46 protein-coding genes, 3 tRNA genes and 4 pseudogenes (2 of these 53 only partly in view) are annotated in these 57,671 nt (G+C 62.4%); 26 read left to right on the top strand and 27 right to left on the bottom strand.

Annotated features, from left to right (window positions below; translation table 11 throughout):
* The 3 genes from urtC to urtA all read right to left on the bottom strand — a co-directional run.
* Positions 1–235, bottom strand: the 5' end (the start) of a protein-coding gene (gene urtC, locus BLT86_RS23555; protein WP_092379968.1) for an urea ABC transporter permease subunit UrtC. It extends 935 nt beyond the left edge of the window; the window shows 235 of its 1,170 coding nt (coding positions 1–235); it begins with the start codon at positions 233–235; the stop codon falls past the left edge of the window.
* 88 nt (positions 236–323) lie between these two features.
* Positions 324–1,241 carry an urea ABC transporter permease subunit UrtB gene (urtB, locus tag BLT86_RS23550; protein ID WP_017678851.1) on the bottom strand — a complete coding sequence of 306 codons (918 nt, stop codon included), beginning with the start codon at positions 1,239–1,241 and terminating at the stop codon, positions 324–326.
* A 98-nt stretch (positions 1,242–1,339) separates the two neighbouring features.
* Entirely contained in the window at positions 1,340–2,572 is a 1,233-nt protein-coding gene (gene urtA / locus BLT86_RS23545; protein ID WP_092379966.1) for an urea ABC transporter substrate-binding protein, read from the bottom strand.
* Between the two features lie 358 nt (positions 2,573–2,930).
* On the opposite strand from urtA, the gene BLT86_RS23540 reads away from it, so the two are divergent.
* The 3 genes from BLT86_RS23540 to cobB all read left to right on the top strand — a co-directional run bounded on the left by BLT86_RS23540 (position 2,931) and on the right by cobB (position 7,893).
* Complete coding sequence (locus tag BLT86_RS23540) at positions 2,931–6,326, top strand: ATP-binding protein (RefSeq protein WP_092379964.1); 3,396 nt, start codon at positions 2,931–2,933, stop codon at positions 6,324–6,326.
* Entirely contained in the window at positions 6,301–7,008 is a 708-nt protein-coding gene (locus BLT86_RS23535; protein ID WP_092379962.1) for a response regulator, read from the top strand. Before BLT86_RS23540 ends, BLT86_RS23535 begins: the two co-directional genes overlap by 26 nt.
* A 177-nt stretch (positions 7,009–7,185) precedes the next feature.
* Complete coding sequence (gene cobB / locus BLT86_RS23530; protein ID WP_092379960.1) at positions 7,186–7,893, top strand: Sir2 family NAD+-dependent deacetylase; 708 nt, start codon at positions 7,186–7,188, stop codon at positions 7,891–7,893.
* A gap of 141 nt (positions 7,894–8,034) precedes the next feature.
* On the opposite strand, the gene BLT86_RS23525 is transcribed toward cobB, so the two are convergent.
* The 4 genes from BLT86_RS23525 to ptsP all read right to left on the bottom strand — a co-directional run bounded on the left by BLT86_RS23525 (position 8,035) and on the right by ptsP (position 15,884).
* Positions 8,035–10,215, bottom strand: a complete 2,181-nt coding sequence (locus tag BLT86_RS23525) for a hypothetical protein (RefSeq protein WP_092379958.1) — start codon at positions 10,213–10,215, stop codon at positions 8,035–8,037.
* 147 nt (positions 10,216–10,362) lie between these two features.
* Positions 10,363–12,090, bottom strand: a complete 1,728-nt coding sequence (locus BLT86_RS23520; protein ID WP_092379956.1) for a fructose-specific PTS transporter subunit EIIC — start codon at positions 12,088–12,090, stop codon at positions 10,363–10,365.
* Between the two features lie 12 nt (positions 12,091–12,102).
* Positions 12,103–13,023: a 1-phosphofructokinase gene (gene pfkB / locus BLT86_RS23515; protein WP_092379954.1), complete on the bottom strand. Its 921-nt coding sequence runs from the start codon at positions 13,021–13,023 to the stop codon at positions 12,103–12,105.
* Positions 13,023–15,884 (bottom strand): phosphoenolpyruvate--protein phosphotransferase, encoded by a 2,862-nt coding sequence (ptsP, locus tag BLT86_RS23510; protein ID WP_092379952.1) that lies wholly within the window; start codon positions 15,882–15,884, stop codon positions 13,023–13,025. The genes pfkB and ptsP overlap by 1 nt, the downstream gene beginning before the upstream one ends.
* A gap of 238 nt (positions 15,885–16,122) precedes the next feature.
* On the opposite strand from ptsP, the gene cra reads away from it, so the two are divergent.
* Positions 16,123–17,109 carry a catabolite repressor/activator gene (gene cra, locus BLT86_RS23505; RefSeq protein WP_092379950.1) on the top strand — a complete coding sequence of 329 codons (987 nt, stop codon included), beginning with the start codon at positions 16,123–16,125 and terminating at the stop codon, positions 17,107–17,109.
* 53 nt (positions 17,110–17,162) lie between these two features.
* Here cra and BLT86_RS23500 read toward each other — a convergent pair.
* Positions 17,163–19,220: pseudogene (locus BLT86_RS23500) on the bottom strand (AsmA family protein).
* Positions 19,221–19,356: 136 nt separating this feature from the next.
* Between BLT86_RS23500 and BLT86_RS23495 the strand changes: the two are divergent.
* Positions 19,357–20,136: a TatD family hydrolase gene (locus BLT86_RS23495; protein ID WP_092379948.1), complete on the top strand. Its 780-nt coding sequence runs from the start codon at positions 19,357–19,359 to the stop codon at positions 20,134–20,136.
* 332 nt (positions 20,137–20,468) lie between these two features.
* Here BLT86_RS23495 and BLT86_RS26520 read toward each other — a convergent pair whose 3' ends face one another.
* The 5 genes and pseudogenes from BLT86_RS26520 to BLT86_RS23475 all read right to left on the bottom strand — a co-directional run bounded on the left by BLT86_RS26520 (position 20,469) and on the right by BLT86_RS23475 (position 26,966).
* Complete coding sequence (locus BLT86_RS26520; protein ID WP_370603879.1) at positions 20,469–21,173, bottom strand: methyl-accepting chemotaxis protein; 705 nt, start codon at positions 21,171–21,173, stop codon at positions 20,469–20,471.
* A 150-nt stretch (positions 21,174–21,323) separates the two neighbouring features.
* A pseudogene (locus BLT86_RS26515) lies at positions 21,324–21,530 on the bottom strand (HAMP domain-containing protein); the annotation flags it as partial.
* A gap of 1,361 nt (positions 21,531–22,891) precedes the next feature.
* Complete coding sequence (gene ampE, locus BLT86_RS23485) at positions 22,892–23,725, bottom strand: regulatory signaling modulator protein AmpE (protein WP_092379946.1); 834 nt, start codon at positions 23,723–23,725, stop codon at positions 22,892–22,894.
* Between the two features lie 2 nt (positions 23,726–23,727).
* Positions 23,728–24,279, bottom strand: coding sequence for a 1,6-anhydro-N-acetylmuramyl-L-alanine amidase AmpD (gene ampD / locus BLT86_RS23480; protein ID WP_092379944.1), 552 nt, complete (start codon positions 24,277–24,279; stop codon positions 23,728–23,730).
* A 386-nt stretch (positions 24,280–24,665) separates the two neighbouring features.
* Complete coding sequence (locus tag BLT86_RS23475) at positions 24,666–26,966, bottom strand: DUF1631 domain-containing protein (RefSeq protein ID WP_092379942.1); 2,301 nt, start codon at positions 26,964–26,966, stop codon at positions 24,666–24,668.
* Between the two features lie 402 nt (positions 26,967–27,368).
* On the opposite strand from BLT86_RS23475, the gene nadC reads away from it, so the two are divergent.
* Positions 27,369–28,217: a carboxylating nicotinate-nucleotide diphosphorylase gene (nadC, locus tag BLT86_RS23470; RefSeq protein ID WP_092379940.1), complete on the top strand. Its 849-nt coding sequence runs from the start codon at positions 27,369–27,371 to the stop codon at positions 28,215–28,217.
* A gap of 568 nt (positions 28,218–28,785) precedes the next feature.
* Here nadC and BLT86_RS23465 read toward each other — a convergent pair.
* Together BLT86_RS23465 and BLT86_RS23460 are read right to left on the bottom strand one after the other, a co-directional pair.
* Complete coding sequence (locus BLT86_RS23465; protein ID WP_092379939.1) at positions 28,786–29,115, bottom strand: nucleotidyltransferase family protein; 330 nt, start codon at positions 29,113–29,115, stop codon at positions 28,786–28,788.
* Positions 29,112–29,576: a nucleotidyltransferase substrate binding protein gene (locus BLT86_RS23460; protein ID WP_231976558.1), complete on the bottom strand. Its 465-nt coding sequence runs from the start codon at positions 29,574–29,576 to the stop codon at positions 29,112–29,114. Before BLT86_RS23460 ends, BLT86_RS23465 begins: the two co-directional genes overlap by 4 nt.
* Before the next feature lie 122 nt (positions 29,577–29,698).
* On the opposite strand from BLT86_RS23460, the pseudogene BLT86_RS23455 reads away from it, so the two are divergent.
* The 3 genes and pseudogenes from BLT86_RS23455 to BLT86_RS23445 form a co-directional block, all read left to right on the top strand.
* A pseudogene (locus BLT86_RS23455) lies at positions 29,699–30,037 on the top strand (nicotinate-nucleotide diphosphorylase); the annotation flags it as partial.
* A 1,419-nt stretch (positions 30,038–31,456) separates the two neighbouring features.
* Positions 31,457–31,714, top strand: a complete 258-nt coding sequence (locus tag BLT86_RS23450) for a type II toxin-antitoxin system Phd/YefM family antitoxin (protein ID WP_004424974.1) — start codon at positions 31,457–31,459, stop codon at positions 31,712–31,714.
* Positions 31,711–32,100, top strand: a complete 390-nt coding sequence (locus BLT86_RS23445) for a type II toxin-antitoxin system VapC family toxin (protein WP_092379935.1) — start codon at positions 31,711–31,713, stop codon at positions 32,098–32,100. Before BLT86_RS23450 ends, BLT86_RS23445 begins: the two co-directional genes overlap by 4 nt.
* A 252-nt stretch (positions 32,101–32,352) precedes the next feature.
* Here the strand turns inward: BLT86_RS23445 and hepT are convergent, their stop codons facing one another.
* Both hepT and mntA read right to left on the bottom strand, forming a co-directional pair.
* Positions 32,353–32,775, bottom strand: coding sequence for a type VII toxin-antitoxin system HepT family RNase toxin (hepT, locus tag BLT86_RS23440; protein WP_092379933.1), 423 nt, complete (start codon positions 32,773–32,775; stop codon positions 32,353–32,355).
* A complete protein-coding gene (mntA, locus tag BLT86_RS23435) occupies positions 32,765–33,163 on the bottom strand; it encodes a type VII toxin-antitoxin system MntA family adenylyltransferase antitoxin (RefSeq protein WP_092379931.1) in 399 nt (132 codons plus the stop codon). Before mntA ends, hepT begins: the two co-directional genes overlap by 11 nt.
* Positions 33,164–33,380: 217 nt before the next feature.
* Here mntA and BLT86_RS23430 point away from each other — a divergent pair, with 217 nt between their 5' ends.
* Together BLT86_RS23430 and BLT86_RS23425 are read left to right on the top strand one after the other, a co-directional pair.
* Positions 33,381–33,635, top strand: coding sequence for a type II toxin-antitoxin system HicA family toxin (locus tag BLT86_RS23430; protein ID WP_074857836.1), 255 nt, complete (start codon positions 33,381–33,383; stop codon positions 33,633–33,635).
* Complete coding sequence (locus tag BLT86_RS23425) at positions 33,632–33,976, top strand: type II toxin-antitoxin system HicB family antitoxin (RefSeq protein WP_004424987.1); 345 nt, start codon at positions 33,632–33,634, stop codon at positions 33,974–33,976. Before BLT86_RS23430 ends, BLT86_RS23425 begins: the two co-directional genes overlap by 4 nt.
* Before the next feature lie 69 nt (positions 33,977–34,045).
* On the opposite strand, the gene BLT86_RS23420 is transcribed toward BLT86_RS23425, so the two are convergent.
* Positions 34,046–34,576 carry an REP-associated tyrosine transposase gene (locus BLT86_RS23420; protein WP_004424990.1) on the bottom strand — a complete coding sequence of 177 codons (531 nt, stop codon included), beginning with the start codon at positions 34,574–34,576 and terminating at the stop codon, positions 34,046–34,048.
* 261 nt (positions 34,577–34,837) lie between these two features.
* Here BLT86_RS23420 and BLT86_RS26175 point away from each other — a divergent pair.
* A pseudogene (locus BLT86_RS26175) lies at positions 34,838–34,948 on the top strand (type II toxin-antitoxin system HicA family toxin); the annotation flags it as partial.
* On the top strand, positions 34,945–35,289 hold the full coding sequence (locus BLT86_RS23410; protein ID WP_004424987.1) for a type II toxin-antitoxin system HicB family antitoxin: 345 nt from the start codon (positions 34,945–34,947) through the stop codon (positions 35,287–35,289). The pseudogene BLT86_RS26175 and the gene BLT86_RS23410, both read left to right, overlap by 4 nt.
* 69 nt (positions 35,290–35,358) lie before the next feature.
* On the opposite strand, the gene BLT86_RS23405 is transcribed toward BLT86_RS23410, so the two are convergent.
* The 3 genes from BLT86_RS23405 to BLT86_RS23400 all read right to left on the bottom strand — a co-directional run bounded on the left by BLT86_RS23405 (position 35,359) and on the right by BLT86_RS23400 (position 37,475).
* A complete protein-coding gene (locus tag BLT86_RS23405; protein WP_004424990.1) occupies positions 35,359–35,889 on the bottom strand; it encodes an REP-associated tyrosine transposase in 531 nt (176 codons plus the stop codon).
* A gap of 288 nt (positions 35,890–36,177) precedes the next feature.
* Entirely contained in the window at positions 36,178–36,903 is a 726-nt protein-coding gene (locus BLT86_RS25850) for a hypothetical protein (RefSeq protein WP_157719688.1), read from the bottom strand.
* A gap of 68 nt (positions 36,904–36,971) precedes the next feature.
* Positions 36,972–37,475 carry a pilin gene (locus BLT86_RS23400; RefSeq protein WP_092379929.1) on the bottom strand — a complete coding sequence of 168 codons (504 nt, stop codon included), beginning with the start codon at positions 37,473–37,475 and terminating at the stop codon, positions 36,972–36,974.
* Positions 37,476–37,694: 219 nt separating this feature from the next.
* Between BLT86_RS23400 and pilB the strand changes: the two genes are divergently transcribed.
* The 5 genes from pilB to yacG all read left to right on the top strand — a co-directional run bounded on the left by pilB (position 37,695) and on the right by yacG (position 42,579).
* A complete protein-coding gene (gene pilB, locus BLT86_RS23395) occupies positions 37,695–39,398 on the top strand; it encodes a type IV-A pilus assembly ATPase PilB (protein ID WP_092379927.1) in 1,704 nt (567 codons plus the stop codon).
* A 2-nt stretch (positions 39,399–39,400) separates the two neighbouring features.
* Positions 39,401–40,618, top strand: a complete 1,218-nt coding sequence (locus tag BLT86_RS23390; protein WP_074856077.1) for a type II secretion system F family protein — start codon at positions 39,401–39,403, stop codon at positions 40,616–40,618.
* On the top strand, positions 40,619–41,488 hold the full coding sequence (locus BLT86_RS23385; RefSeq protein ID WP_157719687.1) for a prepilin peptidase: 870 nt from the start codon (positions 40,619–40,621) through the stop codon (positions 41,486–41,488).
* Positions 41,489–41,776: 288 nt separating this feature from the next.
* Positions 41,777–42,388, top strand: coding sequence for a dephospho-CoA kinase (coaE, locus tag BLT86_RS23380; RefSeq protein WP_167377338.1), 612 nt, complete (start codon positions 41,777–41,779; stop codon positions 42,386–42,388).
* Positions 42,385–42,579 carry a DNA gyrase inhibitor YacG gene (gene yacG / locus BLT86_RS23375; RefSeq protein WP_017678823.1) on the top strand — a complete coding sequence of 65 codons (195 nt, stop codon included), beginning with the start codon at positions 42,385–42,387 and terminating at the stop codon, positions 42,577–42,579. The genes coaE and yacG overlap by 4 nt, the downstream gene beginning before the upstream one ends.
* Before the next feature lie 245 nt (positions 42,580–42,824).
* On the opposite strand, the gene BLT86_RS23370 is transcribed toward yacG, so the two are convergent.
* Positions 42,825–43,040, bottom strand: coding sequence for a hypothetical protein (locus tag BLT86_RS23370; RefSeq protein ID WP_072423153.1), 216 nt, complete (start codon positions 43,038–43,040; stop codon positions 42,825–42,827).
* Positions 43,041–43,147: 107 nt separating this feature from the next.
* A complete protein-coding gene (locus BLT86_RS23365; RefSeq protein WP_092379925.1) occupies positions 43,148–43,837 on the bottom strand; it encodes an energy-coupling factor ABC transporter permease in 690 nt (229 codons plus the stop codon).
* A 210-nt stretch (positions 43,838–44,047) separates the two neighbouring features.
* Between BLT86_RS23365 and BLT86_RS23360 the strand changes: the two genes are divergently transcribed.
* The 4 genes from BLT86_RS23360 (at position 44,048) to BLT86_RS23345 (ending at position 46,989) form a co-directional block, all read left to right on the top strand.
* A complete protein-coding gene (locus tag BLT86_RS23360; RefSeq protein WP_004425012.1) occupies positions 44,048–44,677 on the top strand; it encodes a DUF1780 domain-containing protein in 630 nt (209 codons plus the stop codon).
* A complete protein-coding gene (locus BLT86_RS23355; protein WP_092379923.1) occupies positions 44,674–45,228 on the top strand; it encodes an MOSC domain-containing protein in 555 nt (184 codons plus the stop codon). Before BLT86_RS23360 ends, BLT86_RS23355 begins: the two co-directional genes overlap by 4 nt.
* Positions 45,229–45,450: 222 nt before the next feature.
* On the top strand, positions 45,451–45,624 hold the full coding sequence (locus BLT86_RS23350) for a DUF3094 family protein (protein WP_092379921.1): 174 nt from the start codon (positions 45,451–45,453) through the stop codon (positions 45,622–45,624).
* 63 nt (positions 45,625–45,687) lie between these two features.
* Positions 45,688–46,989: an NAD(P)/FAD-dependent oxidoreductase gene (locus tag BLT86_RS23345; RefSeq protein ID WP_004425018.1), complete on the top strand. Its 1,302-nt coding sequence runs from the start codon at positions 45,688–45,690 to the stop codon at positions 46,987–46,989.
* 326 nt (positions 46,990–47,315) lie between these two features.
* On the opposite strand, the gene BLT86_RS23340 is transcribed toward BLT86_RS23345, so the two are convergent.
* The 3 genes from BLT86_RS23340 to BLT86_RS23330 all read right to left on the bottom strand — a co-directional run bounded on the left by BLT86_RS23340 (position 47,316) and on the right by BLT86_RS23330 (position 47,558).
* Positions 47,316–47,391 (bottom strand) — tRNA-Lys (locus BLT86_RS23340).
* A 5-nt stretch (positions 47,392–47,396) separates the two neighbouring features.
* Positions 47,397–47,473: transfer RNA gene (locus tag BLT86_RS23335), tRNA-Pro, on the bottom strand.
* A gap of 9 nt (positions 47,474–47,482) precedes the next feature.
* A tRNA-Asn gene (locus BLT86_RS23330) sits at positions 47,483–47,558 on the bottom strand.
* Between the two features lie 206 nt (positions 47,559–47,764).
* Between BLT86_RS23330 and BLT86_RS23325 the strand changes: the two genes are divergently transcribed.
* Together BLT86_RS23325 and BLT86_RS23320 are read left to right on the top strand one after the other, a co-directional pair.
* The gene (locus tag BLT86_RS23325) at positions 47,765–50,089 is read left to right on the top strand and encodes a DUF1631 domain-containing protein (protein ID WP_092379919.1); all 2,325 of its coding nucleotides are present in this window, start codon (positions 47,765–47,767) and stop codon (positions 50,087–50,089) included.
* A 9-nt stretch (positions 50,090–50,098) separates the two neighbouring features.
* Positions 50,099–50,431 (top strand): PilZ domain-containing protein, encoded by a 333-nt coding sequence (locus BLT86_RS23320; RefSeq protein ID WP_092379917.1) that lies wholly within the window; start codon positions 50,099–50,101, stop codon positions 50,429–50,431.
* Positions 50,432–50,792: 361 nt separating this feature from the next.
* Here the strand turns inward: BLT86_RS23320 and ettA are convergent, their stop codons facing one another.
* Positions 50,793–52,457, bottom strand: a complete 1,665-nt coding sequence (gene ettA / locus BLT86_RS23315; RefSeq protein ID WP_092379915.1) for an energy-dependent translational throttle protein EttA — start codon at positions 52,455–52,457, stop codon at positions 50,793–50,795.
* Between the two features lie 465 nt (positions 52,458–52,922).
* Between ettA and BLT86_RS23310 the strand changes: the two genes are divergently transcribed.
* Together BLT86_RS23310 and glyA are read left to right on the top strand one after the other, a co-directional pair.
* Positions 52,923–57,074 (top strand): EAL domain-containing protein, encoded by a 4,152-nt coding sequence (locus BLT86_RS23310; protein WP_197676121.1) that lies wholly within the window; start codon positions 52,923–52,925, stop codon positions 57,072–57,074.
* A gap of 135 nt (positions 57,075–57,209) precedes the next feature.
* Positions 57,210–57,671: the 5' portion of a serine hydroxymethyltransferase gene (gene glyA, locus BLT86_RS23305; RefSeq protein ID WP_004425032.1), read on the top strand. 792 nt of this gene lie beyond the right edge of the window; only the first 462 of its 1,254 coding nucleotides appear in the window; its start codon is at positions 57,210–57,212; its stop codon lies beyond the right edge, outside the window.

The following is a 57,671-nucleotide window of genomic DNA, read 5'->3' as shown; positions in this document are numbered from 1 at the left end:
TGCAGTAACCGCCCAGGCCGAAGAAGATGCCCTGGCCCAGACTGAGGATGCCTCCATAACCCCAGCACAGCACCAGGCCAACGGCGACGAAGGCGTAGGTCAGGTATTTGCCCACCATGTTCAGGCGGAAGGCATCGAGCGCCAGCGGGAACACCACCAGTATCAGCGCGGCGAGCAGCGCCAGAGCGATGGCGCCCTGCTTGCCGCCGAGCAGTTTGTCGAGTGTCGGATTCATGCCCATGCCCTCAATTCAACAGTCCCGTAGGAGCCCGCTTGCGGGCGATGAACAGGTTTGCAATCGCCCGCAAGCGGGCTCCTACTTTTCATTTGCGCACCTTGGCCGAGAACAAACCCTGTGGACGAAGCATGAGGATCAGCACCACGGCGGACAGGGTCAGTACCTTGGCCATCGAACCACTGGTGAAGAACTCCAGCAGCGATTGCGCCTGGGCGATGCTGAACGCCGAGGCGATGGTGCCGAGCAGGCTGGAGGCGCCGCCGAACACCACCACCAGGAAGGTGTCGACGATGTACAGCGAACCTGCGGTCGGCCCGGTCGAACCGATGGTGGTGAAGGCCGCGCCAGCAACGCCGGCGACGCCGCAGCCGAGGGCGAAGGTCATGCGGTCGACGCGCTTGGTATTGATGCCCACAGAGCGCGCCATCACCCGATTCTGCATGGTGGCGCGTACCTGTAGGCCCCAGCGCGAGCGGTAGATCATCAGAAACAGCAGCGCAGTGAGCAGCAGGGTCAGGCCCATGACGAACAGGCCGTTACGCGGAATGTCGATGGCCTCGGTCGGGTTCCACGACCCCATCAGCCAGTCCGGCAACGTGGCACTGACTTCACGCGCGCCGAAGATCGAGCGAAAGCCCTGCTGCATCACCAGGGACAGGCCCCAGGTAGCCAGCAGGGTATCCAGCGGACGCTGGTAGAGCTTGCTGATCATCGCCCACTCCACCAGCCAGCCGATGGCGCCGGCGATGAAGAACGAGAGAATGATCGCGAGGAAGAAATAGTAAGGCCCGAAGGCCGGTGCGTAGCTGGACGTCAGCGAGGACACCACGAAGGTGGTGTAGGCGCCGATGGTGAGAAACTCGCCATGGGCCATGTTGATCACGCCCATCTGGCCGAAGATGATCGCCAGCCCCAGAGCCATCAGCAGCAGCACGCAGAACACGGACAAACCGTTGAACCCCTGCATGGCTGCGATGGCGCCGAATTCCGATAGCCATTCCATGTCGATGGTCTCCAGAAGAAAACAGAAAAGCCGGTAGGAGCCGGCTTGCCGGCGATCCATTCATCGCCGGCAAGCCGGTTCCCGCGAGAGGGTGTTGCTTACTGGTAGCCTGCCGGGAAGGGGTTCGGCTCGATCAGGTCGGACTCGAACACCACCTTGAACTGACCGTCTTTCTGCACTTCACCGATGCGGGTCTTGCTCCACAGGTGATGGTTGTCATGCACCTTGACGTAGCCTTCCGGCGCGGTGTCCAGCTCGATGCCCGGGGAAGCGGCAACCACCTTGTCGATGTCGAAGCTGCCGGCCTTCTCCACCGCGGCTTTCCACAACCATGGGCCGAGGTAGGCGGCCTGGGTCACATCACCGATCACCGCGTCCTGGCCGTACTTGGCCTTGAAGGCCTCGACGAAGGCGGCGTTGTTCGGGTTGTCCAGACTCTGGAAGTACTTCATCGAGGCGTAGAAGCCGGCCATGTTCTCGCCGCCGATACCCAGCAGCTCATCTTCGGTCACCGACAGGGTCAGCAGGGTCTGCTTGTCGGCAGTCACGCCGGCGGCCTTCATCTGCTTGTAGAAGGCGACGTTGGAGCCACCGACCACGGCAGCGAACACCACGTCAGGTTTGCGCAGCTTGATCTTGTTGATCAGCGAGCCGAACTGGGTGTTGCCCAGCGGGTAGTACTCTTCGCCGACGACCTTGCCGCCGAGCACGTTCTCGATGTGCTTGCGCGCGATCTTCATCGAGGTGCGCGGCCAGATGTAGTCCGAGCCCAGCAGGTAGAAGGTCTTGGCGCCCTTCTCCTTGGCGACCCAGTCGAGGCCCGCGAGGATCTGCTGGGTCGCTTCCTGGCCGGTGTAGATAACGTTCTTCGACTGCTCCAGGCCTTCGTAGAAGGTCGGGTAGTAGAGCAAGCCGTTTTCCTTCTCGAACACCGGCAGCACCGCCTTGCGCGAGGCCGAGGTCCAGCAGCCAAACACGGTGGCGACCTTGTCGCCGACCAGCAGCTTACGTGCCTTCTCGGCGAAGGTCGGCCAGTCGGAAGCCCCATCTTCCTGAATGACCTTGATCTGCCGGCCGAGCACACCACCACTGGCGTTGATCTGCTCGATGGCCAGGCGCTCGGCCTGGATCGAACCGGTTTCGGAAATGGCCATGGTGCCGGTCGCCGAATGCAGAATGCCGACCGTGACCTCGCTGTCGGTCACCGCCAGGCCGGTGGTATTCACCTCGGCGCTGGCCACATGGCTGAACAGGCTGGCCGCCAGCAGCGAGAGCGCTGCCGCCCCCACCGCCAGCCGGCGAGGAAGAAGTCGAATCGGTTGAGAGTCCATGGTCGTGCTCCTGTGCTGGTTATTCGTGCCGAACCACGCCGGCTTCGCAGCAAGGATGCGTTTGCCCCCGCCGAGCGGGGTATACGCAGCATGACGTAAGGGCATACGTCATCTGACGTACAGCGCCTTGCGCCACGCTGGTGCAAGCTGCGCGCAGAACAACCAGGCAGACAGAAGCTCGCGCGCGCGGCAGAGGCCTCGCCGAGCCGGGGCATGGAAGTTGCAATTTCAACGCACCGCAGGAGCCCGCTTGCGGGCGATGCGCCCTTCCTGGGTCACGCAGATCGCCGGCAAGCCGGCTCCTACAGAGACGCGCGACAGGGACGGTCTTACCCGATAACGCCAGCAGGAACCGCCCGTGCAACCAACCGGCACCCAGCGCATCATCAAGATTCGCCGCGACTACAACGCCTGGGTCGCCGACGAGACCATGGAGGATTACGCCCTGCGCTTCACGCCCAGGTCGTTCCGCAAATGGTCGGAACTGCGCATCGCCAACACCGCGCTCGGCGCCGTGTCGTTCCTCGCCCTGGAAGCCATCGGCGGCGCCTTGGCGCTGTCCTACGGCTTCACCAATACCCTGTGGGCGATCCTCGCGGTCAGCCTGGTGATCTTCCTCACCGGCCTGCCGATCAGCTACTACGCCGCCCGCTCCGGCCTGGACATGGACCTGCTGACCCGTGGCGCCGGCTTCGGCTACATCGGCTCGACCATCACCTCGCTGATCTACGCCAGCTTCACCTTCCTGTTCTTCGCCCTCGAGGCGGCGATCATGGCGCTGGCGCTGGAGCTGTACTTCAACATCCCGCTGGCCCTGGCCTACGTGATCTGCTCGATCATCATCATTCCGCTGGTGGCCTACGGCATCACCCTGATCAACCGTCTACAGATGTGGACGCAGCCCGTGTGGCTGTTTCTGCTGGTGCTGCCCTATGTGTTCGTCATCGCCAAGAACCCCGAGGCACTGTCGGACTGGACCAGCTTCGCCGGCCGTGAGGGCGAACCCGGCAGCTTCAACCTGCTGCATTTCGGCGCCGCCTGCACCGTCGCCCTGGCCCTGATCACGCAGATCGGCGAGCAGGTCGACTACCTGCGCTTCCTGCCGGAAAAAACCCGTGCCAACCGCGTGCGCTGGTGGACGGCGCTGCTGCTGGCCGGCCCCGGTTGGATCATCCCCGGCGCGCTGAAGATGCTCGCCGGCGCCTTCCTCGCCTTTCTCGCCCTGCAGCATGAAATCCCCATGGAACGCGCCGCCGAGCCGACGCAGATGTACCTGGTGGCCTTCAACTACGTGTTCGCCTCGCCACAATGGGCACTGGCGGCCATGGTGCTGTTCGTCATCGTCAGCCAGGTGAAGATCAACGTCACCAACGCCTACGCCGGCTCGCTGGCCTGGTCGAACTTCTTCGCCCGCATCACCCACAGCCACCCCGGTCGCGTGGTGTGGCTGGTGTTCAACGTGGCCATCGCCCTGATGCTGATGGAGCTGGGCGTGTTCGAAGCGATCGAGGAGGTACTCGGTCTCTACGCCAATATCGCCATTGCCTGGATCGGCGCGCTGGTGGCCGACCTGGTGATCAACAAGCCGCTGGGCCTGTCGCCGAAATACATCGAGTTCAAGCGCGCACACCTCTACGACATCAACCCGGTGGGCGTCGGTGCCATGCTGATCGCCTCCCTGCTCTCGGTGCTCGCCCACGGCGGCCTGTTCGGCGCCCTGGCACAAGCGGCTTCGCCAGCCGTGGCACTGGGTTCGGCATTCCTGCTGGCGCCGCTGTTGGCCTGGCTCACTGGCGGGCGCTACTACATCGCCCGCGAGCGCCAGCCGCACCTGCTCTATCCCCATACCGAAGCCGGCCAGGTGCAGTGCGGTCTGTGCAACAACCGTTTCGAAGAACCGGACACCGCATACTGCCCCGCCTACGGCGCGCCCATCTGCTCGCTGTGCTGCTCGCTCGACGCACGCTGCGAGGATCGCTGCAAACCCAGAGCCCGCCTGAGCGATCAGCTCGACGACTTCATCGGCTGGCTCTTCCCGCGCGTTTCCATCCCACGTCTGCACAGCCGTCTGGCGCAGTACCTGGGCCTGCTGAGCCTGCTGGTGCTGATGCTGTTCGGCGCGCTCGCGCTGATCTACAGCCAGGTATCGCTGAGCCTGCTGACGCAGGAACCGGAAGTCCGCCAGACCCTGTTCCAGGCTTTCCTCAAGGCCTTTCTGACCCTCTCGTTGTTCGCTGCCATGCTCGCCTGGTGGCTGGTATTGACCCGCGAAAGCCGCCGCGTGGCGCAGGAGGAGTCGGATCGACAGACCCTGCTGCTGATGCAGGAGATCGAAGCCCACCGCAAGACCGACGAAGCCCTGCAACAGGCCAAGGAAGCGGCGGAATCCGCCAACGCAGCGAAGAGCCGCTACGTCACCGGGCTATCGCACGAATTGCGCACGCCGCTCAACAGCATCCTGGGCTACACCCAGATCCTGCAGCGCGACGCGGCCATGCCGAGCCAGCACCAGGACGCCCTGGCGACCATCCTGCGTAGCGGTTCGCACCTGCTGTCGCTGATCGACGGCCTGCTCGACGTGGCCAAGATCGAAGCCGGCAAACTGCACCTGGAACTGGCGGAAATTCCCTTCCCGGAATTCATCGACCAGATCGAACGCATGTTCACCCCGCAGGCGGCCGAGAAAGGCCTGCGCTTTCGCCTCGAATGCATCGGCCGCATGCCGGCAGTAGTGCGCGGTGACGAGAAGCGCGTGCGGCAGATCCTGATCAACCTGCTGGGCAACGCCGTGCGCTTTACCGAGCGCGGCGAGGTGCGTCTGCGCGTGGGCTACATGCGCGAGACCGCCACTTTCGAGATCATCGACACCGGCATTGGCATCGCCCCGGAACAGATCGAACGGATCTTCCAGCCGTTCGAACGCGGCGACCTGATGCGCCAGGACAACGGTGTCGGCCTAGGCCTGACCATCACCCGCATGCTCACCTCATTGATGGGCGGCGAGCTCTCGGTGCACAGCGAACCTGACCAAGGCACGCGCTTCCAGGTCCGCCTGTTCCTCTCCGAAGTACGTGTGCCGCAAGCGGTGGTACACGTCGAGCACGACATCACCGGCTACCAGGGTGAACGCCGTCTGCTTCTGGTAGTGGACGATCACCTCGAACATCGCCGCGTGCTCGCCGGCATGCTCGAGCCGCTGGGCTTCGAGGTGATCCAGGCCGCCAGCGGCCAGGAGGCGATTCGCCAGGTAGCGCTGCACAACCCGGCGTTGATCCTGATGGACCTGTCCATGCCGCAAATGGACGGCTGGGAAACCAGTCGCCTGATTCGCCGCAACACACGCTGCCAGGCGCCGATCATCGTGATCTCCGCCAATGCGTTCACCGACGACCGCGAACGCAGCATCGCCGCCGACTGCGACGACTACCTGGCCAAACCGGTGTACACCCCGCAGTTGCTCGAGCGCATCCAGCAGCAGCTCGGCCTGACCTGGCTGCGCCGCACCCAGGAGCCAGCGGCGCCCGCCATGTGCATGACGTTGCCGGGCAGCGATGACCTGCAGGCACTACGCGAACTGGGCGCTCTGGGTTACGTGCGCGGCATCCAGCAACGCCTGGACGATATCGACCAGCGCGACCCGGCCTGCGCGGGCTTCACCGCCGCCTTGCGCCTACTGGTGAAGAACTTCCAGCTCGATGAATTCAACCGCCAACTGAAGGAGGCCGAACATGAATGCGCCACTCCACCAGCCTGAGTCGTGCTCGCCCGCCAGCCTGTCGGCCGAGCGCGGCATCATCCTCATCGTCGACGACACACCGGACAACCTCGCGCTGCTCTCCGACGCTCTCGACGACGCCGGCTACATGGTGCTGGTCGCGCTGGACGGTGTAAGCGCTTTAGGCCGGATCCAGCGGCGTAGGCCCGACCTGATCCTGCTCGACGCGATGATGCCGGGGCTGGATGGTTTCGAGACCTGCCGACGTATCAAGGCCGAGCCGAGCAGCGCCGATATTCCGGTGCTGTTCATGACCGCCCTGACCGATAGCGAACATGTGGTGCAAGGCTTCGAGGCGGGCGGCATCGACTACGTGACCAAGCCGATCAACCCCGAGGAGGTACTCGCCCGTGTCGCCTCGCATCTGCGCACGGCACGCATACTCCAGGCCGCGCGTGCTGCATCGAAGCCGGTCAGCCTCAGCCTCGACGATGCCCCGGCGTATGCCAAGCTATCGGCGCGCTTCCAGCTCACCGAGCGCGAGGTGCAGGTGCTGCGCTGGGTCGCCTGCGGCAAGACCAACCGCGATATCGGCGACATTCTCGGCCTCAGCCCACGCACGGTGAACAAGCACCTCGAGCACGTCTACGTGAAACTCGGCGTGGAAACCCGCACCGCCGCCGCCTCGGTGGCGCTGGCGGCAATGAGCGAGTGGGGATGACCCAAGACCCCACGTATGTCGTCTTGCTCCAAGGCCAGCAACCAAGTAGCCCGGATGCAATCCGGGAGCGATGTGCTGGTGCTTCCCGGATTTCATCCGGGCTACCATTCTGACCAACATGTAGGGTGTGCGGAATTGGCTTAGAGTTGCAGCAATGCACCTGTCTTCGGAGCCGCCATGCCCCATCCCAATATTGTCATTCTCACCGGCGCCGGTATCTCCGCCGAGAGCGGCATTCGCACCTTCCGCGCCGCTGACGGCCTCTGGGAAGACCACCGCATCGAAGAGGTGGCGACACCCGAAGGCTTTGCCCGCGATCCGGCACTGGTGCAGCGCTTCTACGACATGCGCCGCGCCCAGCTGCGCGATCCGGCCATCGCACCGAATGCCGGGCATCTGGCCCTGGCCGAGCTGGAGGCCGGCTGGCAGGGAGAATTCCTGCTGGTCACGCAGAACGTCGACAACCTGCACGAGCGCGCCGGCTCCAGGAACCTGCTGCACATGCACGGCGAGTTGCAGTCGATGCTGTGCAGCAACAGCCAGCAGCGCTTCCCACTACTGGAGGACATGCCGGTCGGCCAGGCATGCACCTGCTGCGGCCTGGTCGGCACCTTGCGTCCGGATATCGTCTGGTTCGGCGAGATGCCCTATCACATGGAGCGCATCTACGACGCGCTGGAGCAGTGCGAGCTGTTCGTCAGCATCGGCACCTCCGGGCACGTCTACCCGGCAGCGGGTTTCGTCGAACAGGCGCGCCGGGCCGGCGCGCATACGCTGGAGATCAACTTAGAGCCAAGCCAGGGCCATTCGCTGTTCGCCGAGAAACGCTATGGCCCGGCTACCGAACAGCTGCCGCGCTGGGTGGCGGAGCTATTGGCCGGCTGAGAGAGAACGGGTGGGCGAAACCCGCCAATACACAAATGGCTGGCCGACTGAGCATTCCAACCCGTAGGAGCGGCTTTAGCCGCGAACAGCTTTCGCGGCTGAAGCCGCTCCTACAAAGAGCCCGACGCCAGGCAGTACCCCCTAGCTGGCGGAATCCTGCACCGGCGCCGCCGCTTCGGCCGGTGCCTCTGGCGCCGGGCTGAACGCGCCGTTGCTCCAGGCGTAGTAGCCCAGCCCCAGCGCCAGCAGCAGGGCGATAATCCAGGGCCACAGCACCGGCTTGTTGGCATAGGGGTCGCGCAGCGCACGGTCGCTACCCTTGGGCAGTTCCGCCATCTGCGTCAGCGCAGTGCCGAAGGGAATGCTGATGCGCGCCTGGGCATTCACCGCCCAGCCGTTGCCGTCGAGGATCGGCCCCAGACTGCGCCGGCGCAGCTTGAACCAGGCCAGCAGCATGGCCGGGCCGGAGATGGCCAGCAGCACGCAGAGAAACAGTAGCGGGATCTGCCACCAGACCAGCGATAGAATCCCGGTGACCACCGCAGCCAGCGCCGTGCCCAGGGCACCGACGGCGAGGCCGATGGCGGCGAAGATACCGGCGAACTTGGCGATGTCGAACGCAGGTGCCGGCGTCGCTGCCGGCGCGGCGCCAGTTTCGCCGACCTTGGCCACAGTCTTGTTGACCATGTCGGCGTCGCGACTGGCCGCCAGCTTCTGCACCTGATCGGACACCAACGTGGAAACGCGCCGATACGGCGACCAGAACGCCTCGCGAATGCTGATCGCATGCTGTACCACCTTGACCACAGTGGCATCCCAGTCGTTACCGTCGCGGTCGTAGAACAGACCATGGCGACCGGCCTGCAGGTCGCCCTCGCTACCGGCGGTCACCGCCACCACGATGTTCAGCGCCTCCTTGCCCCGCACCGGCTCGCCGCGACGGGTGCAGGCGCAGTAGAGCAGGAAGCAGTCGCTGGCCGCCGCCACCTTGGCATGGGCCTCGACATCACCGACCTCAACCACCAGCTCGCAACTCTTGCCGTCGATATAGAGGACGCCAGCCTGGAACACGGCCTTTTCCTGCCGCGAATAAAAGGCCTGGAAAGACACGAAGTTGCGCAGCAGTCGGACCAGGCCATGACGCAGGCGAATCAGCTTGTCCAGCTCGACCAGCCCGTCCGCCGCTTCGGCCACGGTCTTGTCCTCTTCCACCAGCGCCAGCAGGCGCGCTTCGGCCCCCTGCTCCACCAGTTCGAGAATACGTCCGCGCTCGAGCACCTCGGCAATCGCCACTTTCGGCGTCTCGGCGCGCCAGGCCAGGTAGTTGCCGCACAGCGCGACCAGATGCTGCCACTGCTCGCGCGACAGGCTGTCCTGCTCGCCATACACCGGCACCACCACACGCTGGCGGAATTCATCGACGGCGTGCTGCCAGGCCGGGTTGAGGCCCTTGCTCAGCGGCAATTCGTCGCCATGCTGCACCACCGCCAGGGGCAGACCGGCCACTTCGCCAGCATCGGCCAATGACAGCGATGCCAGACGCACCAGCTCCTCTTCCCTGGCGTTCATCAGGGCGGCTGCACGCGGGTCGAACTCGGCCATGGCCACGCGGGTGAAGTAATCGTCGATCTTGGCACGCACGGCACTCAGCGCCTCGACCGCCGCCACCGTGCCTTCACCGAAAGCATCCAGTCCCTGCTCGGCGGCACGCGCATGCCAGGCATGCAGCTGACGCGCCTGATCGAAGAAAGCGGTGATCTGCTCGGCACCGATGGCGGGCTCGCCACTGCGGTCGGTCTGTGCACCCAGGCAGGCGATGATGTCGGCGATGGCGGCCTTGAGCTCGGCATCATCGGTCATGCTGGCTGGCACCAGGCCATCGCCATTGGATTCGTGAGGCGGGAACAGCAATGCCAGATCAGCGGTATCGGCCGGTGTCAGGCTCTCGGCGTCGGGACGCCCGAGTACGCCCAACAGACGCTGCGCAGCCAGACGCAGGCGGGCGCCTTCGGCATCGTCGGTGAGCGACGCGAGCAGCAACGGGCCGTCTTGAAACAGCACGGCCGGATCACGCAGGCGCGCCAGGGTCCAATCCACCACATCGAGAATTTCCGGAGCACGGATACGACCGTCCTGGTTCAGATCGATGTATTGCAGCATGCGCCGATCCAGCTCCAGGTTGTTCACCGGGCAGGCCAGGCTGGCCCAGAGTTTCTGGTCCAGGCCGCGCAGGGCGGCGAGGTCGGCCGGGGTTTCCAGTTGCACCTGATCGAAGCCGCCGGCACGGAAGAAGCGCCAGCGATGCGCGAGAGCTTGAGTCATCTACAGAGGATCCTTTCTTTGTGGGGGCGACTGCGCCACGAAGCCAAAGGGGGCCATCGCAGCGCATCGGCGCACCGCCCCCTTCAACAGACTCCTACTTGTCCGGCGCTGTTCAACTCAGTGTAACCGAGGCAACGGACCCTGCGCTTATTGCGCCCCAACCGCCAGCGGCTGCGCCTCGGACTGCTTGATCAGCGCATAGAGCACGCCAGTGACCAGGCTGCCAGCGACGATGGCGAGCAGGTAGAGCAACGCGTGATTGATGGCGTTGGGAATCAGCAGCACGAACAGACCGCCGTGCGGCGCCATCAGCTTGCAGCCGAAGTACATCGACAGCGCGCCGGTCAGTGCGCCGCCGGCAATACTGGCCGGGATCACTCGCAGCGGGTCCTTGGCGGCGAACGGAATCGCCCCTTCGGAGATGAAGCACAGCCCCAGCACCCCGGCGGCCTTGCCAGCCTGACGTTCGCTCTGGGCGAACTTGCGCCGTGCCAGCACGGTAGCGATGGCCATGCCGATCGGCGGCACCATGCCGGCCGCCATGGTCGCGGCCATCGGCGCATAACTGCTCGAGGCCAGCAGGCCGACGGAGAAGGCATAGGCCGCCTTGTTGATCGGCCCGCCGAGATCGACGCACATCATGCCGCCGAGCAGCACACCCAGCAGGATCGCATTGGTGCTGCCCATGCCATCGAGAAAGGCAGTAAGCCCTGCGAGCATGCCTGCTACCGGACTGCCAACCAGATAGATCATCACCAGCCCGGTAAACAGGCTGGCCACCAGCGGGATGATCAGAATCGGTTTGAGCGCCTCGACGCTGGCCGGCAGGCGCACCCAATGGGCGATGGCCTTGGCCGAATAGCCGGCAAGGAAACCGGCGATGATGCCGCCGATGAAGCCGGCCCCCAGCGAACTGGCCAACAACCCGCCGATCATCCCCGGTGCCAGGCCCGGGCGGTCGGCAATGGAATAGGCGATATAGCCGGCCAGCACCGGCACCATCAGCTTGAATGCGGCGTCGCCACCGATCTGCATCAGCGCAGCGGCCAAGGTGCCCTCCTCCTTGAACGCCTCGATACCGAAGACGAACGAGAGGGCGATCAACAGACCGCCGGCCACCACCATCGGCAGCATGTAGGAAACACCGGTGAGCAGGTGCTTGTAGGGGCCGGTTTTCTCGCCACTACTGGCGACGGCCTTCCCCTCGGCTGGCGCGGCTTCGCTCAGCGGTCGCGCCTCGCTGAGCGCCCGTTCGAGCGTCTTTTGCGGCTGTTTCAGTGCCACGCCGGTGCCACAGCGGTAGACCTTCTTGCCGGCGAAACGGCTGGTGTCCACCTCGATATCGGTGGCCAGCAGCACGGCATCGGCAGCTGCGATGGCGGCATCGTCGAGCAGGTTGCGCGCGCCGACCGAACCGCGGGTTTCCACCTGCAACTCGATGCCCATGCGCAGCGCCGCCTGCTGCAGCGCTTCGGCGGCCATGAAGGTGTGCGCTACGCCGGTCGGGCAGGCAGTGACAGCGACCAGCCGACGACGCCCGCTCGGGACGGGTTCTCTGTTTTCACCATAGGGCTGAGCACGCTCGGCGGCCTCACGCAGAAAACGCTGCGGGTCGGCCAGTGCCTCGGCCGGCGTGGCCTGAAACAGGCGCTTGCCGGCAAAGCGGCTCAGCGGCAGCTCACCGGTCTTGACCACCAGCACCCAGTCGGCCGCGGCGATCTGCGCCTCGCTCAATGGCGAACCAATCGCGCGCGCGTCGTGCACCTCGACACGGGTTTGCCAGCCCAGGCGCTCGGCTGCAGCCTGCAACAGGCGCGAACACAGCACGCTGGTGACCTGGCCATTGGGGCAGGCGGTGACGATCAGCAGATTCATGGTGGGTGCCTCTTATTCTTCTATGGAGTGCAAGTGCACGGCCGCTTCAAGACGGGCCAGCTGCTCGCGATCATGGATGCCGAAGCCGATCTGGGTGACCGCCTGCGCCGCCACCGCCGTGGCCAGACGCAAGGTGCGTTCGGCTGGCCAGCCTTCGAGCAGGCCGTGCAGGCTGGCCGCCAGCAGCGAATCACCGGCGCCGACCGTACTGGCGACCTCGACACGCGGCGGTATGGCGCGCAGGGCGATGTCCGGGCCGTGCCAGTCGACGCCAGCAGCGCCGCGCGACAGCAGCACGTGCTCGATACCCTGCGCACGCAGCGTCTGCACGGCGGCAGGCAGATCGCTGCCGCATACCTCGGCCAGCTCTTCTTCGTTGGGTTTGATCAGCCACGGGGCGACGCCCAGCGCCGCCTGCAGGGCAGCACCACTGCTATCGACCGCCAGCGGCACGCCGCTGGCCTTGATCCGCCGCAGCAAGCCGGCGAACCATTGCGCGCTGACGCCACGCGGCAGGCTGCCGGCCACTACCACGGCGTCATGCCCGGCGAGCAGCGGCTCCAGCTCAGCCTCCAGGCGCTCCAGGTGCTCAGCCTCGACCTGCGGGCCGGGGCCGTTGAGGTCGGTGATGCAGCCGTCGGCTTCGGCCAGTTTGATATTGCTGCGCGTCTCCCCCGGCACACGGACGAACAGATCGTGAAAACCGCGCTTGTGCATCAGGCTCTCGAACGGCGCCGCGTTGGCGCGCCCGAGAAAGCCAGCAACGCTCAGGCTGTGGCCAAGGTCGGCCAGCACCTGGGCGACGTTCAGGCCCTTGCCGGCGGCGTGACTGCGCAGCTCATGGCAGCGGTTGATCGCGCCGGGCTGCAGACGGTCAAGACGCAGAGTCAGGTCCAGCGCCGGGTTCAGGGTCAGGGTCAGAATTCGGGCCATCAGTGCATCTCCGCCACCAGCGCACGCACGGCGCTGGCACTGTCCAGGGTCAGGGCACGGTCAGCCAGGGTTCGCGCCTGGCGGCTGTCCAGCTCGCGCACACGGGCCTTGACCAGGGCAATCGAGCGTGGCGTCACGCTCAGTTCGTCCACGCCAAGCCCCACCAGCAGCGGCACGGCCAGACGGTCACTGGCCAGTTCGCCGCAGATGCCGACCCACTTGCCCTGGGCATGAGCTGCAGTCACGGTCATCTCGATCAGGCGCAGCACGGCGGGATGCAGGCCATCGGCCTGCGCCGACAGCTGCGGATGGCCGCGGTCGATGGCCAGGCAGTACTGGGTCAGGTCATTGGTGCCGATGCTGAAGAAGTCCACCTCGCGCGCCAGCACCGGCGCCAACAACGCTGCCGAGGGCACTTCGATCATGATGCCGACCTGCAGGTCGCTTACTTCGATCTCTTCGCGCAGCCGCTGCACCATGTCACGTGCCGCACGCCACTCCTCCACCGAACCGACCATGGGGAACATGATCCGCAGCGGCCGGCCATCGGCCGAGGCGAGCAAGGCGCGCAGCTGGGTTTCGAGAATCTCCGGACGCTGCAGGCTCAGGCGAATGCCACGCACACCGAGGAAGGGGTTTTCCTCGGCCGGCATCGGCCAGTACGGCAGGGGTTTATCGCCGCCGACATCCAGGGTGCGCACCACCAGCGGCCGACCGGCGAGGGCATCGAGTACGCGCCGGTATTCGCGCTCCTGCGCGGCGTGATCCGGCGCCTGGGCATGCTCCATGAACACCAGCTCGGTGCGCAGCAGGCCCACCGCTTCCGCGCCCAGCTCCACGGCGTCGGCGGTTTCACCGCTGGCACCGATATTGGCCGCCACTTCCACACGCACACCGTCACGGGTCTGCGCTTCGCTGAAGCGCTCGGCATGCGCCTGCTCGCGACGCTGCTGCGCCGTCTCACGTTCATGCAGCGCCTGGTCGCGCTCGGCCGCATCCGGGGCGATGCGCAGCAGGCCGCTGTCGCCATCGAGCAGCAGCGGCGTGCCTTGCGCCAGCGCCAGCACGCCATCGCCGGCACCGACCACGGCGGGAATCCCCAGGGCGCGAGCGATGATCGCGCTGTGCGCGGTGGCGCCACCGCGAGCGGTGAGGATGCCGGCCACGCGCTGACGGTCGAGGCTAGCGACGTCCGACGGCACGACTTCAGCCATCACCAGGATGTACGGCTCGTTCGGCTCGCTGAGCAGCTCTACGCCACACAGATGCGCCAGCACACGGTTGCCGATATCACGCAGGTCCGCTGCTCGCTCGGCCAGCAATGGGTCATGCAGCGCCTCCTGACGCTTGGCCGCCGCCTCGACCTCGACCTGCCAGGCCGCCTCGGCGCTCGCGCCCTTGGCCAGGCGGGCGTCGACGTCTTCACGCAGCGCCGGATCGGCGAGCATGGCCAGGTGAGCACTGAAGATTTCCCGGATGCTCGCCACACCGGCGCCATCGACCAGACGCTGGATCTGCGCGGCGACAGCGGCCAGAGCTGAATCCAGTCGCCCGCGTTCCTGCTCGACACCCTGGCCTTGCTCGGCGAAATCAAAGGTCGGCGGCGTACGCACCAGCGCCGGGCCGATGGCGATACCGGGCGAGGCACCGACCGCCTGCAGACGGCTACCGGCAACAGGGGCGACCGCTTCGACCGGCTCAAGCTGCGCAGCCACCTCGGGCAACGCTTCGCTCAGCGGCTCGACGGCTTCGCCCAGGCCACTTTCCAGAGCGGCACGAATGGCCGGCAAGGCGCTGTCGGCAATCGCCGGTTCGGCGCTGAATTCAAGCATCTGCCCGCGTCGCGCCCCCAAGGCCAACAAGCGGCTGAGGCTCTTGGCCGATACGCCGGCGCCGCTGTCGCCGAGCAGACGCACGCGGATCTCACCGGCGAAACCCTGCGCCAGTTCGCTCAGCGCCTTGGCCGGGCGCGCGTGCAGACCATGGGCATTGAGCAGTGGCACGCTGAGGCTGGGCCAGTCCGGCGGCACCTCACCGCCCAACGCCTCGATCACCTGGCGGCTGTCGCTGGCTTCGCTGAACGCCGCTGCACGACCGCCGATCAGCACATCGCACAACCGCTCCAGCGCCTGACGATGCGCCTCGCCCTGGCTGGCCAGACAGAACAGGCCGCGCAGTGCCTCACCGCGAAAGCTCAGCGGCTGCGCCGGTGTGACGAACGCCAGACCAGGGCGCTCGACGCTGGCCTCGCTGTGCAGCCACCACAGACCATCGCCCAGCGGCAACGGCTCGCCCCGCGCCAGCCCGAGGGCGAAGCCGCTGCGCGCACAACCGGCCTGGCGCAACAGGCGCGCGCCCTGCCAGAGCAATTCGTCGAAGTCATCGGCGGGCTGCGCCAGCGCCACCAGTTGACCGTCCAGTGCCAGTGCCTGCGGTGCGCCCTGCAGCAGTTCGAGTATCTGCGCCGGCTCGCGGGCTTCACGCAGCGCCTGGCTCAAATCGCCCTCGCCGAGGGCGCGGGTCAGCAGTTGCAGCAGGTGCAGGTGTTCGTCGGATTGCGCGGCAATGGCGATGGCCAGGTACACCTGCTGGCCGTTGCCCCAGTCCACGCCCGCGGGGAACTGGATCAGGCTGACGCCGGTGCGCAGCACCTGATCGCGAGTCTGCGGTGTGCCATGGGGGATGGCGATGCCCTGGCCGAGAAAGGTCGACCCCTGGGCTTCGCGCGCCTGCAGGCCTTCGAGGTAAGCCGCAGTGGCCAGGCCGGCACTGGCCAGCGCATCGCCGAGCATGGCCAGGGCTTCGCCCTTGTTCGCCGCCGCCCGGCCCATCTGGATTTGGCTGGCATCGAGTTCGAGCATGGGTGCCTCCGGCTTGGATTCTTGTTCTGATTGAGAAGGGTGTTCACGGGCTCGGCGCTCACTTACGACACCCAAACACCCTCAAGACTAGCTGATGAATCACATTGCTGAAACGATTCATCAAACGCTGGCACCTTATCCGATAATGGGTAATCCTTGAAGCCCAGTCGTCGTCGAGTCGGTGTAGACTCGCCGCGCTCGCACGCTCGAAATCCTTTCCCTGCATGGTGCTGCGCCCGTGAAACTCAGCGACATCGCCCGCCTGGCACAGGTCTCGGTGACCACCGCCAGCTACGTGATCAACGGCCAGGCCGAACGTCGGCGCATCAGCCCTGCGACCGTGGCCAGGGTCTTGGCCGTGGTCGAGGCGCATGGCTATCGTCCGGATCAGCAGGCCGCCAGCCTGCGCCGCGGGCAGAGCCGCTGCCTGGGTTTCATCCTGCCGGACCTGGAAAACCCCAGTTATGCGCGCCTGGCCAAGCTGCTCGAACAGAAGGCGCGCGCCGCCGGCTATCAGTTGCTGATCGCCAGCTCCGACGATGACCCGAGCAGCGAGCGGCAGTTGCTCGAGCTGTTCCGCTCACGCCGCTGCGAGGCGCTGATCGTCGCCAGCTGCCTGCCTGCGGACGATCCGCTGTATCCGGCCATCGTCGCCGCCGGCCTGCCGGTCGTAGCCGTGGACCGCGCGCTGTCGCCCACTCACATCCGCTCGGTGGTCAGCGATGACGAACAAGCCGGGCGCACCCTGACCGAAAGCCTGCTGACGCCCAAACCCCGGCATATCGCCCTGCTCGGCGCCCGTGCGGAACTGGTCATCAGCCAGGCGCGCGAACGCGGCTTCCGTTCGGCACTGAAGGGTTTCGACGGGCACATCAGCGTCTACCACGGCGAGCTGTTCAGCCGTGCCTGCGGCTACCGGCAAATGAAGACTCTGATGGATGAAGTTGGCCCGCCGGATGCCTTGCTGACCACCGCCTACGTGCTGCTCGAAGGGGTGTTCGATGCGCTACGCGAACAGGGCAGCGAACAATGGCCTTCAGTGCGCCTAGCCACCTTCGGCGATACCCAGTTGCTGGATTTTCTGCCGCTGCGGGTCAATGCCATGAGCCAACAACACGAACGCATCGCCGAGCGCGTGCTGGCCTGGACACTGCGGGCGGTGGAGCACAACAACTATCAGCCCGGCATCGAGGCCATCGGCCGCAGCTTCAAGGCCCGAGCCTGAATATTGGCCCTCGAGGCCGAGGCGGGTTGCACCCGCCCTACGCGCCGGGCGGATCACTGGCCACCCTGAATTTTCTGCAGCAGCGGCGCGCACTGGCTCGGCTCGTCACCCGCGCTGGGTGCCACCAGCGCCAGCAAGCCGGCCGCCGGCGCCACCGCAACGCCCAGCGCTACCAGGCCAACACCACGCAGCGCCAGCGGCGTGGCCTGCACGCCTGGTGACGGCTCCTTGAACGTGCCGCGTACGTACAGCGGCGAGCGCAGGGAAAAGATACGAAAGCCCTTGGTCGCGGGCGTGATGGTGAAGTTCAGCCGCTCGTTGGCGAAGTTGGCACTGCCGTCGACCTTGATCACCGCATTGTCGGTGTCGATGACGAACAGCCGCGTGCTCATCAGCCCCTGCTTGATGCCGAGATCCGCTGCCGCGCAGTGGATCTTCACATCCTCGTCGCCGAACAGCCTGCCGACCAGGTAGTTGCCGACGTTCAGCCCGGCGATTTCCATCAGCCCGCGACTCACCGCGCCATCATTGATCAGCATCTTCAACTCGCCATCGGCGCTGCCGAGCAAAGCGGCCACCGAGTTGCCACGGCCGCTGATGCGCGCATCGCCGTTGAGCTCACCGAGGCTGGTCTGCATCGGCGCGAAGGTGGGAAACAGCTGCTTGAGCTTGAGATCACGCGCGCGCAGACGCATCTACCCCTGCAACGGCGTGGTCGCACCATTGAGACGGATCTGCGAGTCGAGCACACCGCCGGCCATGCCGAAACGCAGTGGCTCCAGACTCAGCATGCCGTCATTGAGCACCACATGGGTGTCGAGATCGGTGATCGGCAACTGTTCGCTGTGCACGATGCGCTTACCGACGAAACGCACATCGGCGTCCATCGCGCGCCAGCGGTCGGTACGAAACTCGGAAACCGGTAACGCCTTGTTCGCCGGCTGCACGTCCCGCTCGCCCCGTTCGCGCTTGTCCTCGCTGGAGTCGGCGCCGATCAGGGGTGCAAGGTCACTGAACAGCAGTTGGTTGGAGGTCAGCTGGCCCGACAGTTTCGGCCGCGGCTCGCGAGCCACGAATGTCAGATCACCGTGAATATCGCTGTCACCGATCTGGCCATTGAAACCAAGGTAGCGAAAGATCGCCCCATCGGCATCGTGCAGGTCGGCCTGCAAACGACCGTCGGTGCTGTACGGTGGAGTGTCCGGCAAGGTCACGCCGGTCAGCGGATACAGGTGACCGAGGCTGGCGCCGGACAGACGCAAGCGCAGATCCAGAGCGCCCAGATTCTGCGGATCGGTCAGGCTGCCGGCCAGCACGATGCGAGTCGCGCCAATGCGCAGGTCGGCTTGCAGCGGGAACGGCTGCGACGCGTCGTGCAGCGCCAGCAGGCCACCAACCTTGCCGTTGCCGGTCAACGGCTGGCCACGGAAGCTGCCCTTGGTCTGCCAGGCGAAAGCGTAATCCTGGGCGCTGGCATTGCTCTCGGTCAGGCGCTCGGCCGCGCTCTTGCCGACGATATCGGCGAACGGGATAGGCTCGCCCAGCGGCTGAACAATCGCCTCCAGTCGGGTATTGCTGACCTTGTCGTCGAGCTTCACCTGCCCCCGGTCAAAGCCGATGGTGCCGATATCCAGCGTCCAGGGGCTGGGCTGCTTGCTATCGTCCGCCTCCTCCTTGCCCAGATCGAACACCCAGTTGGCCCGGCCATCGGCCAGGCGCTGCAGATCGGCGACCGGCGCGCCGAGTTCGATACTGGGAATGCTCACCGTTTTCCACAGCAGCGGCAGGGGCGACAGGCGCAAACGCACGCTGTCGAGACTGACGAAGGTATCGCCCTGCGCCCAGTCCGGGTTGCCCAGGCGCAACTGCTCGGCAGCAAAATGGGGCCAAGGTAGCCAGGCGCTCAAACCCTGCTGGCCGGCTTCACGCTGCCAGACCACGCGCAGATCGCCCTCGATGGCGAATGGCCGATTCAGGGCCGCAGAAACCTGTTCATTGATCAACGGCCGCGCCCGATTCCAATCGAACAGCACCAGAAACAGCATCAACGCCGCCAGCAACAACAGGAAAACGGCGAACAATGCGCCTACAAACTTGCGCAAATGGCGCACCCAGCGACCTCCTTATTTCACTGCCCGAGTGAAACTCGTCCATATCCATACGACTGAAAAGATTAGCCAACGCTCCCTCGCTCTGGCAGGAAAGGGAAAAATAGCCGACTCTGAACGCCCAATCGTGAGCTGACCGATGCGCCTGATCGACACCCACACCCACCTCGACTTCCCCGACTTCGACGCCGATCGCGACGAAGTGCTCACACGCAGCCGCGCACTGGGCGTGCAGCGCCTGGTGGTGCTCGGCGTCTACCAGGCCAACTGGCAGCGGCTATGGCAGCTGGTCGAAGAAGATGAAAGCCTGTACGCAGCTTTCGGCCTGCATCCAGTCTATCTGGACGAACATCGTCCGCAGGATCTCCTTGAGCTGCGCGACTGGCTGAGCAAACTGGCTGGGCACCACAAGTTGTGCGCCGTCGGTGAGTTCGGTCTGGACTATTACCTGGAGCAGTTGGATCGGCAGCGCCAGCAAACCTTGTTCGAGGCACAGTTAAACCTGGCCGCCGAGTTCGAACTGCCAGCCTTGCTGCACGTGCGCCGCGCCCATGCCGCGACTATCGCCACCCTCAAGCGCTTTCGTCTGGCACGCGGCGGCATCATCCACGCCTTCGCCGGTAGCTATGAGGAAGCTCGCGAGTACATCAAGCTGGGCTTTCGCCTCGGTCTCGGCGGCGCCGCCACCTGGCCGCAGGCCAATCGCCTGCGCAAGGTGGTGGCGCAGCTGCCGCTGCAGACCATCGTGCTGGAAACCGACGCCCCGGACATGGCCCCAGCCATGTACCCCAACCAGCGCAACAGCCCGGAATATCTGGCTGACATCTGTGCCGAGCTGGCAGCGTTGCGCGGTATGACGGCCGAGGAGCTGGCTACGGCCAGCAGCCGTAATGCGGATGAGTTGTTCGGCTGGGCATAGACCTCAGGCAAATCATCCTACATGACCATCTGTAGGAGCCCCGCCCCGGGGCGAATGTTTCCAGACCGTGTCGCCCATATTCGCGGCGGGGCGCCGCTCCTACACGTGCCATCTGTGCTTCCGGTTGTTATGGAACAACCTTCACCGTCACTCCCGCGAAGGCGGGAGCCCAGGAGCTACAGAGACTCTGGATTCCCGTCCTCCGACCAGGAACGCTTCGAGGACAGGCTCTGCGCAGGAAAGGCGACTGGAGAGAGTCGCCCAAGCTCGCGGCGGGGCGCCGCTCCTACAGGGTCAGAGCAATGGCCAAGGGAAGCCTGTGGGAGGAGCGATCAGACCCGAAACGCGCCGATCAACTGCTTGAGACGCGTAACCAGCTCGCTCAGCTCGCGGCTGGCCTGCTCGGTTTGGCTGGCACCGGCAGCGGTGCGCTCACCCGCATGGTTGATCTCGACGATATTCTGGTCGATATCGTGCGCCACCGCCGTCTGCTGCTCGGCCGCCGCGGCGATCTGCTGGTTCTGGTCGACGATCATGCCCACCGCGCCGAGGATGTTCTCCAGGGCCTGCTGCACCTTGGCCGACTGGCTGACCGTACCATCCGCCATCTGGTGACTGGCGTTCATCGCCTTCACCGCCGCCCCCACACCGCCCTGCAGCTTGGCGATCATCGCTTCGATCTCTTCGGTGGACTGCTGGGTGCGCTTGGCCAGGTTGCGCACCTCGTCAGCCACCACGGCGAAACCGCGACCCTGTTCACCAGCCCGCGCCGCCTCGATGGCAGCATTGAGCGCCAGCAGGTTGGTCTGCTCGGCGATACCCTTGATCACATCGAGCACCTGGCTGATCGCCGCACTGTCGCTGGCCAGCTGGTTGATCACCGCCACTGACTGGTCGATTTCACCGGCAAGACGCTGGATCGCACCGACCTGCTGCTCGACCAACGCGCGACCACTGACCGTTTCCTGATTCACGCTCTGCGCGCTACCCACCGCTGCGGCGGCGCTGCGCGCCACCTCCTGGGCAGTGGCGGACATCTGGTTCATCGCCGTGGCCACCTGCTCGATCTGTGCACGCTGGCTGGCCACCGCCTGGTTGCTCTCGCCTGAAACCAGCTCGACGCGATCCGCCTGGCCACCGACCTCGCCCACCGTATGCCCGACGCGCTCGATCAGGTCATGGATACGCACCACGGTCTGGTTGAACACCTGCCCCAGCTCGCCCAGCTCGTCTCGGCTCTGTGCCTGGAAGTTGGCCGTCATATCGCCTGCGGCAACCCTGTCCATCACCTTGCCCAGGTTTTTCAGGGTAGCGCGGGTGGAAACGTAGAAGCCGCTGTAGAGGTAGACGATCAACAGGAACACCACCACCAACGCCACCACCAGCAACACCATCTGCGCACGGTTCTCGGTCAGCCGCTCACTCAACTGGCTATCGAGGAACGCCAGCAGGCCGTCGTTGAAGGCGTAGGTCTTGGCCATTTCCTGGCTGACCTGATCGTAGAACTGCGCCCAGGGCGTATCCAGGCTGTCGGCGATGATCACCTGATCCTCGAACAGTACGCCGCTGTCCTTCAGACTCTGGCGACTGGCTTCGGCCAGGCTGCCCAGCCCGTTCTGCGCCACGACGTTACCGGCCAGTGCCTCCTGCAGATTCAGGCCGTACTCGGCATGCAACTTCTCCAACTGCAGCAGCAGGTCATCGAACTGGGTACTGGCCGCGGAATTGAGAAAACCCTGCCCCAGGGAATAGGCGCCGATGGCGCGGCCTTGGCTGAGCACATTGGTGATCTGCGGGGTGACGTTGGTGATCAGCTCGGTAATCTGCCGCACCTGGCGTTGCGGGTCCTGGCTCAACCCCGCCTGGCTGGCCACCAGTTTGATGAAGACCTGGGAAGAGCCCAGCAGTTTCTCGACGATGACGGTCTTGCTCTGCAACGAGGTCTCGGCCTCTGCGCTTTTCAGCTCGGCCAGCAATTCGTCGCGTTTGGCGACGAACTCCGCTGCCTGCTCGGCATCGCCGGTCACCGGCTGCAGCCCTTGCAGGCCGGCATTGAGCGACTGCTGCAGTTGATCTATACGCCCCTCCAGATCCCCCGCCTGACCGGACTGACCGATCATCGAGTTGATCTGCACCAGATCGTTGAGGCTTTCAAGATCACGGCGCAGCTGCAGGCTGCTGCCGAGTAGCTCGAGGCTTTCCAGGGCAGTCTGGGTGCCGACGAACTGACGATAGGAGTCGCGCACCAGATAGAAGTTGGTGACGAGCATGGGCAGGAAGAACAAAACGCTGATCAGGCTGAACTTCATGCCGAAGCTGAGGCGATTCATCAGCGCGATGGCCGGATACAACACGGTCTTCACTAGACGCCTCCAGTTGCCATTATTGTTATAGGTATCGCTTGGATCGCCGCAGAGCCTCTCACGGGCTGACAACGGCGTCCTGCGCAGCCCGACCTGTGGCGCGCCGATCCATGTGGCGAATACAGGCAGATAAATGTGACGAAAATCACCAAACAGGGTCGACTACGGCCTCCTTATACCCCTTATCGACACGCGCCTCTATAACTTAAGGTTAAACGCGCGCTGAGCGCGTCCAGCCAAGGCCGTGCAGGAGCACCGACTCGGGGCGAATGCTGTTTTGCCATTCGCCGCAGGGCGCGGCTTCCACAAAGCCGGCACGTAGGGCGGGTGCAACCCGCCACTGTGCGTGACAGCAGGCTGCCCCCGCCCTGCATAGCGCTTGGGCAGGATCTCTAGATGAACAACACCCAAACCGCGTAACCGGCGTACCAGACCACCGCAGCACGAATCAGCAGTTGCCACAGCTGATCCAGAGTATCGACACCCTCCTCGCCCATCACCGGCGGCGGCATCTCACCGGCCGCACGTCCGGCCTTGATCACCAGTTGCGCGGCAGAAATGTCCCAGCTCAGTAGCTCATGCAGCAAGGCGCGGCTGACGGCGACAAAATTACCGACCAGCGCAAAACTGGAAGCCAGTACCCGCGCCGGCAGCCAGTCGAAGGCATGGCGCAGTTGCACGGCGCGCTCACGCAGAGCGGCTTGCTGCGCATGCTCGGCGCTCAAGGCCAACAGGCGATAAGCCAGCGCCGCCATGGGGCCGAGCAGCAGATACCAGAAGATAACGGCGAAAAAGCTTTGATAGGCCTGCCACAACAGATGCCCCTGAACCTGCTGCAGCAGTTCGGTCCCCTCCTCCGGCTGCAGTGCCAGATCACGTTCGGCCACGTGGTAAGCCGCCTGACCGTCACCACGCCGCCAGGCGTCGCGAAACGGCCCCAACGCTGCAAGCAGATCACCACGCCCCAGGCTGTAGATCAGTACCAGCAAATGCACCGGCAACGCCAGCCAGCCATATGCCAGCGGCTTGAGGATCAGCAACAGCAGGCCCAGCGCCAACACCGGCAACAGCACCAGAATGGCCAGGCACAGCCACGGGGCCTGCTGCAGGCCGCCTTGTTGCAGGCGCTGCAATTGCGCCAACCAGGGGCCGTCCTGCTGGATGCGCAGGCGCCAGGCGGAAAACTTCTCGACCCACAGCACCAGCAGAATCACCAGAAAACTCATTGCTACCTCTCCTTCAATTCGGCGTGCAGACGCGCCCAGTCGAACGCGGCCCCCGGATCAGTCTTGCGCCCAGGCGCGATATCGTTGTGGCCGCGGATGCGCTGCGTCGACAGCGACGGGTAAGCGTCCAGCAACTGCCGCGTCAGCTCGGCCAACCTGGCGTATTGAGCATCGGTATAAGGCAGATCATCCGTCCCTTCCAGCTCCACACCCAGCGAAAAATCGTTGCAGTTGTCGCGCCCCTCGAACCAGGAAACCCCGGCGTGCCAGGCACGATCCAGACAGGAGACGAACTGCGTCAGCCCGCCATCACGCTCGATGAAGAAATGCGCAGAAACCTGCAGGGATGCGATCTCGGCGAAGAAAGGATGCTCATGCGTGGGCAAGCAGTTCTGAAAGAACGCCTGCACCTTGCCGGTACCGAACTGCCCAGGTGGCAGGCTGATGTTGTGCACCACCAGCAGGGAGATTTCGCCAGCGGGGCGAGCATTGAAGTTGGGCGACGGGCAGTGAAGGATGCCCTGGAACCAGCCAGTTGAGGGGTCGAGCTGCATGTGGCACTCCTGAACGTGCCACCACTCTAGAGCAGCCAACCCGGACGGCCAAGAGCGAGACAGCAACAGGATGTGCAAAGGCGGAAAAATCGAGGGAAACTCAGAAAACCCATTTATCGTCACTCCCGCGAAGGCGGGAGCCCAGGAGAACCGCAGGTTCTGGATTATTCCCCTTCGGGCCAGCGCAAGCGCTGTTCAACGATAAAGCTGCTGTCCCGCCTGCGCAGGCATGACGTTTTTCACAACCCCCCGAGGATCACGCTCTGTAGGAGCCGCGCCTCGCGGCGAATAGATATCGAGCACGCCGCAGGATTTAAAAGCTTCGCCCCGGGGCGCGGCTCCTACAGCCCAAGCCGCTGCCAGGAGCGGAGCGCTCCTGGCAAAGATCAGCTGTGCTTGAGCTTGCGCAGATTGCCGATGACCGACTCCAGGGCGCGGTCGAACAGCAGTGCATCGTCAAGCAAGCGCACAGCGTTGCGGCGGAACTCGACCGCCAGCGCGTTGCGTGTCTTCTCCAGCACCTTCATGCCGGTGCGATTGACGAACACGTACTTGCCAGTGGGCTTGATGATGGCCGCCAGCTTGCAGCGCAGCTTGTGCTCTTCATCTTCCTGGATTTCCACCCAGCTCCCCACGCGCAGGCTGTCCACCTGCAGCAGCGCCTCGTCGTCGTCCGGGAGCACCACGTCCGGCTCCTGCGGACGGGTCTGGCCCGGCGCGAGCAGAATGATCTCTTCGACCACCTCAACCATCGCCGGAGCGTCCTCGACCTCTTCAGCTGCCGGCAGCTCCAGCAGTGGCAGCTCGATGCCGGCTTCGCTCGGATCGGTGTGCGCAGCGTCCTCGACAATGGCCGTCTCAGCTTCCGGGGCCGCGCGCTTGAAGCGTTGGAAGGCCTGCACATGCAGCCCCTCCAGCTGGCTGAAAAACTCGCTGGTGGAGAACGGATCGAAGGCCGCGCTGGCCATGCCCTCGCGCAATGCCTTGAGCAGCCCCGGCACCAGCTCCAGCAAACGCAGACGCGCCTCTGGATCCTCGTGCGGGGCGACACTCCAGACCAGGTCGTCCATGGTCTGCAGCGCAGCCTGCCATTCGTCCGACTCCACGCCATGCTTGAGGCAGGTGAGCATCAGCACCTTGCTCCAGGCTTCCTGCAGCAACCGCACCACCACTTCCGGCAGGGTCTTGCCCAGCAGTCGTTCGTTCAATGCGTGCTCGACCTGACGACGCGCCAACTCGGCCTTGGCGCTGCCTTCCTCGGCGTCGCGCGTGCGCTGTTCGAGCAGCTCACTGCGACGACGCTCATCGCCGGTAAAGGCCATGAACTCGGCCAGCAGTTCGGAGAAGATCGCCGGATCATCGACGAAATCGTTCAGCAGCCGCTGAACCACCTGCTCGATCTTCTGATAGAGGCTGTCACGCTGGGCATCGTCCTGATCGACCCAGCCAAGGGCCGCAGAAGCGATTTCATTGAGCAGGCGGCGCGCCGGGTGGCTGCCACGGCTGAAGAAGGTCTTGTCCAGCACCGCAACCTTGAGCATCGGAATCTGCAGACGGCCAATCAGTGCCTTGAGTGAATCCGGCAGGGTGCGATCGTCGAGAATGAACTCAAACAGCATCGACACCAGATTGATCACGTCCTCGTCGACTTCACCGACCACCCGCGCCTTGCCGCTTTTGGCACTGGCACGTTCGAGCAACCGCTCGAGTTGCTCACGCAGATCGAAATCCTCGACGCTGACCTGTGCCGGAGCCCGCTGCTGCATATGCGATAGCAGGCGCATCAGATCACTGCTGGTGATCGGCATTGCATCGGCTGTCTGAGCCCGGCGTGGCATCGCCGTGCCGCGCACTTGCGAGAGCAGATCCTGCAACGCACCGAACACTTCCTGCACGCCCTGATCGGCGCCTTCGAGCAAGGGCATGCCTTCCTCGCCGGACGACTGAACATAAGTGGAAGCTGCCGGGCGCTGCTGACGGCGCGGCGGTGCGGACTTCAGTTCAGGCAACACGCCGGCGCTGACCAGCGCCTGGTTGGCCTCGGCGTATAGCATGTCGCAGCTGCCGAGCACGTACTTTTCGAACAGCTTGAGGATGATCAGCTTGACCTTGATCTCCACACCCAGGCTACTGCAGGCGTCGAGGAAGTATTCGCTGAGCAGGGTGGGGCCGAGCGGGTTGCTCTTGTCGTCCAGCTTCTTGCTGATCACCGCATTGAGGCGCGTGGTGAGATGGCCCAACGCAACAGCGTCTCGGCTCATCACCTTGGCCACCATGGCGTCCAGCGCCACGGTTTCTTCCAGCTCGTCGTTCTGCACCAGGCTTAGGCTGTCGAAGGACACCGCATCCAGTGCTGGCTGCGGCTTGCCGATTTCGTACTGGTTGAGATTGGCGAAAGACTCGAACACCTTCTGCAGGAAACCGCGCTCGATGCTCTTGCGCTTCAGACGCAGGTCACGCATGGCCTCGAAGAAAGCATTCTGCTCGGCATTGCTGGTCGCCCGATCCGCCATCTCGAAGAGGGTATCGTCGGCATTGTCGAACAGGCTCTGCAGACTCTGCTTGAGCTGTTGCGCCGCTTTGTCACGCACCTGAATCAGCGCCACGGGCAGTCTTCCTACCGGCGAAGTTGGCGATTGCTCTGCGATGACCTTGGCCAGGTGCACCACATTCGCGTCGGTCTTCATTCTAGTCTCCCGCAGACTGCCCGAACCCGGGCTTCCTGGTCTGCACAGCGTCAACCGAGCGTCGTCCGTAACGTCAAAGGCCTGGCGTCAATAATGAAAAAAGTAAAGCCATTATAGGGAGGCTGCGCGTCATACCAAGCCAATTTTTCCCACAGACATGACCCAGATCACAGATAGCCTCACGCCACCTCCAGACGGTAGCCAACACACGACAGCCGTATCTCTGCAGCCTAACGCTGACAGCCCTGTGACGCTGCCCGCTGGTCGGGCCGCACATGCCTTTTCTGATGCCGCACGCCGCAGCGAAATCCTTTGCCCTTCGATGGCTGCGAGCACACTTCAGCCCATTGCCCTGCCCCTGCCTGGCTCTATAATCGCCGCTCGTCTACACCGGAGCCGATCATGCCCAACCTGACCCTCGCCGACCTCAGCAGCGAAATCGAAGCCAACGTCCGCCGCGCCCTGGCCGAAGACATTGGCAGCGGCGACATCACCGCCCAGCTGATACCGGCCGAGCGCCTGGCCAGCGCCCGCGTGATCACACGGGAAGAAGCAGTAATTTGCGGCACCGCCTGGGTCGATGCGGTATTTCGCCAGCTCGACCCGCGCGTCGCAGTGCACTGGCAGGTGCAGGATGGCGACAAGGTCAGCGCCGACCAGACTCTGCTGCGCCTAGAAGGCCCGGCCCGCGCCCTGCTCAGCGGCGAGCGCAGCGCCCTGAACTTCCTGCAGACCCTGTCTGCAGTCGCCACCCGCTGCCGCCACTATGCCGACCTGGTTGAAGGCACCCAGGTAAAACTGCTGGACACCCGCAAGACCCTACCGGGCCTGCGCCTGGCCCAGAAGTACGCCGTAACCTGCGGCGGCTGCCACAACCACCGCATCGGTTTGTACGATGCTTTCCTTATAAAGGAAAACCACATCGCTGCCTGCGGCGGCATCGCCCAGGCAATTGCCGCCGCCCACAAGATCGCCCCGGGCAAGCCGGTGGAAGTGGAAGTGGAAAGCCTGGAAGAACTGCGCGAAGCGCTGGAAGCGGGAGCCGATATCGTTATGCTCGACGAGCTGTCACTGGACGACATGCGCGAAGCCGTAAGACTCACCGCCGGCCGCGCCAAGCTCGAAGCCTCGGGCGGGATCAATGACAGCACGTTGCGCGTGATCGCAGAGACGGGGGTGGATTACATCTCGCTAGGGACGCTGACCAAGGATGTGAAGGCGGTGGATTTGTCGATGCGCCTGGCCTTGTAAGCCACCTACTCACTGTAGGAGCCGCGCCTCGCGGCGAATCGCAGCCTCAGCGAAATCGCGCTGGATTACAAAAATTCGCCCCGGGGCGGGGCTCCTACAATTTTCAGGGCTGCTGAAGGCATCGCGCGGGATAGATTAGCGAGCGTAATCCGCTGGACGCAGCCCACACCTGACACCAGAGTAAGCCACCGACCCACTGTAGGAGCCGCGCCCCGCGGCGAATCGCAGCCTCAGCGAAATCGCACCGGATTACAAAAATTCGCCCCGGGGCGGGGCTCCTACAATTTTCAGGGCTGCTGAAGGCATCGCGCGGGATAGATTAGCGAGCGTAATCCCTCGGACGCAGCCCACACCTGGTGCCAGAGCAAGCCACCGACTCACTGTAGGAGCCGCGCCCCGCGGCGAATCGCGGCCTCAGCGAAATCGCGCTGGATTACAAAAATTCGCCCCGGGGCGGGGCTCCTACAATTTCAGGGCCGCTGAAGGCATCGCGCTGAGTGCAGCTATCTGCACCACCAGCAGCCTCGTGGTGAACGATGACTATGGAGGCAACTACGACGACTCCACCCTACGCATCCGCCCTGCCGCGCTCATAAAAGGTCAACCCGACGCGAGCGATATGATCGAGCAGCGCCGGGTTATCGATACGATCCTTGAGAGAAAGATCGACCATCCAGGGCAGCAACAATTCGTCGATCTGGCTCTCCATGGCCAATAACTGCGCCAGTGAAAGCCCTTCCCCCTCAACCGTCAGATCGATATCCGACCCAACTCGATAATTACCTTTGGCACGTGAGCCATACAGAATGACTCGCTCGACCTGCGGACACGCGCGAAAAACAGCGCATAACTTCTCGACCGCATGCAGCGGCAACCCGAACCGACTCTCATCCGTCATAGCTCGCTGGCCAGCCCTTGCATCCGCTGCTGAAATTGCACGAAGAGATCCTGATAACGCGCCAGAATACGCTCGGCGATCTCAATAGCGATGGATTCATTGTAGGTATGGGCCGTCTGATCACGGCTCTTGATCATCTCCATCCAACCTTCGCCATCGACGACCAGCCCCTGCTTGAACGCCGTGCGAATCGCATCGCGAGCCCCCGTAATAGCCGGATTGCCCTGATAAACAAAATAATCCTTCATCAGATTCCAGGCCAACTCGAAAACAAACTCGAATGCCTGGATCAGCCCCTGTCGCTCCAACTCGCTGAGCGGACGACTCTGCGCCAGCTCAACCGCCCGGGTCAGTTGCCCAAGGGCACGCTGATAGTTGCTCAGTCGCTGTAGCCAGCGGATATCTTGATCAGTCATAGCAAACCCTTGCTCCATGCCAGGAGTTGAACGCTGCACCATCATACCGGGCACCATTCGCAGCTGCGCCCTTTTTGACGGTTGCCACAGCGGCAAATCACGGTCACGCCTCCGGCTATTCCATTCTACGAATCCGCCGTACCGCGAGGCGAACCCCATACACAGAGATATTCGACACCTTCCTGATCAAGGAAAAACACATCCCCCAGGCCATCAACGCCACCCACCAGATCGCCCCGGGCAAGCCGGTGGAAGTGGAAAGCCTGGAAGAACTGCGCCAAGCGCTGGACGCGGGCGCCGATATCGTCATGCTCGACGAACTGTCACTGGAGGATATGCGCGAAGCCGTAAGACTCACCGCCGGCCGCGCCAAGCTCGAAGCCTCGGGCGGGATCAATGACAGCACCTTGCGCGTGGTCGCCGAGACAGGCATGGACTACATCTCGCTGGGGACGCTGACCAAGGATGTGAAGGCGGTGGATTTGTCGATGCGCCTGGCGCTGTAAGCCACCTACTCACTGTAGGAGCCGCGCCCCGCGGCGAATCGCAGCATCACCGAAATCGCACCGGATTACAAAAATTCGCCCCGGGGCGGGGCTCCTACAATTTCAGGGCTGCTGAAGGCATTGCGCGGGATGGATTAGCGGAAGCGTAATCCGTCAGACTCAGCCCACACCTGGCACCTGAGTAAGCCACCGACCCACTGTAGGAGCCGCGCCCCGCGGCGAATCGCAGCCTCAGCGAAGTCGCACCGGATTACCAAAATTCGCCCCGGGGCGGGGCTCCTACAATTTCAGTGCCGCTGAAGGCATCGCGCGGGATGTATCAGCGAGCGTAATCCGCTGGACGCAGCCCACACCTGACACCAGAGTAAGCCACCGACTCACTGTAGGAGCCGCGCCTCGCGGCGAATCGCAGCCTCAGCGAAGTCGCACCGGATTACAAAAATTCGCCCCCGGGCGGGGCTCCTACAATTTCAGGGCTGCTGATGACATCGCGCGGGATGGATTAGCGAAGCGTAATCCGCTGGACGCAGCCCACACCTGACACCAGAGCAAGCCACCGACTCACTGTAGGAGCCGCGCCCCGCGGCGAATCGCGGCCTCAGCGAAATCGCACCGGATTACCAAAATTCGCCCCAGGGCGGGGCTCCTACAATTTCAGTGCCGCTGAAGGCATCGCGCGGGATGGATTAGCGAAGCGTAATCCGCTGGACGCAGCCCACACCTGACACCAGAGTAAGCCACCGACTCACTGTAGGAGCCGCGCCCCGCGGCGAATCGCGGCCTCAGCGAAATCGCACCGGATTACCAAAATTCGCCCCAGGGCGGGGCTCCTACAATTTCAGTGCCGCTGAAGGCATCGCGCGGGATGGATTAGCGAAGCGTAATCCGCTGGACGCAGCCCACACCTGACACCAGAGTAAGCCACCGACTCACTGTAGGAGCCGCGCCCCGCGGCGAATCGCAGCCTCAGCGAAATCGCGCTGGATTACCAAAATTCGCCCCGGGGCGGGGCTCCTACAATTTCAGGGCTGCTGATGGCATTGCGCGGGATGGATCAGCGAGCGTAATCCGTCGTTACGCAGCCCACACCTGGCACCTGAGTAAGCCACCGACCCACTGTAGGAGCCGCGCCTCGCGGCGAATCGCGGCCTCAGCGAAATCGCACCGGATTACAAAAATTCGCCCCGGGGCGGGGCTCCTACAATTTCAGGGCTGCTGAAGGCATCGCGCGGGATGGATCAGCGAGCGTAATCCGTCGTTACGCAGCCCACACCTGACACCAGAGACAAATCACCTCAAGCCATCTCGTGGAGCTCAAGCCCACCCACAAAACTGGAGGAAACCACGGCTAGCACCAACGATTGCGAACAGGCACGCCGGAGAATAGACTAACCACGTTAGCTAACCAGGTACTCCACCATGAAAACCGAGACCCCCACCAACAGCCCGAAAATGGTCAATATTCACGACGCCAAGACGCACCTGTCACAACTGATTCTCGATGCCAGCCAAGGCAGCCCGTTTATCATCGCAAAGGCAGGCAAGCCGATGGTGAAGGTCATCTCGATCAACCAGGAAAGCAAACCTCGCACCGGGATGCTGACTGGCGTTTTCAATGTGCCAGACGACATTGACACACCGTTTCAGAATGAAATCGAGTCGATGTTCGGCGCATGAAACTGCTGCTCGACACTCATATTTTACTCTGGGCCTGCGCCACCCCCTCCTCACTACCAACCGACGCGGCCAATCTGATCAACGACCGCGACAACGAGTTGCTCTTCAGCGCTGCGAGCATTTGGGAAGTTGGCATCAAGCATGCCATGGGCAAAGCCCATTTCCATTTTGACCCGGCAGTACTCAGAAGAGCACTGCTCGATGCAGACTATCAAGAGCTGGCAATGACCGGGCAGCACAGCATTGCAGCCGCCGCTCTTCCACCTATACATAACGACCCATTTGATCGAATGCTGATTGCTCAGGCCACCACTGAAGGCTTTATATTGGTCACAAGCGATCTGGCCATAGCGAAGTACGCGGGTCCAATCAGGCACGTCAAGTAAGGACGCTTTAGAACAGACCACGCACGCCATAAGCGGAAGTAGGGGAAATCGCGGCCTGTCCCTGGGCCCTATAAATCCCAGCTTGTTACACCGGAACTGGACTTCTGCATAGCAAGGCGCCCCCAGCCTTCACACGTCAAGGCAGCCACCACCCAGTAGGAGCCGCGCCTCGCGGCGAATCGATAGCAGGCTCACCACGAAACCAGCCGCCCACCTGTGCGGATATGACAACGTTTTTCTGAGAGAAAAACCTCAATCCTCCCGCGCATCCTTCAACAGAATGTTCTTGGAATAATCGAGAAATTCACCCAGGTGGCGGGTAATGACCGCAACGGTAATCGGTAGCTGCAGCGCTTGGTATTCATGAACAGCAATATTGCGATAGCCCACCATGCGCTTCAGCGCTTCGGCCAGGCTAACGTCGATCCAGCCGCCTGCAGCCAGCAGCGCAAAAACATCGCGCGCACTCTGCGGAATACCGAGACGCTCGCGCCGAATCAAATGCTGCCCCATATCCAGGGCCGCCTCGCAAGCGCGCTGGATGTTCAGAATGGCCGCATCCTGCCGAGTAAAGTCCTCTGCAAAACTCGCCGGGTCGCGCTCATACTCCTCACGCGCACGCCTGACGCCACGTTCGATGCTTGCGGCCTTGTTCAACAACACATCATCGACCATACACCCGCCCATCTCGCTCGATATCCCGCAACAGAGGCGCCCTGGCCCGATCCAGCTCAAGCTTCTCGCTCAACACAGCGCACTCGAACAAACCAGCCTCATCTCCTGGCACAGCCCACCAGCGCTCACCTTTAGTCAGCACCTGCTGCTGCATCACGGTAGAGGCCCTGCGCAAATCCAGCAAATCGACCGGACAACCTGCAACATCGGCAGCTTCACCGGCAAGCTGCCAAAGCGTCAGCGGGTCAGCATAGCCTTGCACCAGCACCGCCAGATCGAGATCACTGCCTTCTCCTGCCGTACCCTGGACACGACTGCCAAAGGCATAGATAGCCAGCAAACCATCCAGTCGCGAGCGCAGTAACTCGACCAGCACGACCTTATTCATAGCCAACCTCCGCATACACGCTTAGAAGTGTATCCCAACCGCTATAGCACCAAACAATGCCGAACCTACCGCCATGTAGACGACCGCTGCATGGCGGCAGGAAATAGAGCCAGGCCGGATGCCTGCAGGGCGGATTAGCCCCAGCCCCAAAAGCCGAACGCTCCATTCCAGGCGTCACGCAGATACTTCGGCAAACATCGTGGCCTGTAGCAAACGACTGATTAGACTTCGCCAATCTATCCTGAAAGCAGTCTTCGCCAAGCCGGTACCGAGCACACTTGAGTGGTCCCGCATTGAATCGCTATTTGTAGCGGCCGGCGCCAGAGCTATCGAGGGCAATGGCTCACGCGTACGCTTCGAACTGAATGGCGTGGTTGGCACCTTTCACCGCCCCCATCACGACAAGGAAGCCAAGCCGTATCAGGTTCGCGATGCACGGGCCTTCCTTGAACAAGCAGGAGTTACCCCATGAATGCGCATGCAATGACTTACAAGGGCTATGCAGCCCGCATCGAGTACAGCGACGAAGACGGCCTTTTCGTTGGTCACATCGCCGGCATTCGCGACGTGGTGGGTTTTCATTTTCATGGTGAGTCCGTTCAGGAACTTCGCACGGCATTCGAAGAAGCAGTGAACGACTACCTCGACACCTGCGCTCAGCTGGATCGCCCGCCGCAAAAAACCTACTCCGGCAAGCTCAGCCTACGCCTGGGGCCAGAGCTGCACGCCACGGTCGCGGTAAAAGCGGAACTGGAGCACAAGAGCATCAACCAGTGGGTTGCCGACGTGCTGAGCCGCGAGGCACATGCGTAGGCCATAACCGTAGGGCGCATTAGCCGCAGGCGTAATGCGCCGAACGATGCAGACCTGCCCCCTTGCCCCCTACCCATCCCCCGGCACCTCAAGCCCGATATCACCCGCCCAATCAACCGGGTAAAGCCCCATCACCACATCACGGTGAAAGCTCGAATGGGGCCAGTCCGCCACCCGCCCCACCAGCCCGTGTTTGCAAGGGTTGATGTAGACATAATCTATATGCCGGCGAAAGTCCTCGTCATCACGCAGTTGATGCTCCCAGTAGCGCCGCTGCCAGATTCCCCGTTCGCCGCGACGCAAACGCGTCAGCGAGCGGTATTCATCGGAGGGCAACCCTCGGCAGAAAAACGTCTTGATCAGCCGCCAGCGCAACGGGTAATCCGCATCACCAGGCGGCAACGTCCATACGCAATGCATGTGTTCGGGCAGCACCACCCACGCATCGATAGTGAACGGATAATCGCGATGCACGCGCCGCACCGCATCACGCAACAGCTCGACATGCCGCAGCAACAGATCATTGCGGCGGCGTTGCAGCAGATTCACGGTAAAGAACCAGCTCGCCCCCGGCGCGAAAGCACGGCGATAGTTCGGCATCCTTGCCCCTCCAGAAACACCAAAAGGTCAAGCCTAGACGGCCACGGAAATAGCTCAAGCCCCGGCAACATCAGGTAACCCGTAGGGCGCATTAGCCGCAGGCGTAATGCGCCGAACGAGAGCCGCACACCACAAACTCCAGAGAGCAAAACACCCCGCGCAAGGTAGGGCGTTCAGTGTTGCAATGGATATCGTGATTCGCGGTGAACGACGGATTACGCTTCGCTAATCCATCCTACGGAGTTGATCCGCCTTACCGGGTTGAATGGCGTGGTTGGCACCTTTCACCGCCCCCATCACGACAAGGAAGCCAAGCCGTATCAGGTTCGCGATGCACGGGCCTTCCTTGAACAAGCAGGAGTTACCCCATGAATGCGCATGCAATGACTTACAAGGGCTATGCAGCCCGCATCGAGTACAGCGACGAAGACGGCCTTTTCGTTGGTCACATCGCCGGCATTCGCGACGTGGTGGGTTTTCATTTTCATGGTGAGTCCGTTCAGGAACTTCGCACGGCATTCGAAGAAGCAGTGAACGACTACCTCGACACCTGCGCTCAGCTGGATCGCCCGCCGCAAAAAACCTACTCCGGCAAGCTCAGCCTACGCCTGGGGCCAGAGCTGCACGCCACGGTCGCGGTAAAAGCGGAACTGGAGCACAAGAGCATCAACCAGTGGGTTGCCGACGTGCTGAGCCGCGAGGCACATGCGTAGGCCATAACCGTAGGGCGCATTAGCCGCAGGCGTAATGCGCCGAACGATGCAGACCTGCCCCCTTGCCCCCTACCCATCCCCCGGCACCTCAAGCCCGATATCACCCGCCCAATCAACCGGGTAAAGCCCCATCACCACATCACGGTGAAAGCTCGAATGGGGCCAGTCCGCCACCCGCCCCACCAGCCCGTGTTTGCAAGGGTTGATGTAGACATAATCTATATGCCGGCGAAAGTCCTCGTCATCACGCAGTTGATGCTCCCAGTAGCGCCGCTGCCAGATTCCCCGTTCGCCGCGACGCAAACGCGTCAGCGAGCGGTATTCATCGGAGGGCAACCCTCGGCAGAAAAACGTCTTGATCAGCCGCCAGCGCAACGGGTAATCCGCATCACCAGGCGGCAACGTCCATACGCAATGCATGTGTTCGGGCAGCACCACCCACGCATCGATAGTGAACGGATAATCGCGATGCACGCGCCGCACCGCATCACGCAACAGCTCGACATGCCGCAGCAACAGATCATTGCGGCGGCGTTGCAGCAGATTCACGGTAAAGAACCAGCTCGCCCCCGGCGCGAAAGCACGGCGATAGTTCGGCATCCTTGCCCCTCCAGAAACACCAAAAGGTCAAGCCTAGACGGCCACGGAAATAGCTCAAGCCCCGGCAACATCAGGTAACCCGTAGGGCGCATTAGCCGCAGGCGTAATGCGCCGAACGAGAGCCGCACACCACAAACTCCAGAGAGCAAAACACCCCGCGCAAGGTAGGGCGTTCAGTGTTGCAATGGATATCGTGATTCGCGGTGAACGACGGATTACGCTTCGCTAATCCATCCTACGGAGTTGATCCGCCTTACCGGGTTACGGAGTTGATCCGCCTTACCGGGTTTAACGCCAACCATTCCACGGCAAAATCCCTAAGAACTCACGGGCATCAGGAGAAAGAACCACCACCCAATCACCACCATAGTAACTATCTAATGGCAAATATAGAGATCCTGTCGGAAACTCATCACCCCCTGCAAACTCCGCTGCCAACCTCTCAAGGGGATTGGCTAACTGCCTAACTGCATCAATATTGATCAGATAGCTTTCCCACCTTGAGGGTTTATAGGCAGGGTGCACGCCCTGCAAGGCATGACGAACACTCTCAAGATACCCCTCATCAGTTGGGGTCAGTAGTTTAACAAAGACAAACTCAACCCCAGAAAAAGGAGGAGTGTATTTTTTATCGTCTTCATCAACATAAATATCAGCTGCAGTTACCAACCTAAAACGATCTTTTTCAAAAGCCAAATAAAGAGGCCGCCCCTGATAGAGAGAGTAGACACCATAACTCAAAACAAACGCCTGCAAAGTAAATATAAAAAACACATCCCTAAACAACTCCGAACGAGCCTTACAAGGTGACACAACCAACAAAGTCAAAAACGGCCCACAAACAAGATCAACAAGAACAATGAAAAACAATATCTCACCAACATTTGTCACCCCCCAAAATTCCTTCGGATACCAAAAATAAAAAGCCCCAAAAAGAACGCAACCGACCACAAAAAAAGAAATTAGAAAATGCCTAGCTGAAAATTTAAAGGCATAAATAAATCTTTTTTCCAAAGCCCACCTCTTCTTTAAATAAAAAAAGGTGGAGGGCGCAAAGCACCCCCCACCTCTTTTAAATAAAATTACTTACATTCTGCAGGCGCAAAACGTGCCGGCAAGGTGCCTGCAGCACCACCAGCAAAACTATTAGCGCCAGCACCAGCAGCCCTGCAGCGCCAAGCAACGGCATTTGCAGGCGGCTGGAAGGCCGCCGTACCTACGGGCAAAAGGGTACCAATCGGTGAGTTAGGAGTCAAAGTCAAAGTACCGTTACCAGCATTTGCTGTCATAGTCACAGTGATTACACCGGTAGCAGGAGTAATGGCAACAGAGGTCACATTACGGGTTGCGCTAGGAGCGTTGTAACCCATCGCATAGCCGGCGGCATCGCCCTGCGGATTCCCAGAAGCCAGTACGTCAGCTACATGAGCCTTAGCTGCAGAAGCCAGACTCAACCCCTCGGTAACACGCGCACGCACAGTGTAATCTTGGTACGCCGGCAGCGCGACAGCGGCCAAAATACCAATGATCGCCACGACGATCATCAATTCAATCAGGGTAAAACCCTTTTGCAGTTGAGCTTTCATAATGTTCTCCTAGGTTGAAGTAAGGCCAGCGGCCCTGATTAAGCAAAAGCATAATCCATGCCAACCTCAAGCCCGCGCACTTTGGAGCATAAGCGGGCCAGCGTTCCACCACTCACGTCGCTAACTGACAAAAAATGTCATACGCTTTGCGCGGGTTTGGCAGCCTCACGCTTCTAGGCTATAACGCAGGCTTTGCGATAGCTTCTGGATATATCCGCTATGTCAGACTCCCCCGCCCTGACCGGACTGGCCAAACACTTGGTTCTGCAAAAACTGCTCGATGAAAGAACCGCTCAGCAGGCACTGCAACAAGCGCAGCGCAACCAACTACCCCTGGTCACTTATCTGGTTCAGAACAAGCTGGTCAAAGCGCGAGACTTGGCCGAATTGCTCTGTGAACAGTTCGGCATCGCCATGCTTGACCTGAGCAGTATCGACAAGGACAGCCAGCCCCGCGACCTGCTCAGCGAGAAACTAGCCCGCCAGCATCGCGTACTGCCGCTATGGCGTCGAGGTAACAAGCTGTTCGTTGCGCTTTCTGACCCGACCAATCACCAGGCCGTCACCGATGTGCAGTTCAGCACCGGCCTGACCACAGAAGCCATTTTGGTCGAGGACGACAAACTCGGCGATGCCATCGACAAGTTCTTCGACTCTGCCAACAGCAGCATGGACGAGCTGGCAGACGTTGATCTGGATGGACTGGATGTCGAGGCGGTTGATGATGAGAAGTCGGTCGGCGAAGGTGGCGCCGATGCTGACGATGCGCCGGTAGTACGTTTCGTCAACAAGATGCTGCTTGATGCAATAAAAGGTGGTTCTTCCGACCTGCACTTCGAGCCCTACGAAAAAGCCTACCGAGTCCGCTTCCGTACCGACGGCATCCTACATGAGGTCGCGCGCCCGCCCATCCAGCTGGCACCGAGAATTTCCGCCCGCCTGAAGGTCATGGCCGCCTTGGATATTTCCGAGCGGCGCAAGCCGCAGGATGGCCGGATCAAGATGAAAATCTCCAAGACCAAGGCCATCGATTTCCGCGTCAACACGCTCCCAACGCTCTGGGGCGAGAAGATCGTGATGCGAATTCTCGACCCCACCAGCGCGCAGATGGGGATCGACGCACTGGGTTACGAGGAGGAACAGAAAGAGCTGTATATGAACGCCCTGAAGCAACCACAGGGCATGATTCTGGTCACCGGCCCCACCGGCTCGGGCAAAACCGTATCGCTCTATACCGGCCTGAACATCCTCAATACGCCTGATGTGAATATCTCCACCGCCGAAGACCCGGTGGAAATCAACCTGGAGGGCATCAACCAGGTCAACGTCAACCCCAAGCAGGGCATGGATTTTACCCAGGCGCTGCGCGCCTTTCTGCGTCAGGACCCGGATATCATCATGGTCGGTGAGATTCGCGATCTGGACACGGCCTCCATTGCCGTCAAGGCCGCACAGACCGGGCATATGGTAATGTCCACACTGCACACCAACAGCGCCGCGGAAACCCTGACCCGCTTGCGCAATATGGGCGTGCCATCCTTCAACATCGCCACCTCGGTCAACCTGATCATCGCCCAGCGTCTGGCACGCAAGCTGTGCAATAGCTGCAAGAAGGAAGTGGACGTACCGCGTGAAACGCTGCTGGCCGAGGGCTTCCCCGAAAACAAGATCGGCACCTTCAAGATCTATGGCCCGGTAGGTTGTGATAACTGCAAAGGCGGTTACAAGGGGCGTGTCGGTATTTATGAAGTGGTTAAAAACACGCCCAACCTGCAGCGGATTATCATGGAGGAAGGCAACTCCATCGATATTGCCACGCAGATGCGTAAAGACGGCTTTAATGACCTACGCACCTCCGCTTTGCTCAAGGCCATGCAAGGGGTCACCAGCCTTGAGGAAGTCAACCGCGTAACCAAGGATTAACCATGGCGGAAAAAGCTCTAAAAACCAGTGTGTTCACCTGGGAAGGCAAGAACAAAAGCGGTGCCGTCGTCAAGGGGGAGCTCAGCGGGCAGAACCCGTCCTTGGTCAAGGCGCAACTGCGCAAACAGGGGATCAATCCGACCAAAGTACGCAAAAAGGGGGTGTCGCTCTTCAGCGCAGGCAAGAAGATCAAACCCATGGATATCGCCCTGTTTACCCGGCAGATGGCGACCATGATGAAAGCTGGCGTGCCACTGCTGCAGTCCTTCGACATCATCTCAGAGGGCTTCGACAACCCCAACATGCGCAAGCTGGTCGACGAGGTGAAGCAGGAGGTGGCTGCTGGTAACAGTTTTGCCGCCTCGCTGCGCAAGAAACCACAGTACTTCGATGAACTGTATTGCAACCTGGTTGAGTCTGGCGAACAGGCCGGCGCGCTGGAGAATCTGCTGGACCGAATCGCCACCTACAAAGAAAAGACCGAAGCGCTGAAGGCCAAGATCAAGAAGGCGATGAACTATCCAATCGCTGTTGTGGTGGTCGCCATCATCGTCTCAGCCATTTTGCTCATTAAAGTTGTACCGCAATTCGAGGAAGTTTTCGCCAACTTCGGCGCTGAACTACCTGCCTTTACGCTGATGGTCATAGGCATATCGCAATTTCTTCAGGAGTGGTGGTTCATTTTTCTGATTGCAATCATCGCCGCTGCCTTTGCATTCAAAGAAGCGATGAAGCGCTCGCAGAAACTGCGCGACTCGGTTGACCGTGGCGTACTGAAACTGCCAATCGTCGGCGACATTCTTTACAAATCTGCGGTAGCCCGCTTCGCACGCACACTATCAACGACTTTTGCCGCTGGCGTGCCACTGGTCGATGCGCTGGATTCGGTCTCCGGCGCCACCGGTAATGTGGTGTTCAAGAATGCGACCAACAAGATCAAAGCAGATGTATCTACCGGCATGCAGCTTAACTTCTCAATGCGCACCACCGGCACCTTCCCCTCCATGGCCGTGCAGATGACCGCTATTGGCGAAGAGTCTGGCTCGCTGGATGAGATGCTCGATAAGGTAGCGAGCTTCTATGAAGCAGAAGTGGACAACATGGTTGACGGCCTGACCAGCCTGATGGAACCCATCATCATGTCCGTACTGGGCGTACTGATCGGCGGTCTGATCATCGCCATGTACCTGCCTATCTTCCAGTTGGGTGCCGTCGTTTAAATGCTCGTGATCGACTTTCTGGCCAGCCATGCGCTGGCCTTTGTTTTGTGTGCTCTGCTACTGGGCCTGCTGATTGGCAGCTTCCTCAATGTAGTGATCTATCGCCTACCGTTGATGCTGCAACGTGATTGGCAGAGTCAGGCGCGCGAGGTGCTGGAATTGCCGTCGGCACCAACCGCCCAGACCTTCAACCTGATCCTGCCCAATTCCTGCTGCCCGCAATGCGGCCATGAGATTCGCCCCTGGGAGAACATCCCGGTCATCAGCTATTTGTTCCTGCGCGGCAAGTGTTCGAACTGCAAAATCCCGATCAGCAAGCGTTACCCCATCGTTGAACTGGCCTGCGGGCTGCTTTCCGCTTATGTCGCCTGGCATTTCGGGTTTACCTGGCAGGCGGGCGCCATGCTGGTGCTGGCCTGGGGGCTGCTGGCGATGAGCCTGATCGATGCCGATCACCAGATTCTGCCGGATGTGCTGGTGCTGCCACTGCTATGGCTGGGCTTGATCGTCAATTACTTCGGGTTGTTCACCAGCCTGGAAGATGCACTGTGGGGGGCGATTGCCGGTTATCTGAGCCTGTGGTCGGTGTATTGGCTGTTCAAGCTGATCACCGGCAAGGAAGGCATGGGTTATGGCGACTTCAAGCTGCTGGCGATGCTCGGGGCCTGGGGTGGCTGGCAGATTCTGCCGCTGACCATTCTGCTGTCGTCACTGGTCGGCGCGGTGCTAGGTGTGATTCTGCTGCGCATGCGTGGCAGCGATTCCGGCACGCCGATTCCCTTCGGCCCTTATCTGGCGATTGCCGGGTGGATCGCTCTGCTGTGGGGCGATGTGATTACCGGCAGTTATCTGAAGTTCGCTGGGTTTTGAGTCAAACAGCCATAGTTGCCCAAGTTGTAGGAGCCCCGCCCCGGGGCGAAGCTTTTGAATTTAGCGCTGCCCCTCAGAACCATTCGCCGCGGGGCGCGGCTCCTACAGGGTTTGAGCTAACCCAGCGACACTCGTCACTCCCGCGAAGGCGGGAGTCCAGGAGTGATCCTGACGCCAAAGCTGGGTCCCCGCCTTCGCGGGGATGACGGATCGCGGTACACGCGGTTCGCATCATCCAGCAATCCCCCCTACAATCGCGGCCTTGAGCAGTAACGAGACCGCATTGGCGTGATGAAACCCTGGATACTCGGCCTGACTGGTGGCATTGGCAGCGGCAAGAGCGCGGTGGCGCAAGGCTTTATCGAACGCGGCGTGCACGTGGTGGACGCCGATCATGCGGCGCGTTGGGTGGTCGAACCGGGGCGTCCGGCGCTGGCAAAGATTGTTGAGCACTTTGGTGCAGGCGTACTGCAAGCCAATGGCGAGCTGGACCGCGCCGCGCTGCGCAAACTGATATTTGCCGCCCCCGAGCAGCGCCGCTGGCTGGAAAGCCTGCTGCACCCGCTGATCGGCCAGGAGATCGTGCAGGTGTTGGCGCGCGCAGAATCGCCCTATGCCATTCTGGTGTCGCCACTACTGGTCGAGTCCGGCCAGCGGCAGATGACCCAACGCATATTGGTCGTCGACACGCCTGCCGAGTTGCAGGTGCAACGCACCATCGCGCGCGACCAGAGTTCGGAAGAACAGGTTCGCGCCATCATGCAGGCCCAGGCCAGCCGCGAAGAGCGCCTGCGCCATGCTCACGACGTGCTGGTCAATGATCGTGATATGGCCTGGCTGGACGCGGAGGTCGAGCGCCTGCACAACTTCTATCTGACCCTGCGTGGAGGCCAGCCATGACCATTACCGTTCAATGCCCAACCTGTAGCGCACCCGTCGAGTGGAAAGCCGAAAACACCTACCGCCCCTTCTGCTGCGAACGCTGCAAGCTGATCGATCTGGGTGCCTGGGCCGCTGAAGAGCATGCGATTCCCGGCAATGACCTGGAAGACGAGCTGTTCAGCGGCGACCTGCCGACACGCCCGCATTGATCCATCTCGCCCTGTAGGAGCCCCGCCCCGGGGCGAAGCTTTTTGACTTTAGCGTCGCCCCACAGCCATTCGCCGCGAGGCGCGGCTCCTACAGGGGAGGCAGCAGCCACCTCGGGATTGAAGCCCCGACACAACCCTGTTTTTTTGTAGGAGCCCCGCCCCGGGGCGAAGCGTTTGGCCTTAACGTCGCCTCGCTCGGCCATTAGCCGCAGGGCGCGGCTCCCACACAAGCAGAATCGGGAACGTCAGGGACGCATAAAGGCGTAATCGCGATCATCGTCGAGGTTGTCGGCGAGAAACTGCAGTTCGCCAGCCAGTTCCTGAGCGTCGCGCAGCGCCTTGTTCTGCTGCACTATTTCCGCCAGCAGCGCACGCAATACCATCAGGCGCTCGAAACCCTGGGCTTCGCCGTCGCGCAAATCATCGTGCAGGGCGCTTCTGGCCCAGCTGTGAATACTCATGTTCAAGTCCCTCGGAGGCGTTTTTCACAGCATGGCGGCAGGCCCGCTCCGATCATTGACGAAGATCAATCTCGGCCGCGCCATTCAATGGGCCAATACAACGCCATTCACTCGCCGTGATCACCCTCCTTCCAGGGCGCCTGCAGATAGCGGCTGCGGTTGAAGGTTTCCAGCCAGTCCGGGTAGAACACCACCAACGCGGTGACGATGGTGCCGTTGATAAAGGCTTCGGGGAACGCCACCAGCCACAGGTAGCCGGCAAAGTCGTCCAGCCAGGGCGGCATGGGGAACAGCCCGTCCATCCACAACAAGGCAAGGCCGCCGAGCAGCGTCATCAACGTCGCCAACGCCGCTGGAAAGAAACCGCAGAAGAAGATGTAGACGAACAGGTTACGTGGCTGCGCGCGCTCGACACGGATTGCGCACAGCTCGGTGACCAGCACTGGAATCAGCACCAGCAGCACGCCGTTGATACCGAGCGAGGCCAGGTCCATGCGACCGATAGCCAGCAGACCAAGCTGCGCCGCCAGGCCAGCCAGGACGGCAAGTGGCCAATCAAGCAACAGGGTTACGGCGGTCATACCGATGAAGTGATAGGAAAGCCCGGAGTCGAAATCGCGGCGCACCAGCCAGAGTAGAAACAGCGCGAGCATGGTGCCGAACAGCAGATGCTGGCGGCGCAGGTCACTGAACAGTTCGACCCAGGGCGTCCGTGTTATCGCCCAGAGCAGCGCCAGCCCGTAGACCAGCCAGCCGCCCAGCAAGGTAGAGAACGCCAGCAGGTTGGAAGCGATCATGCGCGCACACCCTCTCCTTCATTCATCGCCATGCCAAGCAGTCTACACCGGCACTCGGATTTGATTTTGCCGGCAGAGCAACTGCAATGGCGACTGCCCTGCCATTGATCGACAACAGCCAACAAAGCCCAGCTGGATTTCCACGCTCACTGGAACGACCGAAGCTGCAGGCACTGGCATGCGGGTAAGCGCTGCGGCTAAGCTTCAGACATGGACGATTCCGATTATCTGCGCTTACTTACGCACCAGGCCGAACAAGCCAATGCCTTCCTCTCCAACGCCAAGAAATGGGAGCGTGAGCGTTGGGTCTGTCAACGCCTGCTGCAAGCGCTGAACGTGCGCCATCACAGCGATGACTTCACGCCCAGCGGCCAGGAGCCGCCGGACGTGCTGTTTCGCGATGCCAATTTCGAAGTGTTTTTCGTGCTCGATGAAGGCCGGCGCCTCAATGACGAGTGGCGCGCCGAACTGGAGCGGCGCCGCAGCGCCTTTTCCCTGAGCCAACTGGTGCGTCGCGAAGCGCGCCCCAAACGCATTCCCGCCAGCGAAATGCAGGCGCGCCTGGCACCAACCCTGCGCAAGAAGGCGCATAACTATCGCGAGCGTGGCATCGACCTCGGCGAACTCGACCTGGTCGCCTTCGTCAGCCTCAAGCGCGCCGTGCTCGACTGCAACAGCCACTTCCCGCCCCCTACCGAATACCTGCGCCAAGGCTGGCGCTCGCTGTCCTTGGTTGGTCCGCGCTTTGCCCGTGTGCTGTTCGCTCACCCGGACGCACCAGATTTTCTGCGGCAGAACCTCGGCCGCAGCCTGCTGTTCGACATCGGTATCGGCCTGTGAGCCCCTTGCAGGAATTGCTCGCCGACGTGCCGCAAGTCGGCCAGGTGCGCTGGATAGGGGTTCGCCCCAAGGCGCGCGAGGCGATGCTCGAAGTCGAGGCCGTGGAAGCACGGCGTGAAGCCGGTCTGACCGGCGATCACAGCCGCCCCGGACCACGCAATGCGCGGCAGGTCACGCTGATTCAGTGGGAACACCTGGCCGTCGTTGCCGCCTTGCTCGGCCGCGATGCGCCCATGCCGCCCAGCGAGCTGCGCCGCAATATCGCGGTTGCCGGCATCAATCTGTTCAGCCTCAAGGGCCGGCGCTTTCGCATCGGCCAGGCGCTGCTGGAAACCACCGGCTGGTGCCAACCCTGCGCCCGCCTGGAGGAACGTCTCGGTCGCGGCACCTTCCAGGCCATGCGCGGCCATGGCGGCATTACCGCTCGTGTGATCGAGGGCGGCATCATCCGCCTGGAGGACGCCGTGAGCGTGGAAACCCTCGAAACGATATCTGACCCGCAGGACAACGACGCTCGCCAAGGCTGGCGGGCACGCCTAGCAGGCCGTTGAAAAACGTAGGCGACGACTGCATGGATGCAGGAGGTAGAGCGAAGCAGGAAGCCCGAGCCGAGGCAGCCAATGCAAGGCAAAAACAGGCGAAAAACGGTCGGAGTCGCGCTCGACTTTACGAGCTGTAAATGAGCATTTTGAGCCTGTTTTTAACGCAGCAGTGGCAACGCAGATAGTTTTTCAACAGCCTGCTAAGATAGCCGCATTCAAGCAGAGGCCCCCATGACCAGTCGCCTGAGCCCCGAAGACCAACAGAAAGTCGACCAATACCTGAGCGCACCGCAGCATCAGGTCGAACGTCAACCGTTTCGTGTTTGGCGTCTGCTGGCGCTGGTCATGGTCGTGACCATTGGCCTGGGCCTGCTGAGCCGCTTGCTGAGTCGACTGGTGCTATGAGCTGCCTTGCGCTCGCCCTCTCGCACTCACACCGCATTTTTCAAAGCCTTGTGAGCAATATCCATGTCCCATCGCATCGTGATTGTCGGCGGCGGCGCCGGCGGTTTGGAGCTGGCCACCCGTCTGGGTAGAAAACTGGGCAAGAGTGGCGCGGCCCGAATCATTCTGGTCGACGCCAACCTCACCCATATCTGGAAGCCCCTGCTGCACGAAGTGGCCGCCGGCTCGTTGAACTCCTCGGAAGACGAACTGAACTACGTGGCCCAGGCCAAGTGGAACCATTTCGAGTTCCAGCTCGGGCGCATGTCCGGCCTCGACCGTGCCAGCAAGAGCATCACCCTGGCACCGACGCTGGATGACGATGGCCAGGTACTGATGCCTGAACGCCGCATCACCTACGACAGCCTGGTCATTGCCGTTGGCAGCACCACCAATGACTTCGGCACGCCTGGTGCCGCCGAGCACTGCATTTTCCTCGACACCCGCGCGCAGGCCGAGCGCTTCCACCGGCGCATGCTCAGCCACTACCTGCGTGCACATGCCAGCGAGAACGAATACGGTTCGAAGATCGATATCGCCATCGTCGGCGCCGGTGCCACCGGGGTCGAGCTGGCAGCAGAACTGCACCACGCGGCCAAGCAGTTGGTCGCCTATGGCCTAGACCGCATTCGCCCCGAAGACATGCGCATCACCCTGATCGAGGCCGGGCCACGTGTGCTGCCTGCTCTGCCCGAGCGCATCGCACGGCCGGTGCATCAGACCCTGGAGAAGCTCGGCGTCACCGTGCTGACCGGTGCGGCTGTCAGCGAAGTGACTGCCGACGGCCTGAAAACCGCCGACGGCAACTTCATCCCGGCCAGCCTGAAAGTCTGGGCTGCCGGCATTCGCGCCCCCGGTTTTCTCAAGGATCTCGACGGCCTGGAGAGCAACCGCATCAACCAGCTGCAGGTTCGTCCGACCCTGCAAACGACGCTCGATGACGACGTATTCGCCTTCGGCGACTGCGCAGCCTGCCCGCAGCCGGGCACTGAGGGCCGCAACGTGCCGCCACGCGCCCAGGCAGCGCATCAGCAGGCATCGCTGCTGGCCAAGTCGCTACGCTTGAAGATCAGCGCCCAGCCGCTGCCGGAATATCGCTATCGCGATTACGGCTCGCTGATCTCGCTGTCGAGCTTCTCCGCGGTCGGTAACCTGATGGGCAACCTGACCGGCAGCGTCATGCTCGAAGGCTGGCTGGCACGGGTGTTCTACGTGTCGCTGTATCGCATGCACCAGATGGCCCTGTATGGCGTGCCACGCACCCTGCTGCTGATGCTCAGCGATCGCATCGGGCGCAGCACCGAGCCGCGCCTGAAGCTGCATTGATAGCGGCCGCCATGCGGCCTTCTGATGCCCCTCTCCCATGAATGGGAGAGGGGCATCAAGCGACTCTGCAACACATTGCCCCTCTCCCCCGGCCCCTCTCCCGCAAGCGGGAGAGGGGAGACAAGCACGCAGCGCGATTCTAGTCTTGTAGGGTGGGCCTCAGCCCACGTCGACCAACGCTGGTGGGCTAAAGCCCACCCTACGGGCCGATGCTCAGTGATCACATCGGGCGCAGCACCGAGCCGTGCCTGAAATGCGAGACGGCCAAGCACCGCGTAAGGCGCAGAAACGAAAAAGCCCGCACTAGGCGGGCTTTTTCGTTGTAGTGGTGGGTCGTGTAGGATTCGAACCTACGACCAATTGGTTAAAAGCCAACTGCTCTACCAACTGAGCTAACGACCCAAATATGGTCGGGGTAGGGGGATTCGAACTCCCGACATCTTGCTCCCAAAGCAAGCGCGCTACCGGACTGCGCTATACCCCGATAGGAAGTTGGCTCCGCGACCTGGACTCGAACCAGGGACCCAATGATTAACAGTCATTTGCTCTACCGACTGAGCTATCGCGGAACTTCGGTCTTCCAGCTCTGCTGCGCTTCGGCTTTCGCTTTACCGCTTCAGAGGCGCGCCATTTTACGTAGCAAAATTTCCCTGTCAACCCCTGCAAACTGCTTTTACGACAATGCTTTGCAGGCAAGCCATGGACTACTATATGTTTCATCGAACTGCGGCACGACGCAGGACGCGCCAGCCGACGACGCCAGCCAGGACAGTCCATGAGCAACCAGGACAAGCCCCCCATTCATCCCAAGGTGGTTAGCCTCGCCAGCCGCGGTATACAGCCGCGCTTCAGCGATCTGGTACAAGCCTGCCGCAAACTGGTGATGAATCGACTGGCGGAGCATCTGAGCGGTGTATTCGGCCAAGTCGATGACACCCTGTTTGAATGCGCCGAGAAAGCCGAGAACAACAAGGTGCAGACGTTGTTCTTCGACAACATGCGTGAGATCCGCCGCCAACGTCCACAGATCGAGCGCAGCTACCACCAGGCCATCGCCAACAATTTTTCCGACTTCCTCGACGGCAAGCTGCAGGATCAGACGCCAGCCGAAGTCGACCCCGAGCAGTTGGCCCTGGTGCAGAACGAGGATTACGAAGAAACCCTGCAAGTCACCAATATGGTCAGCCGGGTCAAGGCACGCTGCACCCAGCCGCTATTCGCTCTGGAGCAGCGCCTGGCGCTGCTCAACAACGGCCAGAAACTCGGCGAGGACAACAACCCCTTCGGCCCGCAGGCCATCGCCCAGGCGTTTCGCGATGCGCTGGCGCCCTGCCCCTTCCCGCTGCAGATCAAGACCATCCTCTACATGCTCTTCGATCGCCATGTGATGCAGAGCCTCGATTCGCTCTATGCTGCGCTCAACCAGCGCCTGATCGATGCCGGCGTACTGCCCAACCTCAAGTACAGTGCGCAGGTCAATCAAAGCGTAAGCCGCCCCGATGCGCCCGCCACAGAAGCCCCGACGCCCCAACAGCGAGCACCGGGCAGACTGGGCACGACTCCTGCGCCCGTAGAGCCGGCGTTGCTCGACCTGGACCTCAGCGCACCGCCGCCGAGCGATCCAGGCGCGCTGTTCAGCGGCCTGTCCAGCCTCCTCGACGAGCACCGCCAGAGCCACCCGGATGCCCCTCTCCTGGGCGGCACACGGAGCATCATCAGCTTCTCACCGCGCGAGGCCAGCCGCACCTACAGCGCCAGCGAATTGCTCGCTGCGCTCAACCGCATGCAACAGCAGTCGGCCCACGAACTGGCCCAACGCCTGCATCAGCCGCAGGCCGTTGAAGGCCTCAAGGCCGACCTGCAGCAGCAACTGGAATCGCACAGCAGCCTACCCGGTGACAGCAAGGTGTCCGATCAGGAGGCCGACGTGATCGACCTGGTTGGCATGCTGTTCGACTTCATCCTCGATGACGAGAACCTGCCGGACGCCTGCAAGACAGCCCTCTCGCACCTGCATACGCCCTATCTGAAAATCGCGCTGCAGGACAAGGCGCTGTTTACCCAGCACCACCATCCGGCGCGACGCCTGCTCAACACCATGGCCCAGGCCGGCGTGCTGTATGGCAACGACGGTGACGAACGCAGCCTGCTGGCCAAGATGCAGTGGGTGGTCGAACGGGTGATCCACGGCTTCAGCGGCGATCTGGGGCTGTTTGACGGTCTGATCGACGAGTTCAACGAGTACGTCGCCACCCTGCGCCACAAGGTCGAGCTGCGCGAACGCCGCGCGGTCGAGGCGGCCAAGGGCCGTGATCGTCTACTGGGGGCGCGCGAGCAGGCGCTGGAGGTGGTTCAGCGCTGCGTCGGGCAGCGCGACCTGCCAACCATCATCCGCAATTTCCTCGAACTGACCTGGGCCGATGTGCTGGTCTTCGTCCTGCTGCGCCATGGCGAGCAGAGTACGGAGTGGCAGCGCGCCTGCGAAGTGGCCGAACAGCTGGCCTGGAGCGGCACGCCGCTGGGCGAAACCGAGGTGCTGCTGTTGCAGGAACAGCGCGTGCCCATGCTCAGCGACCTGCGCAAGGGCCTGGAATTGCTCGGCGGCTACCATGAGGATGGCATCCGTCGCCTGCTGCAGGACCTGGTGGCCTGCCAGCATGCCGTGCAGGCCAAACAACCGCAGTTGGCCGCCCAGCTCAAACCCACCCTGCCAGAAAGCCCCTTGGGCGCCATGCTCGGTGAGGATGCCGATCTGGCTCGCCAGGCGCCTTCGCGCAGCAAGCTCTCGGCACGCGCACAAGCCCTGGCCAAGGAATTGGCCAGCGTCGAATTCGGCACCTGGTTCGAGTTTGTCGAGGGCGACAAGAGCCGCGTGCTCAAGCTTTCCTGGTTCAGCCCGACCACGCACAACTACATGTTCGTCGACCACAGCGGCCAGCGCGTGGCGATCAAGCCGCTGACCCTGCTGGCCAGCGAGATGGAAAAGGGCCTGGCCCGCATCGTGACACCCGAACGCGCGACTCCGCTGATGGATCGTGCGCTGACTGCCATTTACCGTGTGCTGCAGCGCTTCACTGGGCGCACAGCCGAACCCCGCTGAGGAACTCCCATGGAAGAGCGTCGTCAACACAGCCGCCATGGCACCGAAATGCAGCTGGAGGTCTTCGACCTGAACAGCGGGCAGCGCCTGGGCCGGATCGTCGACCTGTCCGCCGATGGCTTCATGCTATTCAGCGACACCCCGCACACCGCCGATGCGGTGCTGGAATGCCGCCTGGTGTGCACCTCAGGTAGCGATGCGGTACAGGAAGTACACCTGGGCGCCGATTGCCTGTGGAGTCGCCCTGGCGCCGACGGCCAGCATTGCTGGGCCGGCTTTCATATCATCGACCTGGCCGAAGATCAGGCCAAGGCACTGGAAAGCCTGCTGGCCAGGCTATGAACACGCCACCTGCGCGAAGAAAGCTGGAGCAGAAGAGCCGCGCTGCGTAGGAGCCCCGCCCCGGGGCGAAGCTTGTGGATTTGTGCTGAACGCATGATCGATTCGCCGCGAGGCGCGGCTCCTACAGGTACGTAGTAATCTTTCGACCGACACATACTCCGAATGGGTAGGAGCTTTCACCTCTTCCCCGGTTCGCGGCGGGGCGCCGCTCCTACAGATAGCCTGCACCCTCAACGAAAAACGGAGCCCGCAGGCTCCGTTTTTTCATCCCGGCGTAACACCGGGATATCGCATGGTGGGTTACGCGGCGCACTCTGCTCGTGAAACCAGCCAATTACGTGCTTGGCGCCGCTAACCCACCCTACGCCAGCTTCTTGTAACGCACGCGGTGCGGCTGCGCGGCGGCATCGCCCAGGCGTTTCTTGCGGTCAGCTTCGAACTCGGTGTAGTTGCCTTCGAAGAAGTTGACCTTGCCGTCGTCCTCATAGGAGAGGATGTGCGTGGCGATACGGTCGAGGAACCAGCGATCGTGGGAAATCACCACGGCGGCCCCGGGGAAGTCCAGCAGCGCCTCTTCCAGCGCACGCAGGGTTTCCACATCGAGGTCGTTGGACGGCTCGTCGAGCAGCAGCACGTTGCCACCCTGCTTCAGGGTCAGCGCCATGTGCAGGCGACCGCGCTCACCGCCGGAGAGGTCCTTGACGAACTTCTGCTGGTCGGCGCCCTTGAAGTTGAAGCGCCCGACGTAACCGCGCGACGGCACCTCGTAGTTGCCGACCTTGATCATGTCGAAGCCGTCGGAAATCTGCTCCCATACGGTCTTGCTGCCTTCGAGCATCTCGCGGCTCTGCTCGACGCTGGCGATCTGTACGGTCTCACCGATCTCGATGGTTCCGGAATCCGGCTGTTCCTTGCCGGTGATCATGCGCAGCAGGGTCGACTTACCCGCGCCGTTACCGCCGATCACACCGACGATGGCGCCTTTGGGAATGCTGAAGGACAGGTCGTCGATCAGCACACGGTCGCCAAAGGACTTCGACACGTTGTGGAAGTCGATGACCTTGTCGCCCAGACGCGGGCCAGCCGGGATGTAGATCTCGTTGGTCTCGCTGCGCTTCTGGAATTCCTGCGACTGCATTTCCTCGAAGCGTTGCAGGCGCGCCTTGGACTTCGACTGACGTGCCTTGGCGCCCTGGCGTACCCATTCCAGCTCGGCCTTCATCGCCTTGGCATGCGACGCCTCGGCCTTGGCTTCCTGGGCCAGACGGTTGGCCTTCGATTCCAGCCAGCCGGAGTAGTTGCCCTCGTAGGGGATACCGTGGCCACGGTCCAGCTCGAGAATCCAGCCAGCCACGTTGTCGAGGAAGTAACGGTCGTGAGTAATCGCTACCACTGTGCCGGGGAAATCGTGCAGGAAGCGCTCCAGCCAGGCCACCGAGTCGGCATCCAGGTGGTTGGTCGGTTCGTCCAGCAGCAACATATCGGGTGCCGACAGCAGCAGGCGACACAGCGCCACGCGGCGCTTTTCACCACCGGACAGGTGCTCGATCTTCGCATCCCAGGCCGGCAGGCGCAGGGCATCGGCGGCGACTTCCAGCTGACGCTCCAGGTTGTGGCCATCGGAAGCCTGCAGGATGGCTTCGAGCTTGGCCTGCTCGGCGGCCAGGGCGTCGAAGTCGGCGTCCGGCTCGGCGTAAGCGGCGTAGACCTCGTCGAGACGCGCCTGGGCCTGCTTGATCTCGCCTACGGCCTCTTCGACGATGTCGCGCACCGTCTTGCTCGGGTCGAGCTGCGGTTCCTGCGGCAGGTAGCCGACCTTGATCCCCGGCATCGGACGGGCTTCGCCGTCGATCTCGGTGTCAACGCCGGCCATGATGCGCAGCAGCGTGGACTTACCGGCACCGTTGAGGCCCAGCACGCCGATCTTGGCGCCTGGGAAGAATGACAGAGAGATGTCCTTGAGAATTTCACGCTTCGGCGGGACGACCTTGCTGACCCGATGCATGCTGTAGACGTACTGAGCCATGGAGAACCTGACTGGTGAGAATGAGGGCTGAAAATGGCGGGCCTTGCAGACACTGCGACAACGTTGCGAGTGACGACACTGGCAACGCCGGCAGTCTACCTGGCGATAAACCGCTGGTGTGTGCCGGCCTGGCCGCCGTATTACCGGCTGCAGGCAGTTTTTATGAGGCCTGCGGCGGGGCGTTGGCAGAGACCTTAGCCCCTGCCGGAGCGAACGCCAAGTACCGCGCGGACAGTTCACGCGCGCGGGGCAAAACTACCGGAATGTACGTGGCAGGGCAAACCGACGTTCGTCGGCACAGCTGGCACTTGGCCACGTTTGCAGGCATTCTAGCCGGCTCGCGCGAACGCAAGCACGCCTGCGCGTCTCAAAGCTTAAGATAGCCCAGCACTGGCTGCAGGTTCACAGAACGTGTCGACTCCCTCATCCCTGCCTTCCTCTTCCCCGGGCGAGTCGCGCGCAGCATTGCGCCGCGCACTGGTGGTGCTGGTGCTGGGGATACTGGTATTGCTGGCCTGGCAGCTGACCCAGGAATATCGCCAGTTGCTCGATACCCAGAAGCAGCTGAGCCAGGGTTACAGCGCCCAACTGGCCAAGCACCTGAGTCTGAACATGCGCCTCAAGGCGCAGGCAGGCCAGGCGATGCTGCAAAGCAGCCCAGCGCGCGCTGGCGACGGCAGCGAGTTGGTCACGACACTGCGCAGCATCTTCCCGACCGTCAACAGCGTGGCCTGGCTCGACGCCAACGGGCAGTTGCTGGCCGACAGTGCCAGCGAGTCGCGCGACCTCAGTTTCATTCGCAATCAGCAGCAACGCAGCGGCGCAGCGCCCTATCACTTCGCCTTCAGCGCACTGGACGGCGGCGCGCTCTACCTGCTGCTGCGCCAGCCCGACGACAGTCACCGGGTATTGCGCATGCGCACCAGTGCGCTGCGCGGCTGGCTGCGCGAGCAGCATCGCAGCGAGCACACATGGTTGCTCGAAGATCTGCTCAGTCACCGTGTGATAGCGCGCGCCGACGACCTGCAGCAGGCAGGCGGCATCATCGCCCCGGTTACCGCCGCAGAACAGGCGCAAAGCCTGGAGCTGATCACCCTGCCCGGCAGCGACTGGCAACTGCGCGCCCTGTTCGATGCAGACCGCGCTGGCAATGAGTTGATGCCGACCCTGGCCGGCAAGTTCCTGCTGTTCGCGCTGTGCACCCTGCTTACCCTGCTGGCCCTGTACGGCCTGCAACGCGAGCAGCGTAGCCTGCAGCGCCTGAATACCGAATCACGCCGCTCGCTGCGCCAGGCCGCCAGTGCACTCGGCGCTGTCGAAGAACGCATTCTGGTGACTCAGGCCGACGGCAAATTGCGCTACCTGAACCCGCAGGCCGAAGCGCTGTTCGGGGTTACCAGCGAGGCGGCCGGGGAGCTTCATTTGCTGGATCTGCTGCCCGATCTCGACCCGTTGCTGCTCAACAGCCCACAACTGAGCAGCGATCTGGGACCGGAGCTGATCAGAGTCGAAAGCGAGGGGCGCGAGCGACTGTTCGCCGTGACCCGTAGCGATATCAGCGAAGTCGGGCGTCATGCCGGTTACGTCTGGGTGCTGCGCGATGTGACCGATGAACAGCAGGCCATGCGCGTACTGCAGGAAACCCGCAGACGCTATCAGGACATCTTCGACGGCACCGGCGTAGCCCTCTGCGTGCTCGACCTCTCCGGCCTGCGCTGCCTGTTGCTGCAGCACAAGTTGCGCGATGCGGCGGGTCTGCAGCGCTGGTTGCAGGCCGATGCCGAGCATCAGCAACTGCTGGTCGAGCAACTGCGCATTACCGAGGCCAACCAGGTGGCGCTCAACCTGCTCGGGGTCAAGTCCACCGAACAGGCCTGGCAGCAACTGATCGACAACGGTCCGGTACAGCCCGACGATCTGTGTTACCGCCTGGCCGTTGCCGTGCTCGAAGGCCCCAACCTGATGGAGCTGGAAACCCAGCTGGTCACCGCACAGGGCTTGCAGCGTCACGTCTGGCTGGTGCTGCGCCTGCCGGAAATGCTCCAGGACTATCAGGCCGTCACCCTGAGCATCAGCGACATTACCAGCCGCAAGCGCATCGAACTGTCGCTGATCGAGCGTGAGCGCTTCTGGTCCGAAGTGGTTCGCTCGGTGCCCGACCTGCTCTACGTGCATGACATGCAGAACCGGCAGGTGCTGTTCAGCAACCACAGCCTCGGCTTGCAGCTGGGCTATAGCGTCAGCGAGCTCAAGGCGATGGCCGGGGATTTATGGGAGCAGGTACTGCATCCGGACGACAGCGAATACTACTGGCGCATTCGCAACCTGCAGAAAGTGGTCGGCAACGGCCTGCTGCTGGAATCGGTGCTGCGCTGGCGTCACCGCAATGGCCAATGGCACTGGTTCAGCATCCGTGAGCAGGCTCTGGCGCGTGATGATCGCGGGCGCGTCAGCCGCCTGATCGGCTTGGCCAAGGACATTACCGAGCAAATCGAGCGCAACCAATCGCTGCGTGACAGCGAGCAACGCTACCGTCTGCTGGCGGAAAGCATCAGCGACGTGATCGTCTCCACCGATGACAGCCTGAACCTGAACTACGTCAGCCCGTCGGTGGAAGCCATGCTCGGTTACGACGCCGAATGGGTGACAACCAACGGCCTGCAAGGCCTCGCGGCCAACCCGCAGCAGCTCGCCAGCCTCTACCAGCTGCTCGAGCGGATTCGCGATTCGCTCGGCGAGCGTGACCGCCTCGAGCGTCTGCGCGAGGAGCTGCCAGATCAGCTCTTCGTCTTCGACTGCCTGCGCGCCGACGGCCACAAGATCCCGGTGGAGCTGCGCCTGGTGCTGATGTGGGACGAGAACGGTCGCTTCGGAGGCATCCTCGGCGTTGGCCGCGACATCAGCCAGCAACGCCGCGCGGAAAAAGACCTGCGCATGGCCGCCACGGTATTCGAGCACTCCACCGCAGCGATTCTGGTGACCGACCCGGCCGGTTACATCGTTCAGGTCAACAAGGCCTTCAGCCGCGTCAGTGGTTATTCCGCCGACCAGGTGCTCGACCAGCTTCCCGGCATGCTCACCGCCGACCGCCAGCAGGCGGCGCACCTGCAGTACATCCTCGGCCAACTCAATCAGCGCGGTAGCTGGGAAGGTGAGGTGTGGCTCAAGCGCAAGGGCGGCGAGAACTTCCCGGCCTGGGTCGGCATCACCGCCGTGCATGACGAGGAAGGCGACCTGGTCAGCTACGTGTGTTTCTTCAGCGACATCAGCGAACGCAAGGCCAGCGAACAGCGCATCCATCGTCTGGCCTACTACGACGCCCTGACCCACCTGCCCAACCGCACCCTGTTCCAGGATCGCCTGCACAGCGCCCTGCAGCATGCGGATCGGCATGACGAATGGGTGGTGCTGATGTTCCTCGACCTCGACCGCTTCAAGCCGATCAACGATTCGCTCGGCCACGCCGCCGGCGACCGCATGCTCAAGGATGTAGCCGTGCGCCTGTCGGCCTGCGTCGACGGCGACGACACCGTGGCGCGCATGGGCGGCGACGAATTCACCCTGCTGCTGCAGCCGCGCGCCACCCGCGAGGGCGCATTGAATCGCGCCATTCATGTCGCCGAGCAGATTCTCTCCAGCCTGGCGCGCCCTTTCGTGCTCGAAGGCCGCGAATTCTTCGTCACCGCCAGTATCGGTATCGCCCTCGCTCCGCAGGACGGTAGCGAGCTGAGCCAACTGATGAAGAACGCCGACACCGCGATGTATCACGCCAAGGAACACGGCAAGAACAACTTCCAGTTCTACCAGGCCGACATGAACGCCAGTGCCCTGGAGCGCCTGGAACTGGAAAGCGATCTGCGCCACGCTCAGGAGCAGGGCCAGTTCGTCCTGCATTATCAGCCGCAGTTTGCCGGCGACGGCAATCGCCTCACCGGGGTCGAGGCGCTGTTGCGCTGGAGTCACCCGACACGCGGCCTGGTGCCGCCGGATGAGTTCATCCCGGTGCTGGAGGAGCTCGGTCTGGTGGTGCAGGTCGGTGAATGGGTGCTGGAGGAGGCCTGCCGGCAGCTCAAGGCCTGGCACGAGGAAAAGATCCGCATCCCCAAGATTTCGGTCAATCTGTCGGCCCGGCAGTTCGCCGAAGGCGATCTGAGCGCACGCATCGCCGCCATTCTGGACAGAACCAGAGTAGCCCCGGCCTGCCTGGAGCTGGAGCTGACCGAAAGCATACTGATGCGTGACGTCGCCAGCGCGATGCAGACTCTCGGCAACCTCAAGCGTTTGGGCCTGTGCATTGCCGTGGATGATTTCGGCACCGGCTACTCATCGCTGAACTACCTCAAGCAGTTCCCTATCGACGTCTTGAAGATCGACCGTAGCTTCGTCGACGGCCTGCCCGATGGTGAGCAGGATGCGCAGATCGCCCGCGCCATCATCGCCATGGCGCACAGCCTGAACATGATGGTGATCGCCGAGGGCGTGGAGAGCCAGGCACAACTGGACTTCCTGCGTGAACACGACTGCGACGAAGTACAGGGCTTCCTGCTGGGCAGGCCCATGGCTGCACGTCAGCTCACCGCCCAGTTCAGCGGCGCAGCGCTGTTCATCCTCAGTTGACGGGCGAGCCCTGGGCCCAACTCAGCATGAAGGCCATTTGTCAGGCCCATGACCGACCTTCATATGCCTGAATGCGACCTTTGCGGTAGAATCCGCCCCCTCTTTCTACCGCCCAGCTGATTTCAGGGGACCGCCATGTTCAGCCGTGATTTGACCCTCGCTCGTTATGACGCCGAACTCTTTGCCGCGATGGAGCAGGAAGCCCAGCGCCAGGAAGAGCACATCGAGCTGATCGCCTCGGAAAACTACACCAGCCCGGCGGTGATGGAAGCCCAGGGCAGCGTGCTGACCAACAAGTACGCCGAAGGCTATCCGGGCAAGCGTTACTACGGTGGTTGCGAGTACGTCGACGTGGTCGAACAACTCGCCATCGACCGCGCCAAGGAGCTGTTCGGCGCCGACTACGCCAACGTCCAGCCGCACTCCGGCAGCCAGGCCAACAGCGCCGTGTACATGGCCCTGCTCAACGCCGGCGACACCGTGCTGGGCATGAGCCTGGCCCACGGCGGCCACCTGACCCACGGCGCCAGCGTCAGCTTCTCCGGCAAGATCTACAACGCCGTGCAGTACGGCATCAACGACCAGGGCCTGATCGAC

This window comes from Pseudomonas sihuiensis, from assembly GCF_900106015.1.
In the GTDB taxonomy this organism is placed as follows: domain Bacteria; phylum Pseudomonadota; class Gammaproteobacteria; order Pseudomonadales; family Pseudomonadaceae; genus Aquipseudomonas; species Aquipseudomonas sihuiensis.
The sequence above is the reverse complement of the archived record's forward strand: the minus strand, read 5'-3'. Positions and strand labels throughout refer to the sequence as shown.

What these genes read in the sequence shown, in the direction of transcription:
- BLT86_RS23325 (WP_092379919.1), top strand. Translation starts at nt 47,765, where the DNA reads ATGAGCAACCAGGACAAGCCCCCCATTCATCCCAAGGTGGTTAGCCTC.
- yacG (WP_017678823.1), top strand. Translation starts at nt 42,385, where the DNA reads ATGACCATTACCGTTCAATGCCCAACCTGTAGCGCACCCGTCGAGTGG.
- BLT86_RS23410 (WP_004424987.1), top strand. Translation starts at nt 34,945, where the DNA reads ATGAATGCGCATGCAATGACTTACAAGGGCTATGCAGCCCGCATCGAG.
- pilB (WP_092379927.1), top strand. Translation starts at nt 37,695, where the DNA reads ATGTCAGACTCCCCCGCCCTGACCGGACTGGCCAAACACTTGGTTCTG.
- ampE (WP_092379946.1), bottom strand. Translation starts at nt 23,725, where the DNA reads ATGAGTTTTCTGGTGATTCTGCTGGTGCTGTGGGTCGAGAAGTTTTCC.
- BLT86_RS23345 (WP_004425018.1), top strand. Translation starts at nt 45,688, where the DNA reads ATGTCCCATCGCATCGTGATTGTCGGCGGCGGCGCCGGCGGTTTGGAG.
- BLT86_RS23450 (WP_004424974.1), top strand. Translation starts at nt 31,457, where the DNA reads ATGAAAACCGAGACCCCCACCAACAGCCCGAAAATGGTCAATATTCAC.
- BLT86_RS23360 (WP_004425012.1), top strand. Translation starts at nt 44,048, where the DNA reads ATGGACGATTCCGATTATCTGCGCTTACTTACGCACCAGGCCGAACAA.
- BLT86_RS23445 (WP_092379935.1), top strand. Translation starts at nt 31,711, where the DNA reads ATGAAACTGCTGCTCGACACTCATATTTTACTCTGGGCCTGCGCCACC.
- BLT86_RS23405 (WP_004424990.1), bottom strand. Translation starts at nt 35,889, where the DNA reads ATGCCGAACTATCGCCGTGCTTTCGCGCCGGGGGCGAGCTGGTTCTTT.
- BLT86_RS23535 (WP_092379962.1), top strand. Translation starts at nt 6,301, where the DNA reads ATGAATGCGCCACTCCACCAGCCTGAGTCGTGCTCGCCCGCCAGCCTG.
- mntA (WP_092379931.1), bottom strand. Translation starts at nt 33,163, where the DNA reads ATGAATAAGGTCGTGCTGGTCGAGTTACTGCGCTCGCGACTGGATGGT.
- BLT86_RS23320 (WP_092379917.1), top strand. Translation starts at nt 50,099, where the DNA reads ATGGAAGAGCGTCGTCAACACAGCCGCCATGGCACCGAAATGCAGCTG.
- BLT86_RS23520 (WP_092379956.1), bottom strand. Translation starts at nt 12,090, where the DNA reads ATGAATCTGCTGATCGTCACCGCCTGCCCCAATGGCCAGGTCACCAGC.
- urtA (WP_092379966.1), bottom strand. Translation starts at nt 2,572, where the DNA reads ATGGACTCTCAACCGATTCGACTTCTTCCTCGCCGGCTGGCGGTGGGG.
- BLT86_RS23365 (WP_092379925.1), bottom strand. Translation starts at nt 43,837, where the DNA reads ATGATCGCTTCCAACCTGCTGGCGTTCTCTACCTTGCTGGGCGGCTGG.
- hepT (WP_092379933.1), bottom strand. Translation starts at nt 32,775, where the DNA reads ATGGTCGATGATGTGTTGTTGAACAAGGCCGCAAGCATCGAACGTGGC.
- BLT86_RS23370 (WP_072423153.1), bottom strand. Translation starts at nt 43,040, where the DNA reads ATGAGTATTCACAGCTGGGCCAGAAGCGCCCTGCACGATGATTTGCGC.
- cobB (WP_092379960.1), top strand. Translation starts at nt 7,186, where the DNA reads ATGCCCCATCCCAATATTGTCATTCTCACCGGCGCCGGTATCTCCGCC.
- pfkB (WP_092379954.1), bottom strand. Translation starts at nt 13,023, where the DNA reads ATGGCCCGAATTCTGACCCTGACCCTGAACCCGGCGCTGGACCTGACT.
- BLT86_RS23350 (WP_092379921.1), top strand. Translation starts at nt 45,451, where the DNA reads ATGACCAGTCGCCTGAGCCCCGAAGACCAACAGAAAGTCGACCAATAC.
- urtB (WP_017678851.1), bottom strand. Translation starts at nt 1,241, where the DNA reads ATGGAATGGCTATCGGAATTCGGCGCCATCGCAGCCATGCAGGGGTTC.
- BLT86_RS23475 (WP_092379942.1), bottom strand. Translation starts at nt 26,966, where the DNA reads ATGAAGACCGACGCGAATGTGGTGCACCTGGCCAAGGTCATCGCAGAG.
- nadC (WP_092379940.1), top strand. Translation starts at nt 27,369, where the DNA reads ATGCCCAACCTGACCCTCGCCGACCTCAGCAGCGAAATCGAAGCCAAC.
- BLT86_RS23420 (WP_004424990.1), bottom strand. Translation starts at nt 34,576, where the DNA reads ATGCCGAACTATCGCCGTGCTTTCGCGCCGGGGGCGAGCTGGTTCTTT.
- BLT86_RS23400 (WP_092379929.1), bottom strand. Translation starts at nt 37,475, where the DNA reads ATGAAAGCTCAACTGCAAAAGGGTTTTACCCTGATTGAATTGATGATC.
- ampD (WP_092379944.1), bottom strand. Translation starts at nt 24,279, where the DNA reads ATGCAGCTCGACCCCTCAACTGGCTGGTTCCAGGGCATCCTTCACTGC.
- BLT86_RS26520 (WP_370603879.1), bottom strand. Translation starts at nt 21,173, where the DNA reads ATGTCCGCCACTGCCCAGGAGGTGGCGCGCAGCGCCGCCGCAGCGGTG.
- BLT86_RS23525 (WP_092379958.1), bottom strand. Translation starts at nt 10,215, where the DNA reads ATGACTCAAGCTCTCGCGCATCGCTGGCGCTTCTTCCGTGCCGGCGGC.
- ettA (WP_092379915.1), bottom strand. Translation starts at nt 52,457, where the DNA reads ATGGCTCAGTACGTCTACAGCATGCATCGGGTCAGCAAGGTCGTCCCG.
- BLT86_RS23460 (WP_231976558.1), bottom strand. Translation starts at nt 29,576, where the DNA reads ATGATGGTGCAGCGTTCAACTCCTGGCATGGAGCAAGGGTTTGCTATG.
- BLT86_RS23465 (WP_092379939.1), bottom strand. Translation starts at nt 29,115, where the DNA reads ATGACGGATGAGAGTCGGTTCGGGTTGCCGCTGCATGCGGTCGAGAAG.
- BLT86_RS23390 (WP_074856077.1), top strand. Translation starts at nt 39,401, where the DNA reads ATGGCGGAAAAAGCTCTAAAAACCAGTGTGTTCACCTGGGAAGGCAAG.
- BLT86_RS23495 (WP_092379948.1), top strand. Translation starts at nt 19,357, where the DNA reads ATGCGCCTGATCGACACCCACACCCACCTCGACTTCCCCGACTTCGAC.
- ptsP (WP_092379952.1), bottom strand. Translation starts at nt 15,884, where the DNA reads ATGCTCGAACTCGATGCCAGCCAAATCCAGATGGGCCGGGCGGCGGCG.
- BLT86_RS23385 (WP_157719687.1), top strand. Translation starts at nt 40,619, where the DNA reads ATGCTCGTGATCGACTTTCTGGCCAGCCATGCGCTGGCCTTTGTTTTG.
- BLT86_RS23425 (WP_004424987.1), top strand. Translation starts at nt 33,632, where the DNA reads ATGAATGCGCATGCAATGACTTACAAGGGCTATGCAGCCCGCATCGAG.